Source organism: Pseudomonas sp. MBLB4123, from assembly GCF_051904775.1.
Classification (GTDB): domain Bacteria; phylum Pseudomonadota; class Gammaproteobacteria; order Pseudomonadales; family Pseudomonadaceae; genus Aquipseudomonas; species Aquipseudomonas benzenivorans_B.
Window position 1 is genome coordinate 3,381,089 of the sequence record NZ_CP196711.1, and the last position, 54,859, is coordinate 3,435,947.

Consider the following 54,859-nt stretch of genomic DNA (forward strand, 5'->3'; position numbering starts at 1 on the left):
ACGGTGCGCAGCTGGGCTGCGGCCTCGGCCAGGCGAGCGGCGGCGGAGCCGTAGTCGAACTCGGCGCCTTGTTCGTGCAGCGCCTTCTCGGCCGCCTTGACGGCTTCCAGGGCGGAGGCTTCGTCCAGGTCGGCGGCCCGCTGCACGGTGTCGGCGAGAACCTTGACCATGTTCGGCTGCACTTCCAGGAAGCCGCCGGAGATGTAGAACACCTCGGCTTCGCCACCCTGCTTGATCAAGCGGATCGGGCCCGGCTTGAGGTCGGTGATCAGCGGCGCGTGGCCCGGGGCGATACCGAGATCACCCAGGTTGCCGTGCGCGATCACCATCTCCACCAGACCGGAGAAGATTTCCGCTTCTGCGCTGACGATATCGCAATGGACTGTCATAGCCATACGCTTGCCTCACATTACAGGCTGTGGATAACAGTTTATCCACAACCTGATGCGCCCGTTGCCGGGCGCATGGGTGATTACAGTTTCTTCGCTTTCTCGATGGCTTCTTCGATGCCGCCGACCATGTAGAACGCCTGCTCAGGCAGGTGGTCGTAGTCACCCTTGAGAATGCCGCTGAAGCCAGCGATGGTGTCCTTCAGGGAGACGTACTTGCCCGGCGAGCCGGTGAAGACCTCGGCCACGAAGAACGGCTGGGACAGGAAGCGCTGGATCTTACGGGCGCGGGATACCAGTTGCTTATCCGACTCGGACAGTTCGTCCATACCCAGGATCGCGATGATGTCCTTCAGCTCCTTGTAGCGCTGCAGCACGTACTGGACGCCACGGGCGGTCTCGTAGTGCTCGGTGCCGATCACGTTCGGGTCCAGCTGACGGGAGGTGGAGTCGAGCGGATCGACCGCCGGGTAGATACCCAGGGAGGCGATGTCGCGGGACAGAACCACAGTGGCGTCGAGGTGGGCGAAGGTGGTCGCCGGGCTCGGGTCGGTCAGGTCGTCCGCGGGTACGTAGACGGCCTGGATCGAGGTGATCGAGCCTTTCTTGGTGGAGGTGATGCGCTCCTGCAGGACGCCCATCTCCTCGGCCAGGGTCGGCTGGTAGCCTACTGCGGACGGCATACGGCCGAGCAGTGCGGACACCTCGGTACCGGCCAGGGTGTAACGGTAGATGTTGTCGACGAACAACAGGACGTCACGGCCCTCGTCACGGAACTTCTCGGCCATGGTCAGGCCGGTCAGTGCCACGCGTAGACGGTTGCCTGGCGGCTCGTTCATCTGACCGTAGACCAGGGCTACCTTGTCGAGAACGTTGGAGTCCTTCATCTCGTGGTAGAAGTCGTTACCCTCACGAGTACGCTCACCCACACCGGCGAACACGGAATAACCGCTGTGCTCGATGGCGATGTTACGGATCAGTTCCATCATGTTTACGGTCTTGCCGACACCGGCACCACCGAACAGACCGACCTTACCACCCTTGGCGAACGGGCAGACCAGGTCGATTACCTTGATGCCGGTTTCCAGCAGCTCGTTGCCGCCAGCCTGATCGGCGTAGGACGGCGCAGGGCGGTGGATTTCCCACTGCTCTTCTTCGCCGATCGGACCGGCTTCGTCGATGGGGTTGCCCAGCACGTCCATGATCCGGCCCAGGGTCGCTTTACCGACCGGTACGGAGATGGCCTTGCCGGTGCTGGTGACGTCCAGACCGCGCTTGAGACCTTCGGTCGAGCCCATCGCAATGGAACGAACCACGCCGTCGCCCAGCTGCTGCTGGACTTCCAGGGTGGTTTCGGCGCCGACTACTTTCAGCGCTTCATACACACTCGGCACCTGATCACGCGGGAATTCCACGTCGATAACGGCGCCGATGATTTGAACGATACGTCCGCTACTCATCTTTGGTTCCTCTGAATATTTGAACCGTTCTTAAACCGCGGCAGCGCCGCCGACGATTTCCGAAATCTCTTGGGTGATCGCTGCCTGACGCGCCTTGTTGTAGATCAGCTGCAAATCGCTGATCAGGTCACCGGCGTTGTCGGTGGCGTTCTTCATCGCGATCATCCGCGCAGCCTGCTCGGCGGCGTTGTTCTCGACCACCGCCTGGTACACCTGCGACTCCACGTAACGCACCATCAAGCCGTCCAGCAGCTCCTTGGCGTCGGGTTCGTACAGGTAATCCCAGTGATGTTTGAGCTCTTCATCCGGAGTCGCCACCAGCGGAATCAACTGCTCCACTGTCGGCTGTTGCGTCATGGTATTGATGAACTTGTTCGAGACCACGGACAAACGGTCGATGCGCCCTTCCAGGTAAGCATCGAGCATCACCTTGACCGAACCGATCAGATCGTTGATCGAGGGTTCCTCGCCCAGGTGGCTGATCGCAGCGACGACGTTGCCACCAAAGTTGCGGAAGAATGCCGCACCCTTGCTGCCGATCACGCAGAGATCGATCTCCACGCCGCGCTCGCGATTGCTCGCCATGTCCTTGACCAGAGCCTTGAACAGGTTGGTATTCAGGCCGCCGCACAGACCCCGGTCCGAACTCACCACCACATAGCCGACGCGCTTGACTTCGCGCTCGACCATGAAGGGATGGCGGTACTCCGGGTTAGCGTTGGCCAGATGACCGATGACCTGGCGGATACGCTCCGCATAGGGACGGCTCGACGCCATGCGCTGCTGAGCCCTGCGCATTTTGCTGACCGCCACCTTTTCCATGGCGCTGGTGATCTTCTGCGTGCTTTTGATGCTCGCAATCTTGCTGCGAATCTCTTTTGCGCCTGCCATTTGACACCTATCGGGTTAGCAGGCGGGGGCCGCAGGGCCCCCGCTGCGGCTTACCAGGTTTGGGTGGCCTTGAACTTCTCGATACCGGCTTTGAGCTGGCCATCGATGTCGTCGTTGAAGTCACCCTTCTCGTTGATCTTCGCCATCAGTGCGGCGTGATCCCGGTTGAAGTAAGCGATCAGGGCCTGCTCGAAGGCGCCGACTTTGGCGACTTCGATGTCCCGCAGGAAACCACGGTCGGCGGCATACAGCGACAGCGACATGTCGGCGATGGACATCGGCGCGTACTGCTTCTGCTTCATCAGCTCGGTGACGCGCTGACCATGCTCGAGCTGCTTGCGGGTGGCTTCGTCCAGGTCGGAGGCGAACTGGGCGAAGGCCGCCAGTTCACGGTACTGAGCCAGGGCGGTACGGATGCCACCGGAGAGCTTCTTGATGATCTTGGTCTGCGCGGCACCACCGACGCGGGATACCGAGATACCGGCGTTGACCGCCGGACGGATGCCCGAGTTGAACATGGCCGATTCCAGGAAGATCTGACCGTCGGTGATGGAGATCACGTTGGTCGGAACGAACGCGGAAACGTCGCCCGCCTGGGTTTCGATGATCGGCAGGGCGGTCAGGGAACCGGTCTTGCCTTTCACTTCGCCGTTGGTGAACTTCTCGACATACTCTTCGGAAACGCGCGAGGCACGCTCCAGCAGGCGGCTGTGGAGATAGAACACGTCGCCCGGGTAGGCTTCACGGCCTGGCGGACGGCGCAGCAGCAGGGAGATCTGGCGGTAGGCCACGGCCTGCTTGGACAGATCGTCATAGACGATCAGCGCGTCTTCGCCGCGGTCGCGGAAGTACTCGCCCATGGTGCAGCCGGCGTACGGCGCGATGAACTGCAGTGCGGCGGATTCGGAAGCGCTTGCTGCCACCACGATGGTGTTGGCCAGGGCGCCGTTCTCTTCCAGCTTGCGCACGACGTTGGCGATGGTCGACTGCTTCTGACCGATGGCCACGTAGACGCAGCGGATGCCGCTGTTCTTCTGGTTGATGATGGCGTCGACGGCCAGGGCGGTCTTACCGATCTGACGGTCGCCGATGATCAGCTCGCGCTGGCCACGGCCGACCGGGATCATGGCGTCGACCGACTTGTAGCCGGTCTGCACCGGCTGGTCGACCGACTTACGCCAGATCACGCCCGGTGCAACCTTCTCAACGGCGTCGGTCGCGGTGTTGTTCAGCGGACCCTTGCCATCGATCGGGTTACCCAGTGCGTCGACCACGCGGCCCAGCAGCTCCGGACCTACCGGAACTTCCAGGATGCGGCCGGTGCACTTGGCGCTCATGCCTTCGGCCAGGCTGGTGTAAGCACCCAGCACAACGGCACCGACGGAGTCCTGCTCCAGGTTCAGTGCCATGCCGTAGACGCCGCCCGGGAACTCGATCATTTCGCCGTACATCACATCGGCGAGACCGTGAATGCGCACGATACCGTCGGAAACGCTGACGACAGTGCCTTCGTTGCGGGCTTGGGAGGCGACGTCGAGTTTCTCGATGCGCCCCTTGATGATTTCACTAATTTCGGAAGGATTGAGTTGCTGCATAGCTCTGCTGCCCCTTCAAACTCAAGATTTCAATGCTTCGGCCAGCTTCGCGATCTTGCCGCGAACTGAGCCATCGATAACCAGGTCGCCGGCGCGAATGACGACACCACCGATCAGGGCGGCGTCCTCCGCGGCGTGCAGACGCACTTCTCGGCCGAGCCGTGCACTGAGAACCTTGGCGAGTTTGTCTTGCTGTTCATCGCTCAATGCGAAGGCACTGGTGACATCCACGTCGATCGACTTCTCCTGTTCGGCCTTGTACAGCTCGAACAGTTCGACGATCTCCGGCAACAGGGCCAGACGATCGTTCTCGGCGAGAACGTGGATGAAATTGCGTACCTGGGCGTCGAACTTGTCACCACACACCTCGATGAAGGTGGTGGCCTTATCTGTACTCGTCAGACGCGGGGCCTTGAGCACGCGCTGCATGGTGTCGTTTTGCGACACCGCAGACGCCAGGCCGAGCATGGCTGACCAATCGGCCAGCTGCTGGTGGGCCTGGGCGTACTCGAAGGCAGCCTTGGCGTAAGGTCGGGCCAGCGTGGTCAGTTCTGCCATGATCGCGCCCTCGCTTAGATTTCGGCTGCCAGTTTGTTAACCAGCTCCGCATGCGCGTTATGGTCGATGGATACGCCCAGGATCTTCTCGGCACCGCTGACCGCCAGGCTGCCCACTTGGGCACGCAGGGCGTCTTTGACGCTGTTGAGTTCCTGTTCGATCTCGGCCTGAGCCTGAGCCTTCACGCGATCCGCTTCGACACGAGCCTGCTCACGGGCTTCGTCGACGATCTGGGTACCGCGTTTCTTGGCCTGCTCGATGATCTCGGCTGCCTGGGTTTTGGCTTCGCGCAGTTGTTGGGCCACTTTCTCATGGGCCAACTCCAGGTCACGAGCCGCACGGTTGGCAGCGTCCAGGCCATCTGCAATCTTCTTCTGACGCTCCTGCAAAGCCGTAATGACCGGGGGCCACACGTACTTCATGCAGAACAGCACGAAGATGAAGAAGGCAACGGACTGGCCAATCAGGGTTGCATTAATGTTCACGCCAACACCTCGCTCGTTCGTTGTCCGGCAAACCAATCACTCGAATGAACGAGTGATTAGCCAGCGATTTGACCAACGAAGGGGTTCGCGAAGGTGAAGAACAGTGCGATACCAACACCGATCATGGTCACGGCGTCCAGCAGACCGGCGACGATGAACATCTTGACCTGCAGCATCGGAACCATTTCCGGCTGACGCGCGGCGCCTTCCAGGAACTTGCCGCCCAGCAGGCCGAAGCCAATGGCGGTACCCAGGGCGCCCAGGCCGATCAGCAGAGCAACAGCGATAGCGGTCAGACCAACTACAGTTTCCATTTTTCCTCCCGACTTTTATGTCGTATTGGTTAAGGTTTTCTAAGGTAGAGCGGTAAAGCTAAATCGTTTGCAGCATGCCCTCGCGGGCTTCCACCAGCATCGCTACGCACCGGACCGTCTCCCGTACAGGAGACGGCGGGCGGCAGGTAGGCGCTGTTAGTGGTTGTCTTCGTGGGCCATCGACAGGTAGACGATGGTCAGCATCATGAAGATGAACGCCTGCAGGGTGATGATCAGGATGTGGAACACAGCCCAGGCCCAGTGCAGCACGATGCCGAAGGCGCCCAGCAGCCAGCCGGCACTGAACACCACGGCGATCAGGATGAAGATCAGTTCGCCGGCATAGAGGTTACCGAACAGACGCAGGGCCAGGGACACCGGCTTGGCGATCAGGGTGACGAACTCGAGCAGGAAGTTCACCGGTACCAGCAGTGCCTGAACCAGCACGTTCTTGCTGCCGAACGGGTGCAGGGTCAGTTCGCCGAGGAAGCCGCCGATACCCTTGACCTTGATGCTGTAGAAGATGATCAGGGCGAATACCGAGAAGGACAGGCCCAGGGTGGCATTCGGGTCGGTGGTCGGCACGACGCGGAAGAACAGGTGCTCGTCGCCGACGATCTTGGCGGCCAGCATCGGCAGCCAGTCCACCGGGATCAGGTCCATGAAGTTCATCAGGAAGACCCAGACGAAGATGGTCAGGGCCAGCGGCGCGATCAGCGGGTTACGGCCGTGGAAGGTTTCCTTGACGCTGGTGTCAACGAACTCCACCAGCACTTCGACGAAGTTCTGCAGGCCGCCGGGCTGGCCGCTGGTCGCGCGCTTGGCGGCCATGCGGAACAGCAGGACGAAAATCAGGCCCAATACGACGGACCAGCCCAGGGTATCCACGTGGAATGCCCAGAACCCCATTTCTTTGGCTTGTTCTGCGGTGTGGGCAAAGCCCCAGTCACCATTGGGCAGTTTCCCGAAAGTCAGGTTCTGCAGGTGGTGCTGGATATAGCCCGAAGCGGTTTGTTCTGCCATGGTTGCCTCAAACGCCCTAAGGTCTCAAAAGTCTTATTTTCAGCAGCAGGGGCGCGAACCAGTTGACCAGTTGGGTCAGCAGGAATACGCCGAATACCGCCAGCGCATCCAATGGCTTCACGCCTGCGAACGTCAGTGCAAACAGCACTGCCGTCAGAATCAGCTTGCCCGCCTCGCCGGCGTAGAACGACCGGACGATGGCCTGGGCGGCCCGCGCTCCGGAAAACCGGAACGCCTTGTGGGCGAAGTACAGATTCGGCAGCCATGCAATCAGGCCGCCGCACAATCCCGAGTAACCGGCCACCCGGCCTTGCCATTGCCAGAGCAGGGCGGCAGCGAGCAACACAACTACCAACTGCACCACCAGCACCGGAAACACCGGCAGACGATGGAAGGGCAGGCGGTTCGGCGTGCGTACATCCATCGTGGTCAACCCTGGAAACGGCCGCTGGTGTCGGCGCCAAAAAAATCAATGACTTGGCATACTTTGTGCCGACGAAATGCGCGCAGAGTATAGGGGCGCTTCCACCCCCATTCAACCTTCGGCAGCGAATTCCGAGCGGTCATTGCCCACGCAGATGTTTCAACGAATGTGCGCCAGCACGCCTTGCAGTTCATCCAGCGAACTGTAACGGATGACCAGTTGCCCCTTGCCCTTCTGCCCGTGCTTGATCTGCACCGGGGAGCCCAACCGCTCAGCCAGGCGCTGTTCGAGGCGACTGATATCGGGATCAGGCTTGACCTTCTCGACAGGTTTCTCCTTGGCGTTGAGCCACTGCCGCACCAGTGCCTCGGTTTGGCGCACGGTCAGCCCGCGTGCGACAACATGTCGCGCCCCTTCGACCTGCTGCTCGACCGGCAGGCCAAGCAGGGCGCGGGCATGGCCCATCTCCAGGTCACCATGGGCGAGCAGGGTCTTGATCTCCTCCGGCAGGCCGATCAGGCGCAGCAGGTTGGTGATGGTCGCCCGGGACTTGCCGACCGCCTCGGCGACCTGCTGCTGGGTCAGCTGGAATTCCTGCTGCAGGCGCTGCAGGGCCACGGCTTCCTCGATCGGGTTGAGGTCTTCGCGCTGGATGTTCTCGATCAGCGCCATGGCGATGGCGGCTTCGTCCGGCAGCTCGCGGACCATGGCCGGAATCCGCTCCAGGCCGGCCTGGTGGCAGGCGCGCCAGCGGCGTTCGCCGGCGACGATCTCGTAACGGCCGCCATCGATCGGGCGCACCACGATCGGTTGCATCACGCCCTGGGCCTTGATCGACTGGGCCAGCTCCTCCAGTGCGGTCGGGTCCATGTCCCGGCGCGGTTGGTACTTGCCGCGCTGGATCAGTTCCAGCGGCAGGTGCTGCAGTTCCTGCCGGTCGGTCTGGACGGCTTCCTCCTGCAAGGCGGTGACACTGGTTCCCCCCAGCAGGGCGTCCAGGCCCCGTCCCAGCCCTCGTTTCTTGGCGGCCATGCGGAATTCCTTATGCGGTAGCAGTGTGGGCGCTGGCGCGCTGGCGGCGAACCAGTTCGCCGGCCAAGGCCAGATAGGCGATGGCACCACGGGATTGCTTGTCGTAGACCAGCGCCGGCATGCCGAAGCTCGGCGCTTCGGCCAGGCGCACGTTGCGCGGGATCACGGTTTGATAGAGCTGCTCGGCGAAATGCTCCTTGAGCTGCGCCGAGACATCGTTGGTCAGGCTGATGCGCGGATCGTACATGGTACGCAGCAACCCCTCGATCTTCAGGTTCGGATTGAGCATCTGGCCGATGCGCTGGATGCTGTTGATCAGATCGCTGAGGCCCTCGAGGGCGTAGTACTCGCACTGCATCGGAATGATCACCCCGTCGGCGGCGACCAGGGCGTTGATGGTCAGCATGGACAGCGCGGGCGGGCAGTCGATGAGGATGTAGTCGTAGTTCTCGCGGATCGGCGCCAGGGCATTGCGCAGGCGGCTCTCCTTCATCTGCATTTCCAGCAGGGCGACCTCCGCCGCGGTCAGGTCGCGGTTGGCCGGCAGCAACTGGTAACCGCCATGCTCGGAAAACTGCATGGCCTCGACCAGGTTGCATTCGCCGATCAGCACGTCGTAGATCGAATGCTCCAGGGCGTGCTTATCCACACCGCTGCCCATGGTGGCGTTGCCCTGGGGATCGAGGTCGATCAGCAGCACGCGACGCTTGGTCGCCACCAGCGAGGCCGCCAGGTTGATGCAGGTGGTGGTCTTGCCCACCCCGCCTTTCTGGTTAGCGATTGCGAATACCTTAGCCATCTGCCCTTCCCCCTAGACCGAGCGACGCAGTATCAGCAGATGGCGTTGGCCTTGGCAACCGGGAACCTTGAGCACCTCGGTGGTGGCGAGACGGAAGTCCTCCGGCAGGGCCTGCAGTTCGTCGTCCGGGTGCACGCCCTTCATCGCCAGCCAGCGGGTCCGCTCGTCACCCAGGTGGCGGGTCCAGTTGGCGAAGTCCTCCAGCGAGCTGAAGGCCCGGGAACAGATGCCGGCGAACGGCCGTGCGGGGGTGAAAGCCTCGACCCGGCTGTGGATAACTTCCAGGTTGGTCAGCTTGAGCTCCAGCTTCACCTGGGTGAGGAAGCGGGTCTTCTTGCCGTTGGAGTCGAGCAGGGTGAAGCGTCGCCGGGGAAACAGGATGGCCAGCGGGATGCCCGGCATGCCGCCGCCGCTGCCGACGTCCAGCCAGTCGTCGCCGTCCTCGGCGACGAAGGGCACCACGGACAGGCTGTCGAGCAGGTGGCGCGAGACCATCTCGTCGGGATCGCGCACCGCGGTGAGGTTGTAGGCCTTGTTCCACTTGATCAGCAGCGCCAGGTAGGCGAGCAGCTGCTCCTGCTGCGCCGCGGACAGCTCGACGCCCAACTCGCAGGCGCCCCGGGCCAGTTCCTCGGCATGACGATGGGTAACCATGGACATCAGGCGCTGTGCTCCAGCTGGCGGCCGGCGCCGCGTTTCTTCAGGTGGATCAGCAGCAGGGAGATCGCCGCCGGGGTGACCCCGGGAATCCGCGAGGCCTGGCCGAGGGTCTGCGGCCTGGTCTCGCCGAGCTTGTGCTGGATTTCCTTGGACAGGCCGGAGATGGTCGCATAGTCGATGTCCGCCGGCAGCTGGGTGTCCTCGCTGGCGCGCAGGCGGGCGATCTCCTCCTGCTGGCGGTCGATGTAGCCGGCGTACTTGGTCTTGATCTCCACCTGCTCGGCGACCTGGGGGTCCCCGGCGCCACCGCCGGTGAGCTCGACCAGGCCGGCGTAGTCGATCTCCGGCCGGCTGAGCAGGCTGAGCAGGTTGTACTCGTGGCTCAGCGGGGTGCCGAAGCGCGCGGCGACGGCCTCGCCCTGGGGCGTGTTCGGGCGCACCCAGGTGCTCTTCAGGCGTTGTTCCTCCTGGGCGATGCCCTCGCGCTTGGCCTCGAAGGCCGCCCAGCGCACATCGTCCACCAGACCCAGCTCGCGGCCCTTCTCGGTCAGGCGCAGGTCGGCGTTGTCCTCGCGCAGGATCAGCCGGTACTCGGCGCGGGAGGTGAACATGCGGTAGGGCTCCTGGGTGCCCAGGGTGATCAGGTCGTCGACCAGTACGCCGAGGTAGGCCTCGTCGCGCCGCGGACACCAGCTGTCCCTGCCCTGGGCGCGCAACGCGGCATTGGTGCCGGCCAGCAGGCCCTGGGCGCCGGCCTCCTCGTAGCCGGTGGTGCCGTTGATCTGGCCGGCGAAGAACAGTCCGCCGATGACCTTGGTCTCCAGGCTGTACTTGAGATCCCGCGGATCGAAGTAGTCGTACTCGATGGCATAGCCGGGGCGGACGATATGGGCGTTCTCCATGCCGCGGATGGAGCGCACCACCTGTAGCTGCACGTCGAACGGCAGCGAGGTGGAGATGCCGTTGGGGTACAGCTCGTGGGTGGTCAGGCCCTCGGGCTCGATGAACACCTGGTGGCTGTCCTTGTCGGCGAAGCGGTGGATCTTGTCCTCGATGGACGGACAGTAGCGCGGACCGACGCCCTCGATCATCCCGGAGTACATGGGCGAGCGATCCAGGTTGGCGGCGATGATCTCGTGGGTACGCGCATTGGTATGGGTGATCCAGCAGCTGATCTGCCGTGGCTGCTGCTCGGCCTTGCCGAGGAAGGACATCAGCGGCGTCGGCCGGTCGCCGGGCTGCTCGGTCATCACCGAGAAGTCCACCGAGCGACCGTCGATGCGCGGCGGGGTGCCGGTCTTCAGCCGGCCGACGCGCAGCGGCAATTCACGCAGGCGCCGGGCCAGGGCGATCGAGGGCGGGTCGCCGGCGCGGCCGCCGGAATAGTTCTGCATGCCGATGTGGATAAGTCCGCCGAGGAAGGTGCCGGTGGTCAATACCACCGCATCGGCGAGGAAGCGCAGGCCCATCTGGGTGACCACGCCCTTGACTTCGTCCTGCTCGACGATCAGGTCGTCCGCCGCCTGCTGGAATATCCACAGGTTGGCCTGGTTCTCCAGAGTCTCACGAACGGCTGCCTTGTACAGCACGCGGTCGGCCTGGGCGCGGGTGGCCCGTACGGCCGGGCCCTTGCGGCTGTTGAGCACGCGGAACTGGATGCCACCGCGGTCGGTAGCCTGGGCCATGGCGCCACCGAGGGCGTCGATTTCCTTGACCAGGTGGCTCTTGCCGATCCCGCCGATGGCCGGGTTGCAGCTCATCTGCCCGAGGGTTTCCACGTTATGGGTCAGCAGCAGGGTCTTGACCCCCATGCGCGCGGCCGCGAGGGCTGCCTCGGTGCCGGCGTGGCCGCCGCCGATGACGATCACCTGAAAACGGGAAGGGAAATCCACCACGCACCTCGTGCCTGTTGAGAATTTGGGGGGCTTTTGGGTCGAAAAGCTGGAAAGCCGGCAAGTATAGGCAGTTAGCCGAGGCGAATGAAGCCTCTTGCACAAAAAATAGCCAACCGGGAGGGGAAGGCAGGATGGTCGGTTAATAAAGAATAAATGAATGAATTTTTATAAAGCCTTGTTTTTATGTTTATTACTTATGCAGCGCTTTGCTGTGGATAGATCTCTGCAATGCCCGTAATACATAGTCTGCAGCGATGTATAAGGTTGTGCCATTCCGGTCGGTAGCCGGTGGGATAGCTGCTGCTAACCTGTGGAGGAAAGCCTTGGTTATGCACAGGGGCGATTATCCTCAGTTTTTCGACCGGGTTATAGACCGAGTTCAGGGGTGGTTTTCCACAGGGCTCAGGTCCCCTGTGGATGACCCTTTCACGCAGGAGAAAGCCCCCCGCGTGCATCGCCGCAGGGCTTTCGAGGAAGGAGATGAGCGCGGGGAGGACGGACTCCGGCCCGTTATTTGCCGATGCAGAAGCTCGAGAAGATGCGTCCGAGCAGCTCGTCGGAACTGAAGGCGCCGGTGATTTCGCCGAGGGCGTGCTGGGCTTGGCGCAGGTCTTCGGCGAGCAGCTCGCCGGCGCCGGCCAGGGTCAGCTGGGCATGGCCGTGGTCGAGGCTGGCGGCCGCCTGACGCAGGGCCTGGAGGTGGCGCCGGCGGGCGCTGAAGCCGCTCTCGGTGGTCTGTTCGTAGCCCATGCAGGCTTTCAGATGCCCGCGCAGCAGCTCGAGGCCGGCACAGGACTTGGCCGACAGGCTGAGGGTCACATGGCCGTCGGCGCCGACTTCGAGGGCCACCGGCTCGCCGGACAGGTCGGCCTTGTTGCGGATCAGGGTGACCCTGGCCGGGTCCGGGCGCTGCTGGAGAAACTCGGGCCACAGGGCGAAGGGGTCGCTGGCCTCGGGGGCCGTGGCGTCGACCATCAGGAGGATGCGGTCGGCCTCGGCGATGGCTTTCAGGGCGCGCTCTACGCCGATTCTCTCCACCTGGTCATCGGTGTCGCGCAGGCCGGCGGTGTCGACCACGTGCAGGGGCATGCCGTCGATGTGGATATGTTCGCGCAGCACGTCGCGGGTGGTGCCGGCGATCTCGGTGACTATGGCCGCCTCGCGCCCGGCCAGGGCATTGAGCAGGCTCGACTTTCCGGCGTTCGGCCGGCCGGCGATGACCACGGTCATGCCGTCGCGCAGCAGGGCGCCCTGGCCGGCTTCGCGCAGCACTGTGGATAAGTCTGTCCGCAGCTCTTCGAGCAGGCCGAGGACATGGCCGTCGGCGAGGAAGTCGATCTCCTCTTCGGGAAAGTCGATGGCCGCCTCGACATAGATGCGCAGCTGGATCAGGCGCTCGGTGAGGGCGTGGATGCGCCGCGAGAATTCGCCCTGCAGGGACCGGAGGGCATTGCGTGCGGCCTGTTCGGAGCTGGCTTCGATCAGGTCGGCGATGGCTTCGGCCTGGGCCAGGTCCAGCTTGTCGTTGAGGAAGGCCCGCTCGCTGAACTCGCCGGGACGGGCCAGGCGGGCGCCGAGCTCCAGGCAGCGGCGCAGCAGCAGGTCCAGCACCACCGGACCGCCATGCCCCTGCAGTTCGAGCACGTCCTCGCCGGTGAAGGAGTGGGGGCCGGGGAAGTACAGGCTCAGGCCTTCGTCGATCAGTTGATCCTGCTGTGCATAGAAGGCGCCGTAGTGGGCGTAACGCGGCTGCAGCTCGCGCTGGCAGATGCTGCGGGCGATGGTCGCAGCCAGCGGGCCGGAGACGCGCACGATGCCGACCCCGCCACGGCCCTGGGCGGTGGCGACGGCGGCGATGGTTTCACGGGCAGTTTGCATGCTGGGCTCCGGTGGCTGGATAGCAAGACGCCCCACTGCGGGGGCGTCTTGTTTAGCGCTCAGAAGCCGGGGCGGGTCAGGCGGCTGCGGCCTTGCTCGCGGCTTCGATCTTGCGGGTAATGTACCACTGCTGGGCGATGGACAGGACGTTGTTGACCACCCAGTACAGCACCAGACCCGCAGGGAACCAGAGGAAGAAGAAGGTGAAGATGATCGGCATCAGCTTCATCACCCGGGCCTGCATCGGGTCCGGCGGCGTCGGGTTGAGCTGCTGCTGGATGAACATGGTGGCGCCCATGATGATCGGCAGGATGAAGAACGGATCCTTGATCGACAGGTCGGTTATCCACAGCAGCCAGGGGGCCTGGCGCATTTCCACGCTTTCCAGCAGCACCCAGTAGAGGGCGAGGAACACCGGCATCTGCACCAGGATCGGCAGGCAGCCGCCCAGCGGGTTGATCTTCTCCTTCTTGTACAGCTCCATCATCGCCTGGGACATCTTCTGGCGATCGTCGCCGAACTGCTCCTTCAGCGCCTGCAGCTTCGGCGATACCGCGCGCATGCGCGCCATCGACTTGTAGCTGGCGCCCGACAGCGGGAAGAACGCCAGTTTGATGAGGATGGTCAGGACGATGATCGACCAGCCCCAGTTGCCCAGCAGGGCATGGATATGCTCGAGCAGCCAGAAAATCGGCTTGGCGAGGAACCAGAGGAAGCCGTAGTCGACGGTCAGATCCAGGCCGGGGGACAGGGCCTCGAGGTTCTCCTGGATCTTGGGGCCGGCGTAGAGGATGGCGCTGGTTTCGGCGCTGGCGCCGGCCGGCACGTTCAGCGCCGGGCCGGTGAAGCCGATGATGTAGTTGCCCTGGCTGTCCTTGCGGGTCTGCACCAGGTTGCTGTTGTCCTTCTGCGGAATCCAGGCGGTGACGAAGTAGTGCTGCAGCCAGGCGATCCAGCCTCCCTGAACGGTTTCGCGCAGGTTCTGGTCGTCCATGTCGCCGGTGGACACCTTGGTGTAGGGCTTCTCCTGGGTCCAGAGCGCGGCCCCCAGGTAGGTCGCGGTGCCGGTGGCGGTGCTGGAGGAGGGATCGCCGCTGTCGTCGCGCTTGAGCTGGGCGAACAGGTTGCCGGTCCAGGCCTGGGCGCTCTGGTTATCGATGCGGTAGCTGACGTTGAGGTCGTACTGGCCACGTTCGAAGGTGAAACGCTTGATGTAGTCGATCCCGGCCTCGCTGAACGTCAGCTCGACCACCAGCTGATCCTGATCATCGGCCAGGCGATATTCGCGCTGCGCGCTGCGGTACAGCGGGCGACCGCTGGCACGTGCGTCCGGGCCGTTGGCGCCGGTCAGACCGCTCTGCGCCAGATACAGGCGCTCACCGCCGTTGTCGAACAGCTGGAAGGGCACGTCCGGCCGGTCCTGCCGGCGTGGGTACTGCGACAGGTGCAGTTGCACCACGTCGCCGCCACGGGGGTCGATAGACAGGTCCAGGACATCGGTCTTGACCCGGATAAGCTCGTCGCTGACCGCCTCGGTGGTCACTGGCGCTGCACTGGTTTCGGCACCGGCCGTCGGCACATCGTCACTGGCGCCGGCCACGGCGGTTTCCGGCAAGCCGGGTACGGAGCTACTGGCTGAGGTGGTCTGAGTCGGCAGCGCAGCTTGGCCATAGTCCTGGTTCCACTGGAGAACCATCATATAGGACACGATTGCCAGGGCGACGATCAGGATCGTGCGTTGAATATCCATGATTATTCGGCCATCGAAGAGGATCGGGAGGATTTCGCGGAGGGTACCGGGTCGTAGCCACCGGGATTCCAGGGGTGGCAGCGACCGAGCCGACACAGGGTCAGCCAGCCACCACGCAGAAGGCCATGCGATTCGATGGCTTCCTGCGCGTAGCAGGAACAACTGGGATAGAAACGACAGTGACTGGCCATCAGCGGGCTGATGGCATAGCGGTAGAACTGGATTGGAACCAGAGCCAGTTTACGCATGGGGATTGTCGCTCAGCCCGGATTGGGCCGTGGCCTGCCGGGCGGGCTTGTCGCGCGCCAGGCGTTTCCACAGCTTGCCGAACTGGTGGGCCAGTTCGGCGTTCTGCAAGTCGCCCAAGCCCTTACGCGCCACCACCACTATGTCCCAACCTGCCAGGACGTCCTGGTTGAGGCGGAAAGATTCGCGAATCTGGCGTTTCAGGCGATTGCGCTCAACCGAGAGCTTGACGCTCTTCTTGCCGATCACCAGACCCAAGCGGGGGTGATCCAGCGCGTTGTCGCGCACGAGCAGCAGGACATTTCTGCCCGGAGCTTTGCCGCTGGGGGAGTCGAAGACTGCCTTGAACTGGCGGGGAGTCAGCAGACGCTTTTCCCGGCCGAAGCCTCGACTCACCACAAGACAGGATGCTTAGACGGTCAGACGCTTACGGCCCTTGGCGCGACGACGCGACAGGACAGCACGACCGTTCTTGGTGGCCATACGGGCACGGAAGCCGTGGGTGCGAGCGCGCTTGATGGTGCTGGGTTGGAAAGTGCGTTTCATGATGCGGTACCTGGGTGGTCGTCGACGGGCCGGAATGGCCCCGGTTTTAAGAGACCGGCGATTGTAGAGAAAGCCGTGGGTCAGGTCAATTTCCAACCAGGCTTTCCGGTGATCGAAAAGAATATAGAGAAGAGAATATTTAAAGATGTTCTGTAATGCTTATGATGATTAGGCCTGTGGGTTTCTGTGGGTAAGTGCTCGAGAGCCGCGCTCCGTATGGCCTGGAGGGTTGGAGCAAGTCTGTCGAAAAACCGTGCTGTGGCTGTGCGTTGGCGGCGGATAAGCTGAGGATGAAATGCCCTGTTATCCACAGCAGCGTTATGCACCCTGTTATACCTCGGTTTATCCAGCGGGCTGACGGTCTGTTATCCACAGGGTTGCCAGCGTCATTCGCAACGGTCGGTATGACCAATAAGGCGTTGATTTTCCTTGGGGGTAGTCCCGCTTTCATGTGGATAACTCGCCCTTCGGCGGCTACAATGGCGGCTGTTTTTGCCTCACCGCCTTCCGACTTAGGGGATATCCGTGTCCGTGGAACTTTGGCAGCAGTGCGTGGAGCTTCTGCGCGATGAACTGCCTGCTCAGCAATTCAACACCTGGATCCGTCCACTGCAGGTCGAAGCCGAAGGCGACGAGCTTCGCGTCTACGCGCCCAATCGCTTCGTGCTCGACTGGGTCAATGAGAAGTACCTGGGGCGCCTGCTGGAGCTCTTGTCCGAACGGGCCAATGGTCTGGTTCCTGCCCTTTCCTTATTAATAGGCAGCAAGCGGGCGGCCGCTCCGCGAGTCATGGCCAGTGTTGCGAGCAACCCGGCCACCATCGGCGCCCCACAACCCCAGCCGAGCATGGCTGCCGCGCCTGTCGCCGAGCAGCCGTTGCGGGCGACCTTCGACAGCATGGCGCAGAGCACTGCCGTTCAGCCTCAGAGCCAACCACCGGTGCGTACCGAGCGCACGGTGCAGGTCGAGGGCGCGCTCAAGCACACCAGCTACCTGAACCGGACCTTCACCTTCGACAATTTCGTCGAGGGTAAATCCAACCAACTGGCCAGGGCCGCGGCCTGGCAGGTCGCCGACAACCCCAAGCACGGCTACAACCCGCTGTTCCTCTACGGCGGCGTCGGCCTGGGCAAGACCCACCTGATGCATGCGGTGGGCAACCACCTGCTGGCGAAGAATCCCAACGCCAAGGTGGTCTACCTGCACTCCGAGCGCTTCGTGGCCGACATGGTCAAGGCGCTGCAGCTGAACGCGATCAACGAGTTCAAGCGTTTCTACCGCTCGGTGGATGCGCTGCTGATCGACGATATCCAGTTCTTCGCCAAGAAGGAGCGCTCCCAGGAGGAGTTCTTCCACACCTTCAATGCCCTGCTCGAGGGCGGCCAGCAGGTGATCCTCACCAGCGACCGCTATCCCAAGGAGATCGAGGGGTTGGAAGAGCGCCTGAAGTCGCGCTTCGGCTGGGGCCTGACCGTGGCGGTGGAGCCGCCCGAGCTGGAAACCCGGGTGGCGATCCTGATGAAGAAGGCCGATCAGGCCAGGATCGATCTGCCCCACGATGCGGCATTCTTCATCGCCCAGCGCATTCGCTCCAACGTGCGCGAGCTGGAAGGCGCACTGAAGCGGGTGATCGCCCACTCCCATTTCATGGGCCGCGACATCACCATCGAGCTGATCCGCGAGTCGCTGAAGGACCTGCTGGCCCTGCAGGACAAGCTGGTCAGCATCGACAATATTCAGCGCACTGTCGCCGAGTACTACAAGATCAAGATTTCCGATCTGCTGTCCAAGCGCCGCTCCCGTTCCGTGGCTCGCCCCCGCCAGGTGGCCATGGCACTGTCCAAGGAGCTGACCAATCACAGTCTGCCGGAGATCGGCGATGCCTTCGGCGGGCGCGATCACACCACGGTATTGCATGCATGCCGTAAGATTGCTGAACTTAGGGAATCCGACGCGGACATCCGCGAGGACTACAAGAATCTGCTGCGTACATTGACCACTTAACTACGCTATTCCACTAGGCAAGGGACTAGACCATGCATTTCACCATTCAACGCGAAGCCCTGTTGAAACCGCTGCAACTGGTCGCCGGCGTCGTGGAACGCCGCCAGACCTTGCCCGTGTTGTCCAATGTGCTGCTGGTCGTAGAAGGCCAGCAGCTGTCGCTGACCGGCACCGACTTGGAAGTCGAGCTGGTTGGTCGGGTGGCCCTGGAAGATGCCGCCGAACCCGGCGAGATCACCGTGCCGGCGCGCAAGCTCATGGACATCTGCAAGAGTCTGCCGAGCGACGCGCTGATCGATATCCGCCTCGACGAGCAGAAGCTTCTGGTCAAGGCCGGCCGCAGCCGCTTCAGCCTGTCGACCCTGCCGGCCAACGACTTCCCGACTGTGGAAGAAGGCCCGGGTTCGCTGACCTTCGACCTCGTGCAGAGCAAGCTGCGTCGGCTGATCGAGCGTACCAGCTTCGCCATGGCCCAGCAGGACGTGCGCTACTACCTCAACGGCATGCTGCTGGAGGTGCAGAGCGGCGTGTTGCGTGCGGTGGCAACCGACGGCCATCGCCTGGCCATGTGCTCCATGGAGGCGGCCATCCAGCAGGACGGCAAGCATCAGGTCATCGTGCCGCGCAAGGGCATTCTGGAGTTGGCCCGCCTGCTCACCGAGCAGGATGGCAGCGTCAGCGTGGTGCTGGGGCAGAATCATATTCGCGCCACCACCGGCGAGTTCACCTTCACCTCCAAGCTGGTCGACGGCAAGTTCCCGGATTACGAGCGCGTGCTGCCGCGCGGTGGCGACAAGCTGGTGGTGGCCGATCGTCAGGGGCTGCGTGAGGCCTTCAGCCGTACCGCCATCCTGTCCAACGAGAAGTATCGGGGCATCCGCCTGCAACTGGCCGCCGGCCTGCTGAAGATTCAGGCCAACAACCCGGAGCAGGAAGAGGCCGAGGAAGAAATCGCCGTGGACTACAACGGCAGCGCCTTGGAAATCGGCTTCAACGTCAGCTACCTGCTGGATGTGCTGGGGGTGATGACCACCGAGCAGGTGCGTCTGATTCTTTCCGACGCCAACAGCAGTGCATTGGTACAGGAAGCCGACAACGACGATTCCGCCTATGTCGTAATGCCGATGCGCCTGTAAACCTGCATGTCGCTCAGCCGCGTCACCGTCACCGCGGTGCGTAATCTGCACCCGGTGACCCTCTCCCCCTCCCCCCGCATCAACATCCTCCATGGCGCCAACGGCAGCGGCAAGACCAGCTTGCTCGAGGCCGTACACCTGCTTGGCCTGGCGCGTTCCTTCCGCAGTAGCCGGCTGTTGCCGTTGATCCAGTACGAGCAACCGGCCTGTACGGTATTCGGCCAGGTGCTGAAGGCCGACGGGCGCTTAAGCAACCTGGGCGTATCCCGCGATCGCCAGGGCGAGTTGCAGATTCGTATCGACGGCCAGAATGCGCGCAGCGCTGCACAACTCGCAGAAGCCTTGCCGCTGCAGTTGATCAATCCAGACAGTTTTCGCCTGCTGGAGGGTGCGCCCAAGGTTCGCCGGCAGTTCCTCGACTGGGGTGTGTTCCACGTGGAACCTCGCTTCCTGTCGGCCTGGCAGCGCCTGCAGAAGGCCCTGCGGCAGCGGAACTCGTGGCTGCGGCATGGTACACTTGACGCCGCCTCGCAGGCGGCCTGGGACCGTGAATTGTGCCTGGCCAGCGACGAGATCGACGGTTATCGGCGCGCCTATATCCAAGCCCTGAAACCGGTGTTCGAGCGAACTCTCGAGGAGCTGGTCGAGCTGCAGGGGCTGAGCCTCAGTTACTACCGTGGCTGGGACAAGGAGCGCGAGTTGAACGACGTGCTGGCCGCCTCCCTGTCCAGAGACCAGCAGATGGGGCATACCCAGGCGGGGCCGCAGCGGGCCGATCTCCGGTTGAGATTGGGAGCGCACAACGCCGCAGACATCTTGTCCCGCGGCCAGCAGAAGTTGGTTGTTTGCGCCCTGCGTATTGCCCAGGGGCATTTGGTCGATCAGGCCAAGCGCGGCCAGTGCATCTATCTGGTGGATGACTTGCCGTCAGAGTTGGATGAGCAGCATCGTCGCGCACTGTGTCGTTTATTAGAAGATTTGCACTGCCAGGTGTTTATCACCTGTGTAGACCATGAATTGTTGCGGGAAGGCTGGCGCACGGATACGCCGGTTGCCATGTTCCACGTGGAACATGGCGGTATCACCCAGACCCACGACCACCGGGAGTGAAGGCATGAGCGAAAACCAAACGTACGACTCCAATAACATCAAGGTCCTCAAGGGCCTGGATGCCGTACGCAAGCGACCTGGTATGTACATCGGCGACACCGACGATGGCAGTGGTCTGCACCACATGGTGTTCGAGGTGGTCGACAACTCGATTGACGAAGCGCTCGCGGGCTATTGCAGCGAAATCACCATCACCATTCACCCGGACGAATCCATCAGCGTGCGCGACAACGGTCGTGGTATCCCGGTGGACATCCACAAGGACGAAGGCGTATCTGCCGCCGAAGTGATCATGACCGTCCTGCATGCCGGCGGTAAGTTCGACGACAACAGCTACAAGGTCTCCGGCGGTCTGCACGGGGTCGGTGTATCGGTGGTCAACGCGCTGTCCAAGGAACTGATCCTGACCATCCGCCGCAACGGCAAGATCTGGGAGCAGACCTACGTCCACGGCGTGCCCCAGGCCCCCCTGGCTGCCGTGGGTGACACCGATGGAACCGGTACGCAGATCCACTTCCGCCCTTCGGAAGAGACCTTCCACAACATCCACTTCAGCTGGGACATCCTGGCCAAGCGCCTGCGCGAACTGTCCTTCCTCAACTCCGGGGTGGGCATCCTGCTGAAGGACGAGCGCAGCGGCAAGGAAGAGCTGTTCAAGTACGAGGGCGGACTGCGTGCCTTCGTCGAGTACCTGAACATCAACAAGTCCACGGTCAACCAGGTGTTCCACTTCAACGTCCAGCGTGACGACGGGGTCGGGGTGGAAGTCGCCTTGCAGTGGAACGACAGCTTCAACGAGAACATCCTGTGCTTCACCAACAACATCCCGCAGCGTGACGGCGGCACCCACCTGGCCGGTTTCCGCTCGGCTTTGACGCGCAACCTGAACGCCTATATCGAGCAGGAAGGTCTGGCCAAGAAGCACAAGATCTCCACCACCGGCGACGATGCCCGCGAAGGCCTCACGGCCATCATCTCGGTCAAGGTGCCGGACCCCAAGTTCAGCTCTCAGACCAAGGACAAGCTGGTCTCCTCCGAGGTGAAGACCGCGGTCGAACAGGAGATGGGCAAGTATTTCTCCGACTTCCTGCTGGAGAACCCCAACGAAGCCAAGGCCGTGGTCGGCAAGATGATCGACGCCGCCCGCGCCCGCGAAGCGGCGCGCAAGGCACGGGAGATGACCCGGCGCAAGGGCGCCCTGGACATTGCCGGGCTGCCCGGCAAGCTGGCCGACTGCCAGGAAAAAGACCCGGCGCTGTCCGAACTCTACATAGTGGAGGGTGATTCCGCCGGCGGCTCGGCCAAGCAGGGGCGCAACCGCAAGACGCAGGCAATCCTGCCGCTCAAGGGCAAGATCCTCAACGTCGAGAAGGCGCGCTTCGACAAGATGATTTCCTCCCAGGAGGTCGGCACCCTGATCACCGCCCTCGGCTGTGGTATCGGCCGGGAGGAATACAACATCGACAAGCTGCGCTACCACAACATCATCATCATGACCGATGCCGATGTCGACGGTTCGCACATCCGTACCCTGCTGCTGACCTTCTTCTTCCGCCAGCTGCCGGAGCTGGTCGAGCGTGGCTACATCTATATCGCTCAACCGCCGCTGTACAAAGTCAAGCGCGGCAAACACGAGCAGTACATCAAGGACGACGAGGCCATGGAAGAGTACATGACCCAGTCGGCCCTGGAGGACGCCAGCCTGCACGTCAACGAGAGTGCGCCTGGCCTGTCCGGCGAGGCACTGGAGCGTCTGGTCAACGACTACCGCATGGTAATGAAGACCCTCAAGCGCCTGTCGCGCCTCTACCCTCAGGAGCTGACCGAGCACTTCGTCTACCTGCCGGCGGTGACCCTGGAGCAGCTGGCCGACAAGGACGCCATGCAGAACTGGTTGCACCAGTTCGAGACCCGCCTGAAGACCATGGAGAAGTCCGGCCTGGTGTACAAGACCAGCCTGCGCGAAGACCACGAGCGTCACCTGTGGCTGCCGGAAGTCGAACTCATCTCCCACGGCATTTCCAACTACATCACCTTCAACCGGGACTTCTTCTCCAGCAACGACTACAAGACGGTCACCGGCCTGGGCGAACAGCTCAACAACCTGCTGGAGGACGGGGCCTACGTACAGCGTGGCGAGCGTAAGAAGCCGGTCAGCACCTTCAAGGACGCCCTGGGTTGGTTGATGACCGAGAGCACCAAGCGCCACAGCATTCAGCGCTACAAGGGGCTCGGCGAGATGAACCCGGACCAGCTGTGGGAAACCACCATGGACCCGGAAGTGCGGCGCATGCTCAAGGTGCGAATCGAGGACGCGATTGCCGCGGACCAGATCTTCAATACCCTGATGGGCGACGAGGTGGAGCCGCGTCGCGACTTCATCGAGACCAACGCGCTGGCGGTGTCCAACCTGGACGTATAACTCTGTGGGTATAGCGAATGGCTTACATGGATTGACGGTGTTTGGAGATATCGAACTCCGCTGCTCGCGATTAATCTATACCCGTCCACCAAGCGAAGGACTCGCTTGGAATCAAGGATGATTGACCATCGCTAGGAAGCGCCGACAGGATGTCGAATGGTCAGGAAAAAACCCGCTTCGGCGGGTTTTTTGTTATCTGCTTAAAAGCCTAGGTCATACCCGATCTCGACTATTCCAGTCATTCAATGCGAGAACGCCAGCCTTTTCGACGGGGCGTATTCGGGCTCCCGATAGATATCCGCGAGCATAAGAAAGCCGGCCACAAGGCCGGCTTTTGCGTGTCCTGTAAAAACTTATTCACTCAAACGACAAATTAGAGGTAACAGCTAAAGGCCTATTGAATCAGTGAGTTAAGTCGTTACTTGTGGCTGGTTTGGTTTTTTATGAACAGTTTATCCACAGTCTGGGGTCAGGCCGACTCCACGGGCTCGCTGGGCACCACGCCGGAATCGAGGGCGCCGATTTCCCGCTGTGCCTGGGAGACCCAGGCGAAGGCGCGGTCGTTCAACTCGGCGATGGCCCGAGGCCCATTACCCTCGGCGTGCAGGGCCGGGCCGATGATCACCTGAACGGTGCCGGCGGTCTTGCCCCAACCCTCCTTGGGCCAGAACTCGCCGGCGTTGTGCGCCACCGGTAGCACCGGCAGGTTGGCGTTGACCGCCAGGGATGCGCCGCCGCGGGAGAACTTGCCGATCTGCCCGGTGGGGATGCGCGTACCCTCGGGGAATACCAGCACCCAGGCGCCCTGCTCCAGGCGCTCGTGGCCCTGGCTGGCGACCTGCTTGAGGGCGGCCTTGGGGTTGCTGCGGTCGATGGCGATGGGCTTGAGCATGGCGATGGCCCAGCCGAAGAACGGCACATACAGCAGCTCGCGCTTGAGCACCTGGGTGAGGGGTTCGAACAGGGCCGAGAGGAAGAAGGTTTCCCAGGTGCTCTGGTGCTTGGCCAGGATCACGCAGGGCTGCTGCGGGATGTTCTCCAGGCCCTTGACCTCGTAGCGGATGCCGACGATCGCCTTGGCCAGCCACACGGCGCAGCGGCACCAGGTCTGCACGACGAAGCGATAGCGGGCGCGGAACGGCAGGAAGGGCGCCACGAACATGCTGAGGATGCACCAGAAGCAGGCGCTCAGGGACAGCAGCAGGTAGAAGAGAACGATTCTGGAGGACTGCACTGGCGACATAGGAGCCTTTACCGTGGCAGGCCGCAGCCTGCGTTATCAGGGGAGGAGATGAGCGGCGATGGCCGCCAGGTCCTCGAATACCAGAGTGCCCGCTGGCAGTGCTTTGGCCAGGGTGCGTTCGCCCTTGCCGGTCTTGACCAGCACGGGCTGACAATCGACGGCGCGCGCCGCTTCGAGGTCACCGCTGCTGTCGCCGACGAACCAGACGCCGGCCAGCGAAACGGCGTAATGCTCGGCGATGGCCTGGAGCATACCGGGTTTGGGCTTGCGGCAGTCACAGCCGTCGTCCGGGCCGTGGGGGCAATGCACGATCAGGCCGAGCTCGCCGCCCTGCTCCGCCACCAACTGGCGCAGGCGGGCGTGCATGGCCTCCAGGGTCGCCTGGTCGTAGTAGCCGCGGGCCAGGCCGGATTGGTTGGTGGCCACCGCCACGGTCCAGCCGGCCCTGGACAGGCGGGCGATGGCGGCAATGGCCCCGGGCAGTGGAATCCACTCTTCCAGGGTCTTGATGTAGGCGTCGGAGTCGTGATTGATCACGCCGTCGCGGTCGAGAATCAGCAGTTTCATGCGAGATCCGTAGGATGGGTTAGCCGCGTAGCGGCGTAACCCAGTGGCAATGCGCAGATGGGTATCGCTGCGCTCAACCCACCCTACTTACTCCGGGCCTCAGCCCAGCACCGAGATGTCGGCCACGCCGAGGAACAGGCCGCGCAGCCGCGCCAGCAACGCGTAGCGGTTGGCCCGCACGGCCGCGTCGTCGGCGTTGACCAGCACCGCCTCGAAGAAGCTGTCCACCGGCTCGCGCAGGCTGGCCAGATGCTCCAGGGCCTCGCGGTAGCAGCGTGCCGCCGCCATCGGTTGCACCGCCTGCTCGGCGTTGGCCACGGCCTCGGCCAGGGCCTGTTCGGCCGGCTCCTGCAGCAGGGCACGCTCGACATGCGCGGGCACGCTGCCCTCGAACTTGCTCAGCAGATTCCACACCCGCTTGTTCGCCGCGGCCAGGGCCTCGGCCTCGCTGCGCGCGCGGAAGGCTTGCACCGCCTGCACGCGCTGGTCGAAGTCCAACGGCGCGCTGGGGCCGAGGGCACGTACCGACTGGTACACGGCCACGTCCACGCCTTCGTCCTCGTAGCGCGCGCGTAGGCGGTCGAAGACGAAGTCCAGCACCTGGCCGGCCAGGCCTTCTGCCTTGACCTTGTCGCCGAACTGCCCGATAGCGAACGTCACGGCCTCGTTCAGGTCCAGGTCCAGGCCCTTCTCGATGAGGATGCGCAGCACGCCCAAGGCCGCGCGACGCAGGGCGTAGGGGTCCTTGCTGCCGGTGGGCAGCATGCCGATGCCGAAGATGCCGACCAGGGTGTCGAGCTTGTCGGCCAGGGCCACCGCGGCGCCGGTCAGGGTGCTCGGCAACTCGGCGCCGGCGCCACGCGGCATGTACTGCTCGTTCAGCGCCAGGGCGACGTCTTCGGCCTCGCCGTCATGCTTGGCGTAGTAGTAGCCGGCGATGCCCTGCATCTCGGGGAACTCTCCGACCATCTCGCTGGCCAGGTCGCACTTGCACAGGATGCCGGCGCGCGCCGCGCGCTCGGCGTCGCCGCCGACCCGCTCGGCGATAAAGGCGGCGAGTTTGGAAACGCGCTGGGCCTTCTCGAACACGGAACCGAGCTGGGCCTGGAACACCACGTTCGCCAGGCGCTGGTTGAAGTGCTCCAGCGGCTGCTTCTGGTCCTGCTTGAAGAAGAACTCGGCGTCGGTCAGGCGCGGGCGCACCACCTTCTCGTTGCCGGCGACGATCTGCGCCGGGTCCTTGCTCTCGACGTTGGCCACGGTGATGAAGCGCGGCAGCAGCTTGCCGCCGGCATCCAGCAGGCAGAAGTACTTCTGGTTGTCCTGCATGGTGGTAATCAGGGCTTCCTGGGGCACGGCGAGGAAGCGTTCCTCGAAGGAGCAGACCAGCGGCACCGGCCATTCGACCAGGGCGCTGACCTCATCCAGCAGCGCCGGCGGCACTATGGCGCTGCCCCGCTGCTCGGCGGCCAACTCGGCGACGCGCCGGGCGATCAGCTCGCGGCGCTCGGCGAAGTCGGCCAGCACGTAGGCGCTGCGCAGGTCTTCCAGGTAGGTGCCGGCACTGCTGATGCGCACCTTGGCCGGGCTGTGGAAGCGATGGCCGCGGGACTCGCGGCCGGCCTTCTGGGCGAGGATCTTGCAGTCGATCACCTCGTCGCCGAACAGCATCACCAGCCACTGGGTCGGGCGCACGAACTCGTCGCGCCGCGCCGCCCAGCGCATGCGCTTGGGAATCGGCAGCTCGTTCAGCGAGGCCTCGACGATCGCCGGCAGCAGCGCGCTGGCCGGTTGGCCGGGAATGCGCTGGGTATAGCGCAGCTTGGGACCGCTCTGGTCGATCTCGGCGAGTTCCACGCCACATTTCTTGGCGAAGCCCAGGGCCGCCTGGGTCGGTTGGCCTTCGGCATTGAAGGCGGCCTGCAGCGGCGGGCCGTCGAGGTTATGGCTGCGATCGGGCTGCTGGGTCGCCAGCTGGTCGATCTGCACGGCCAGACGGCGCGGCGCGGCATAGAACCGGCAGGCCCGGTAGTCGAGGCCGGCGGCCTTGAGGCCCTTCTCGATGCCGGCGAGGAAGGCCTCGCCGAGGCTCTTCAGGGCCTTGGGCGGCAGCTCTTCGGTGCCCAGTTCGACGAGGAAATCCAATGCACTCATTCTGCAGCCTCCAGCTTGGCCAGTACTTCGTCACGCAGTTCGGGGGTGGCCATGGGGAAGCCGAGTTTGCGCCGCGCCTGCAGGTAGCTCTGCGCCACGGCGCGGGCCAGGGTGCGCACGCGCAGGATGTAGCGCTGGCGTTCGGTCACCGAGATGGCGCGGCGGGCGTCGAGCAGGTTGAAGGTGTGCGAGGCCTTAAGCACCATCTCGTAGGTCGGCAGCGGCAGCTCCAGCTCGATCAGGCGGTTGGCCTCGCTCTCGTAGAAGTCGAACAGCTCGAACAGCTTGTCGACGTTGGCGTGTTCGAAGTTGTAGGTGGACTGTTCCACCTCGTTCTGGTGGAACACGTCGCCGTAGGTGACCTTACCGAATGGGCCGTCGGTCCACACCAGGTCGTACACCGAGTCGACGCCCTGGATGTACATGGCCAGGCGCTCCAGGCCGTAGGTGATCTCGCCGGTCACCGGGTAGCACTCGATGCCGCCGGCCTGCTGGAAGTAGGTGAACTGGGTGACTTCCATGCCGTTGAGCCAGATTTCCCAACCCAGGCCCCAGGCGCCGAGGGTCGGCGACTCCCAGTTGTCCTCGACGAAGCGGATGTCGTGCACCAGCGGGTCGATGCCGATGGCCGCGAGCGAACCCAGGTACAGTTCCTGGAAGTTCTCCGGGTTGGGCTTAAGGACCACCTGGAACTGGTAGTAGTGCTGCAGGCGGTTGGGGTTCTCGCCGTAGCGGCCGTCGGTGGGGCGGCGGCTCGGCTGCACGTAGGCGGCGTTCCAGGATTCCGGGCCGACGGCGCGCAGGAAGGTGGCGGTGTGGAAGGTGCCGGCGCCCACTTCCATGTCGTAGGGCTGCAGCACCACGCAGCCCTGTTCGGCCCAGTACTGCTGCAGGGTCAGGATCAGGTCTTGGAAGGTGCGCACGGCAGGCGTAGTCTGGCTCACGAAAAATTCACCTGTTGAGGCTGCGACGGAAAACTTGGGAGTATACCCCAATCCGTCCGCCCTCCACCGCCCGGGAAGGCCCTATGCCACGCTGCTTCTGGTGCACCGACGACCCCCTCTATCAGGCTTACCACGATCGGGAATGGGGGGTGCCGCAGCGCGACCCCCGGGCCCTGTTCGAGCTGCTGCTGCTGGAAGGCTTTCAGGCTGGCCTGTCCTGGATCACCGTGCTGAAGAAGCGCGCGCGCTATCGCCAGGTGCTGTTCGACTTCGATCCGCAGCGCCTGGCGCAGCTGAGCGACGAGGAGATCGAGGCGCTGATGCAGGACCCGGGGATCATCCGCAACCGCCTCAAACTCCGGGCCGCGCGGCAGAACGCCCAGGCCTGGCTGAGGCTCGACGACCCGGTGGCGCTGCTCTGGTCCTTCGTCGGCGGTGCGCCGAAGGTCAACCACTTCGCCGTCCGCGGCGAGGTGCCGGCGGTCACCGCCGAGGCCGAGGCCATGAGCCGCGCGCTGAAGCAGGCCGGCTTCACCTTCGTCGGCCCGACCATCTGCTACGCCTACATGCAGGCCGCCGGCATGGTCATGGACCACACCACCGACTGCGACCGCTACGCCGTGCTGGCGGCGGACTGAGCGAGGCCGCGCCACGCCACCCGCGGCTGCATGGCAGGGCGTGGCTTGGTTACAATAGGCGCTTTGCGATTGTCGGGAGTTGCCTGTGGAGAAGCTCAAAGGTGCGCTGGTGGTGGGCTTCCTGCGCCTGCTCGCCCTACTGCCCTGGCGCGCCGTGCAAGCACTGGGCGGCGCCATCGGCTGGCTGATGTGGAAGCTGCCCAACGGCTCGCGCCGCGTCGCCAGCACCAACCTGCGCAAGTGCTTCCCGGAGCTGGACGCGGCCGCCCACCAGCGCCTGTTGCGCGAGACCCTGCAAGGCATCGGCAAGACCCTGACCGAAAGCGCCTGCGCCTGGGTCTGGCCGGCGCACAGGTCCCTGGCCCTGGTGCGCGAGGTGGAGGGTCTGGAGGTGCTGCAGCAGGCCCTGGCCTCGGGCCAGGGGGTGGTCGGCATCACCAGCCACCTGGGCAACTGGGAGGTGCTCAACCACTTCTACTGCGCCCAGTGCAAGCCGGTCATCTTCTACCGCCCGCCCAAGCTCAAGGCGGTGGACGAGCTGCTGGCCAGGCAGCGGGTGCAGATGGGCAACCGCGTGGCGCCCTCGACCAAGGAAGGCATTCTCAGCGTCATCAAGGAGGTGCGCCGCGGCGGCGCCGTGGGCATTCCCGCCGACCCGGAGCCGAGCCTGTCCTCCGGCGTGTTCGTGCCCTTCTGCGGCGTGCCCACCCTGACCAGCAAGTTCGTCCCCGGCATGCTCGCCGGCGGCAAGGCTCAGGGGGTGTTCCTGCACGCCCTGCGCCTGGCCGACGGCAGCGGCTACAAGGTCATACTCGAGGCCGCGCCGGAAGGCATGTACAGCGAGGATGTCGCCGAAGGCGTGGCCGCCATGAGCGCGGTGATCGAGCGCTACGTGCGTGCTTACCCGAGCCAGTACATGTGGAGCATGAAGCGCTTCAAGAAGCGCCCCGACGGCGAGCCGAAGTGGTACTAGCGGCGCGCAGCGCTTCGAGGTTTTCCTGTCGCGCCCGCCGGGGCCGACAGGCACTCTGCATGAGTCATTTCCACAGCCCCTGTCGAGGATCGCAGCAGCCATGTCCAACCAGCGTCAGCATGTGCGTACGTCGATGAAATGCCGGATCAAGATCTGTCATCCGAGCTTCGGTGAACTGGTGGCGCAGACCCGCGACCTGTCCGATGGCGGGGTGTACGTCAAGCACCCGCAGCTCACCGAGCTGGTTGCCGGCACCCGGGTCACCGGGCAGGTCCAGGACCTGCCGATCGAGGCGCCGGTGCTGCAGATGGAGGTGATGCGCGTGGATGCCGAGGGGGTCGGCCTGCGCTTCGTCGAGGACTGAGCCTCAGTCGGCGGAACTCTGCCGCTGCAGGCGTTTGAGGAACACCGTCATCTCCTTTTCCGCCTGCTTGTCGCCGTGGCCCTGGGCCGCGGCGATGCCCTGCTGCCAGGCCCGCTCGGCTGCCTGGCGGTCGCCCAGTTCCAGCTGCGCCTTGCCGAGCAGCTTCCAGGCCGCGGAGTAATTGGGGTCGTGCTCCACGCAGCGCTGGAAGTGCTCGGCGGCGCGGGCGAACTCGCCGGCGTCCAGGTAGCCCTTGCCCAGGCCGAAGCGCAGCAGGGCATTGTCCATGCCCTGGGCCAGCATTTTTTCCAGGGATTCCAGCATGGTGACTCCGGCTCGCGGTTGGGTGGACGACGGGGGCGTGCTTCTTAGAAGAAGGTTAGCCCGACCTGGAACAGGCTTTCCGCCGCACGGATGTATTTCTTGTCGACCAGGAACAGGATCACGTGGTCGCCGGACTCGATCACCGTGTCGTCGTGGGCGATCAGCACCTCCTCGTCGCGGATGATCGCGCCTATGGTGGTGCCCGGCGGCAGGGCGATCTCCTCGATCATGCGCCCGACCACCTTGCTCGACTTGGCGTCGCCGTGGGCGATGGCCTCGATGGCCTCGGCCGCACCGCGGCGCAGCGAGTGCACGCTCTCGATGTCACCGCGGCGCACATGGGTCAGCAGGGTGCCGATGGTGGCCAGCTGCGGGCTGATGGCGATGTCGATCTCGCCGCCCTGGACCAGGTCGACATAGGCCGGGTTGTTGATGATGGTCATCACCTTGCGCGCGCCGAGGCGCTTGGCCAGCAGCGAGGACATGATGTTGGCCTCGTCGTCGTTGGTCAGGGCCAGGAAGATGTCGGCATCGTTGATGTTCTCCTCCACCAGCAGGTCGCGGTCCGAGGCGCTGCCCTGCAGCACCACGGTGCTGTCCAGGTTCTCCGAGAGGTAGCGGCAGCGCGCCGGGTTCATCTCGATGATCTTCACCTGGTAGCGGCTCTCGATGGCCTCGGCCAGGCGTTCGCCGATATGCCCGCCGCCGGCGATCACCACCCGCTTGTAGCTGTCCTCCAGGCGGCGCATCTCGCTCATCACCGCCCTGATGTGGGCCTTGGCGGCGATGAAGAACACCTCATCGTCGGCCTCGATCACCGTATCGCCCTTGGGCATGATCGGCCGGTTGCGGCGGAAGATCGCCGCCACCCGGGTGTCCACGTTGGGCATGTGCTCGCGCAGCTGCTTTAGCTGCTGGCCGACCAGCGGGCCGCCGTAGTAGGCGCGGACCGCCACCAGCTGGGCCTTGCCCTCGGCGAAGTCGATCACCTGCAGGGCACCGGGGTACTCGATCAGGCGTTTGATGTAGTTGGTCACCACCTGTTCCGGGCTGATCAGCACGTCCACCGGGATCGACTCGTTGTTGAACAGGCCGCTGCGGGTCAGGTAGGCGGCCTCGCGCACCCGGGCGATCTTGGTCGGGGTGTGGAACAGGGTGTAGGCCACCTGGCAGGCGATCATGTTGACTTCGTCGCTGTTGGTCACCGCCACCAGCATGTCGGCGTCGTCGGCACCGGCCTGGCGCAGCACCGCGGGAAACGAGCCGCGGCCCTGCACCGTGCGGATGTCCAGGCGGTCGCCCAGCTCGCGCAGGCGGTCGCTGTCGGTGTCGACCACGGTGATGTCGTTGGCCTCGCTGGCCAGGTGTTCGGCCAGGGTGCCACCGACCTGGCCGGCGCCGAGAATGATGATCTTCATCTCTGTTCCTCAGCCGCGAGCGGCGGCGATCTTGATCAGCTTGGCATAGTAGAAGCCGTCATGGCCGTCCGTCTGGGCGAGCAGTTGGCGGCCGTGGGGCTGTTGCAGGCCGAAGGGGCCGGCGATGGCCAGCTCGCGGGCACCGGGGGTACGGGCGAGGAAGGCGGCGATCACCTCGGTGTTCTCCGTCGGCAGGGTCGAGCAGGTGGCGTAGAGCAGCATGCCGCCGACCGCCAGGGTCGGCCACAGGGCGTCCAGCAGCTCGCCCTGCAACTGGGCCAGGGCGGGGATGTCCGCGGCCTGGCGGGTCAGCTTGATGTCCGGATGACGGCGGATCACCCCGGTAGCCGAACAGGGCGCATCCAGCAGGATGCGCTGGAAGGCCTGGCCGTCCCACCAGGCGTCGACGGCGCGGGCGTCGGCGGCGATCAGCTCGGCCTGCAGGCCGAGGCGCCCGAGATTTTCGCGCACCCGCACCAGGCGCTTTTCCTCCAGGTCCACCGCCACCACCGCGGCCAGCTCCGGCTGGGCTTCGAGCAGGTGGCAGGTCTTGCCGCCCGGCGCGCAGCAGGCATCCAGCACGCGCTGTCCCGGGGCCAGCTCGAGCAGCTCGGCAGCCAGCTGGGCGGCTTCGTCCTGCACGCTGACCCGGCCTTCGGCGAAGCCCGGCAGGCCGGTCACGTCGCAGGCCTGGAGCAGACGGATGCCGTCGCGGCTGTAGGCACAGGGCTCGGCTTCGATCCCCGCCGTGCGCAATTCGGTCAGGTAGTCATCGCGGCTGCCATGGCGCCGGTTGACCCGCAGGATCAGCGGCGGATGGGCGTTGTTGGCCGCGCAGATGGCCTGCCAGTGCTCCGGCCAGTGGGCCTTGAGGGCCTTCTGCAGCCAGCGCGGATGGGCGCTGTGCAGCACCGGGTCGCGGTCGAGGCTGGCGATGATGGTCTCGCCCTCGCGCTGGGCGCGGCGCAGCACGGCATTGAGCAGGCCCTTGGCCGAGGACTTCTTCAGCTTGTCGGCGCAGCCCACCGTCTCGCCGATTGCCGCGTGGGCCGGGATGCGCGTGTAGAGCAACTGGTACAGGCCGATCAGCAGCAGGGCTTCGAGGTCGCGGTCGGTGGCCTTGAAGGGTTTCTGCAACAGCTTGTCGGCCAGCAGGGCCAGGCGCGGTTGCCAGCGGGCGGTGCCGAACGCCAGATCCTGGGCCAGGCCGCGGTCGCGCGGCGCGACCTTGTCCAGCAGCGGCGGCAGGCTGCTGCCCAGGGAGGCCTTGCCGCCGAGCACGCTGGCCAGGGCGCGGGCGGCGGCCAGGCGCGGGTTCACTGGCCGAGCACCGCGCCGATGGCGAACTGCTCGCGGCGGCTGTTGTACAGGTCGGCGAAGTCCAGGGCCTTGCCCCCCGGCAGTTGCAGGCGCGTCAAGCGCAGGGCCGCCTCGCCACAGGCGACCGTCAGGCCGTCCTTGCTGGCGGCGAGTATCTGCCCCGGTGCGCCGCGGCCGTCCGCCAGCTGGGCGGCGAGGACCTTGAGCGGTGCCCCGGCGAGGGTGCTGTGGCAGATCGGCCAGGGGTTGAAGGCGCGGATCAGGCGTTCCAGTTCCTCTGCCGGACGCGTCCAGTCGAGGCGCGCCTCGTCCTTGTTCAGCTTGTGTGCGTAGGTGGCCAGGCCGTCGTCCTGCACCTCGCCAATCAGGGTGCCATCGGCCAGGCCGGCGATGGCCTCGACCACGGCCCGGGGGCCGAGGACGGCGAGACGGTCATGCAGGCTGCCGCCGGTGTCGTCGGCGGCGATGGGCGTGCCGACCTTGAGCAGCATCGGCCCGGTGTCCAGGCCGGCCTCCATGCGCATCACCGTCACCCCGCTCTCGTCGTCGCCGGCTTCGATGGCGCGCTGGATGGGCGCGGCGCCGCGCCAGCGCGGCAGCAGCGAGGCGTGGCTGTTGATGCAGCCCAGGCGCGGGATGTCGAGCACCGCCTGCGGCAGGATCAGGCCGTAGGCCACCACCACCATCAGGTCGGGCGCCAGCGCCGCCAGTTCGGCCTGGGCCGCCGGGTCGCGCAGGCTCTGCGGCTGGTAGACGGGGATAGCGTGCTGCAGCGCCAGTTGCTTGACCGGGCTGGGGGTGAGCTTGTGCCCGCGCCCGGCCGGGCGGTCCGGCTGGCTGTAGACGGCGACTATCCGGTGCGGGGTGTCGAGCAGGGTCTTGAGGTGCTCGGCGGCGAATTCCGGGGTGCCGGCGAAGACGATGCGCAGTGCTTCAGTCATGGGCTCTCGCTAAAGAAAAAGGCTTGCCGCGGCAAGCCTTTGTATGAGTCGTGGGTCACGCCCGCTGGCGGTGTTGCTTTTCCAGCTTCTTCTTGATGCGGTCGCGTTTCAGGGTCGACAGGTAGTCGACGAACAGCTTGCCGTTGAGGTGGTCGCATTCGTGCTGGATGCACACCGCCAGCAGGCCTTCGGCGATCAGCTCGAAGGGTTGGCCATCGCGGTCCAGGGCCTTGATCTTGACCTTCTGCGGACGGTCGACGTTCTCGTAGAAGCCCGGTACCGACAGGCAGCCTTCCTGGTACTGGTCCATCTCGTCGGTCAGGGTTTCGAACTCGGGGTTGATGAACACCCGCGGCTCGGAACGGTCTTCCGACAGGTCCATCACCACCACCCGCTTGTGCACGTTGACCTGGGTCGCGGCGAGGCCGATGCCCGGAGCTTCGTACATGGTTTCGAACATGTCGTCGATCAGCTGGCGCAGGGCGTCATCGACCACGTCCACCGGTTTGGCGATGGTGCGCAGGCGCGGATCGGGGAATTCGAGGATGTTCAGGATGGCCATAATTGGGTTTGTGATGCACTTGTGGAATAAAGTCAAAATCCGCTGCTAAGATGATGAGCAGCATTGAAAAACGGCTTCACGCCGCTGTTTCACTGGGTTTCAGTCGCGGCGCTAGGGCGCTCCACGTGAAGACACATAATAAAGGGATTCACCGTATGAGGAAATCACTACTCGCCCTGCTGCTGCTCGCCGCAGGCGGCTTGGCCCAGGCCGAAGTGCAGCTCAAGGAAGGTCACCCCGACCGTTACACCGTGGTCAAGGGCGATACCCTCTGGGACATTTCCGGCCGATTCCTCAGTCAGCCGTGGAAGTGGCCGGAGATCTGGCACGCCAACCCCCAGGTGGAAAACCCTCACCTCATCTACCCCGGCGACGAACTGAGCCTGGTCTACGTCGACGGTCAGCCGCGTCTGGTGCTCAATCGCGGCGAGTCGCGCGGCACCATCAAACTGTCGCCCAAGGTGCGCGTCACGCCGATGGCCGAGGCCATCCCGACCATTCCGCTGGAGGCGATCAACAGCTTCCTGCTGAGCAACCGCATCGTCGATACCCCGGAGCAGTTCCAGGGGGCGCCCTATGTGGTCGCCGGCAACGCCGAGCGCGTGGTCAGCGGCGCCGGCGACCGCGTCTATGCCCGTGGCCAGTTCGACGAGAGCGCGCCGGTGTACGGCATCTTCCGCCAGGGCAAGACCTATGTCGACCCGGAGACCCAGGAGTTCCTCGGGATCAACGCCGACGACATCGGTGGCGGCGAGATCGTCGCCGAGGAAGGCGACATCGGCACCATGAACCTGACCCGTTCGACCCAGGAAGTGCGCCTGGGCGACCGCCTGTTCCCCACCGAGGAGCGCGCGATCAACTCGACCTTCATGCCCAGCGAGCCGGCCAACCCGATTAACGGCCTGATTCTCGACGTGCCGCGCGGCGTGACCCAGATCGGCCAGTTCGACGTGGTCACCCTGAACAAGGGCGCCCGTGACGGCCTGGAAGTGGGCAACGTGCTGGCGGTGTACAAGACCGGGGAAACCGTGCGCGACCGGGTGACCGGCGAGGCGGTGAAGATTCCCGATGAGCGGGCCGGCCTGCTGATGGTGTTCCGCACCTACGACAAGCTCAGCTATGGCCTGGTGCTCGGTGCCACCCGCCAACTGGCGGTACTGGACAAGGTCCGCAACCCCTAACAGAAAAAAGCCCCGCCTTGGCGGGGCTTTTTTCTGCCTGCCGCTAGCTGCCGTCGGCGCGGCGCGACCGATCAAGGATGATCAGCATGTCGCAATCTTGCAGTCCCTGCATGTCTCCTGCCGAATGCGAAGCCCGTTTGCGCCTGCATGCCCTGCCGGAGTTGGGGCCGCGGCGTTTTCGCAAGTTGCTGGCAGCCTTCGACAGTGCCGCCGCCGCCCTCAGCGCCCCGGCCAGTGCCTGGCGGGCCCTGGGCCTGCCGGCGGCCTGTGCCGAACCGCGGCGCAGCGCCGAGGTGCGCGAGCGTGCCGCCGCCGCCCTGGCCTGGCTGGACGCGCCCGAGCATCATCTGCTGATGTGGGACGACCCGGCCTATCCGGGCTTGCTCGCCGAACTGGGCGACGCCCCGCCGCTGCTGTTCGTCGCCGGCGATCCCGGCCTGCTCGAGCGGCCGCAACTGGCCATGGTCGGCAGTCGCCGCGCCTCGCGGCCCGGCCTGGATAGCGCCCGCAGCTTCGCCCGCAGCCTGGCCGGCGGCGGCTTCGTGATCACCAGTGGTTTGGCTCTGGGCATCGATGGCGCCGCTCACCGGGGGGCGCTGGAGGCTGGCGGCAAGACCGTCGCGGTGCTGGGCACCGGACTGGGACACATCTACCCGGCGCGGCACGAGCGGCTGGCGGCGGAGATCGTCGAGTGCGGTGGCGCCCTGGTCTCCGAGCTGCCCCTGGGTTGTCCGCCCCAGGCCAGCAACTTTCCCCGGCGCAACCGCATCATCAGCGGCCTGTCCCTCGGCGTGCTGGTGGTCGAGGCCAGTCCCTCCAGCGGTTCGCTGATCACCGCCCGCCTGGCCGCCGAGCAGGGTCGCGAGGTGTATGCGATTCCCGGCTCCATCCACCATCCCGGGGCGCGCGGCTGTCACCAGTTGATCCGCGAAGGCGCTACCCTGGTGGAAAGCATCGAGCACATCCTCGAGGCCCTGCGCGGCTGGCAGGCGCCGCTGCCCGGTGCCGCCGAGCCGGGTGCGCCGGAGCGTCAGCCCCACCCCTTGCTCGACCTGCTGCACGCCGCCCCGCACAGCAGCGAGGCCCTGGCTGCGGCCAGTGGCTGGCCGCTGTCCGAGGTCCTGGCCGCCTTGACCGAGCTGGAGCTGGAGGGGCGCATCGCTCGCGAAGGCGGTCGTTGGGTGGGGCGTGCCGACTGAGGCATGGCGAGGCTTGCGCAAGCGGCGGCAGGCGTGGATACACTGCGTCGAAGTCGTCAGGTGGAGAGCGGTGGATGGTCAGCAGTTGGCAGGTGCAACAGGCGGCGCGGGTGGTGCGCCAGGGCGGCGTCATCGCCTACCCCACCGAGGCGGTATGGGGCTTGGGCTGCGACCCCTGGGACGAGCTGGCGGTGGAGCGCCTGCTGGCGCTCAAGGAACGGCCGGTGGACAAGGGCCTGATCCTGGTGGCCGACTGCATCGAGCAGTTCGACTTCCTCCTCGAGGACCTGCCGGAGGTCTGGCAGCAGCGCCTGGCCGGCAGCTGGCCGGGGCCGCACACCTGGCTGGTGCCGCACCAGCAGCGTCTGCCGGAATGGATCAGCGGCCGCCATGCCAGCGTGGCCCTGCGGGTCAGCGACCATCCCCTGGTGCGGGCCCTGTGCGCCCTCACCGGCCCGCTGGTGTCGACCTCGGCCAACCCGGCCGGGCGGCCGGCGGCGCGATCGCGCCTGCGGGTCGAGCAGTATTTCCCGCGGCAGCTGGACAAGGTGCTCGGCGGCGCCCTGGGCGGGCGCCGGAATCCCAGCCTGATCCGCGACCTGCGCAGTGGCGAGGTGATCCGGCCGGCCTGAGCCTGTCCGGGTGCGCAGGGTGGGTCAGGCGCACAGATCGGCTTCACCGACAGCAAGCGATCCCTGTCGCGCCGTAACCCATCCTGCAATTTACGGCAGCAGAATGGTCGAGCCGGTGGTCTGCCGCGCGCTCAGGGCGGTCTGCGCCTGGGCGGCATCCTGCAGCGCATGGCGGCTGCCGATCTCCACCTTGAGCCGGCCGCTGGCGATCATGGCGAACAGCTCGTCGGCCATGGCCTGCAGACGCTCCGGGGTATCGGCGTAGCCGGCCAGGGTCGGGCGGGTGACGTACAGCGAGCCCTTCTGCGCCAGGATGCCCAGGTTGACCCCGGTGACCGCGCCGGAGGCGTTGCCGAAGCTGACCAGCAGGCCGCGCGGGGCGACGCAGTCCAGCGAGGTCTCCCAGGTGTCCTTGCCGACGCCGTCGTAGACCACCGGGCACTTCTGCCCGTCGGTCAGCTCCAGCACGCGCTGTGCGACGTTCTCGCGGCTGTAGTCGATGCACGCCCAGGCGCCCTGCTCCATCGCCCGCGCGGCCTTCTGCGGCGAACTGACGGTGCCGATCAGCTTGACCCCCAGGGCCTTGGCCCACTGGCAGGCGAAGGAGCCGACGCCGCCGGCGGCGGCATGGAACAGGATGGTTTCGCCGCCCTGCAGGGCGAAGGTCTGGCGCAGCAGGTACTGCACCGTGAGGCCCTTGAGCATGACGGCGGCGGCCTGTTCGAAGCCGATCGCCTCCGGCAGCTTGACCAGCTTGCTGGCCGGCAGCACGTGCAGCTCGCTGTAGGCGCCGAGGGGGCCGGTGGCATAGGCCACGCGGTCGCCGACCCGGAACTGTTCGACCTGCGCGCCCACCGCCTCGACGATGCCGGCGCCCTCGGTGCCCAGGCCGGAGGGCAGCGCCGGTGGCGGATACAGGCCGCTGCGGTAGTAGGTGTCGATGAAGTTCAGGCCGATCGCCCGATTCTGCACCCGCACCTCGTGGGGGCCGGGGGCGGCGGGCTGGTAGTCGAGGTATTCGAGGACTTCCGGGCCGCCGTGGCGACTGAACTGGATACGCTTGGCCATATCTGACTCCTGTGGCTGAGGGGTGAGCCGGGCGGACGAGGTCGCCGGCGGCTCGCGCAGACGCCTATCCAATCCTCGCCGTTGACCGGCGTCAACTGCGGGGTGGCGCCGGCAGATGTTATGCTGGCCGCCAATTTTTCCCCCGCGGCCGTGCGCCGCCTGGCCTGACCCGTTTTCCAAGGTGCCGCCGTGAGTGACCGTACTGAGGCCGTGAAGGCCTATCTGCTCGACCTGCAAGACCGTATCTGCACCGCCCTGCAAGCCGAAGACGGCAGCGCCGACTTCATCGAGGACGCCTGGCAGCGGCCGGCCGGCGGCGGCGGCCGTACCCGCGTGCTGGAGAACGGCGCGCTGATCGAGAAGGGCGGGGTGAACTTCTCCCACGTATTCGGCAGCGGCCTGCCGCCCTCGGCCAGCGCCCATCGCCCGGAGCTGGCCGGCCGCGGCTTCGAGGCCCTCGGCGTGTCCCTGGTGATCCACCCGGAAAACCCGCACGTGCCCACCTCCCACGCCAACGTGCGCTTCTTCATCGCCGAGAAGGAAGGCGAGGAGCCGGTCTGGTGGTTCGGCGGCGGCTTCGACCTGACCCCCTACTACGCCAACGAGGAAGACTGCGTGCACTGGCACCGGGTGGCCGAGGCCGCCTGCGCGCCCTTCGGTGCGGATGTCTACCCGCGCTACAAGGCCTGGTGCGACCGCTATTTCCACATCAAGCACCGCGACGAGCCGCGCGGTATCGGCGGGCTGTTCTTCGACGACCTGAACCAGTGGGACTTCGACACCAGCTTCGCCTTCATGCGCGCCATCGGCGACGCCTACCTGGAGGCCTACCTGCCGATCGTGCAGCGGCGCAAGGCCACCCCCTTCACCGCTCAGCAGCGCGAGTTCCAGGCCTTCCGCCGCGGCCGCTACGTCGAGTTCAACCTGGTCTACGACCGCGGCACCCTGTTCGGCCTGCAGTCGGGCGGGCGCACCGAGTCGATCCTCATGTCGCTGCCGCCGCAGGTGCGCTGGGGCTATGACTGGAAGGCCGAGCCCGGCAGCGAGGAGGAACGCCTGACCGCGTACTTCCTGCAGGACCGCGACTGGCTGCAGCTGGGGGCGAACTGATGGACCGCTACGGCGTCTTCGGCAACCCCATCGGCCACAGCAAGTCGCCGCTGATCCACCGCCTGTTCGCCGCGCAGACCGGCCAGCCGCTGAGCTACGAGGCGTTGCTGGCGCCGCTGGACGACTTCGCCGGCTTCGCCCGGGCCTTCTTCGCCGAGGGGCGCGGCGCCAACGTCACGGTGCCGTTCAAGGAGCAGGCCTTCCAGTTGGCCGACGAGCTGAGCGAGCGGGCCCGCCGCGCCGGCGCGGTCAACACCCTGAGCAAGCGCGAGGACGGCAGCCTGCTCGGCGACAACACCGACGGCGCCGGCCTGGTGCGCGACCTGAGGGTCAACGCCGGCCTGGAGCTGCGCGGCAAGCGCATCCTCCTGCTCGGTGCCGGCGGTGCGGTGCGCGGCGTGCTCGAGCCGCTGCTGGCGCAGCAGCCTGCGGTCCTGGTGATCGCCAACCGCACCCTGGCCAAGGCCGAACAGCTGGCCGCCGAGTTCGCCGACCTGGGCCCGCTGGTGGCCAGCGGCTTCGACTGGCTCGACGCGCCGGTGGACCTGATCGTCAACGGCACCTCGGCCAGCCTGGCCGGCGAGCTGCCGCCGATCGCCGCGAGCCTGATTGCCCCCGGTCGGACGATTTGCTACGACATGATGTATGCCCGCCAGGCCACCGCCTTCAATGCCTGGGCCGCCGAACAGGGCGCGGCGCGCACGATCGACGGCCTGGGCATGCTGGTCGAACAGGCCGCCGAGGCCTTCTGCCTGTGGCGCGGCGTGCGCCCCGACAGCGCGCCGGTGCTGGCCGAGCTGCGTCGCCAGTTGCAACAGGCCTGATTCCCTAGGGTGCGCCCCGCGCACCGACTCAGCGGCACGCGCGGCTGGGCTGGCACGGTTCTGGTGCCCATGGCGCACTCTGGGCTTCAGTCCTCGAACAGCACCGGGCAGCGCTCGGCGCCTTCGAGCTTGTGGATCTCCTCGATCACCTGGGGGCGCGCGCGGCGCAACACCAGGCTGCGGTTCTGCGCCTGCAGGCGGCGCGCCTCCTGGTGCAGCATCTCCACCCCGGCGTAGTCGATGAAGTTGACGTGGTGGGCGTCGATGATCACCCGTTCGCCGTCGCTGCGCTGCAGCAGCTGCTGCAGGTAGTGACAGGCGCCGAAGAAGATCGAACCCTCGACCCGCAACAGCTCCTCCTCGCCCTCCTGCCAGAACTTCACCCGCGGCTGCGAGGTGCGCTTGAGGTAGAAGAACAGCGAGGCCAGCACCCCGGCGTAGATCGCCGTCTGCAACTCCAGCAGCAGGGTCGCCAGCAGGGTCAGGGCCATCACCAGGAACTCCGCGCGGCTGACCCGGAACAGCGACCGCGCGCCGGCGATGTCCACCAGGCCCCAGCAGATCAGCAGGATGCCGGCGGCCATGGACGGCAGCGGAATCAGCGCGATCAGGCGGGCGCCGAACAGGGCGAACAGCGCCACCAGCAGCGCCGAGAATACTCCGGCCAGAGGCGAGCGGGCGCCGGCCTGCAGGTTCAGCGCCGAGCGGGTGAAGGAGCCGGCCGAGAGGAAGCCGGAGAACCAGGGGCCGATCAAGTTGGACAGGCCCTGGGCGCGCACCTCCTGGTTGGCGTCGAGGAACTGCTGGGACTTGCCGGCCAGGGCGCGGGCGATCGACAGGCTGGTGACCAGGCCGAGCATGCCGCAGGCCACGGCCGCCGGCAGCAGTTGCAGCAGGCTGGTCAGGTCGAACTGCAGCGGGCTGAAGGGCGGCAGCCGGCCCTCGAAGGCGCTGACCAGGGCGATGCCGGCGGTCAGCCGCTCCGGCAGCAGCAGGACCACCAGGCTGCCGCCGACCAGGCCCAGCAACAGCGCCGGCAGGCGTGGCCACAGCCGGCGGATCAGCAGGCTCAGGCCGAGGGTGAACAGGGCCAGGCCCAGGGCGCGCCAGTCGGTCTCCGGCAGGTGTTCGCCGATGTTCAGCAGGGTGGCCAGGGCCGTGGCCTGGCTCGGCACGCTGATGCCCAGCAGGTTGGGCAGCTGGCCCAAGGCGATGACCACGGCGGCGCCGAGGGTGAAGCCGAGCACCACCGAATGGGACACGAAGTTGACCAGGGCGCCGAAGCGCAGCAGGCCGAGCAGCCACTGGAACAGTCCGGCGACGAAGGTCAGCAGCAGCACCCGGGCGATGAACTCGTCGCTGCCGGGGGCGGCGAAGGGGCTGACACTGGTGAAGATGACGATGGCGATCGCCGCGGTCGGACCGCAGATCAGGTGCCAGGACGAGCCCCACAGGCAGGCGATGATCACCGGCACTATGGCCGCATACAGGCCGTATTCGGCCGGCAGGCCGGCGATCAGGGCGTAGGCGATGGATTGCGGCAGGGCCAGGATGGCGCCGCTCAGGCCCACCAGCAGGTCGTTGCCGAGGCTGCGGCGGCTGGTGTTGGGCAGCCATCTGAGGAAGGGCAGCAGGGTCTGGCGGTTGGGTAACGGCATCGGTGTCGTTCTGTGGGAGGGTGGGCTGCGGCCCACCGCATGCGAGAAGGGTAGGCCGAAGCCCACCCTACGCCAAATGTTCCCGCCAGCTTAAAGCTGCGCCTTCACCGCCGCCAGGGCGTCGCCGCCGTCGCGGGTGGTGACGCCTTGCAGCCAGCCGTCGAGCACCGCCGGGTTGGCCTTGAGCCAGGCCTTGATCGCCTCGGCGTTGCTCGCCTGTTTGCTCAGCACCTGATCCATGATGCTGTTCTCCATGTCCTGGGTGAAGCTCAGGTTGCTCAGCAGCTTGCCGACGTTCGGGCACTGGCTGGCGTAGTCCTTGCGGGCCAGGGTGTTGACGCTGCCGCTCTCGCCGAAGTACTTCTCGCCGCCGCGCAGGTACTGCATGTCGTAGTTGACGTTCATCGGGTGCGGGGTCCAGCCGAGGAACACCACGAACTCGTTGCGCTTCACCGCCCGGCCGACCTGTACCAGCATGGCCTGCTCGCTGGACTCCACCAGCTTCCAGTCGCCCAGGCCGAACTCGTCGGACTCGATCATCTGGCGGATCGACTCGTTGGCCGGCGAGCCGGAGGCGATGCCGTAGAGCTTGTGGCCGAACTTGTCGGCGTGCCGGTCCAGGTCGGCGAAGGTCTTCACCCCGGCCTCGTAGGCATAGGTCGGCACGGCCAGGGTGTACTCGGTGCCGTCGAGGTTCTGCGCCAGCCGGTCCACCTCGCCGCTGGCGACGAACTTGTCGTAGTTGTCCTGCTGGGCCGGCATCCAGTTGCCGAGGAACACGTCGACCTGGCCCTTCTGCAGGCCGGCGAAGATGATCGGCACCGCCAGGGTCTGGCTCTGCGCCTTGTAGCCCAGGCCTTCGAGCAGGAAGCTGGCGATGCCGTTGGTCACGGCGATGTCGCTCCAGCCCGGGTCGCCCAGTGTCACCGTGGCGCAGCGGGCGTCTTCGGCCTGGGCGTGGAAGGCGCCGCCGGCCAGTAACAAGCCGCCGGCCAGGACTGTGCTGAGTTTTTTCATGCCTGCATTCCCCTCTAGGGTTGTTGTTCTGTGCGTGGAGTGACGTGTTGCCGCCGGCACATGGCTGCGCCGGCGCTGGAACAGGGTGTCAGGGTTGTGGATAGCGGGCGCGGCGCTCCAGGTCGTCCAGGTCGATATGGTTGCGCATGTACTGCTGGCTGGCGTCGACCAGGGGTTGGTGATCCCAGCTCTTGAGCTTGCCGCGGGTCAGGGCCTCGGCGACGAAGCGGCGGCGGCGCTGACTGGCCAGGGTGGCCTGGTGGATCGCCGGCATGTCCCAGCGCCCGCGCGCCTCGGCGAGGAGCGCGGCGAGCAGTTCCTGGTGCTCGGCCGCGGCCGCCAGGTTCTCCAGCTCCCGTGGGTCGTTGACCAGGTCGAACAGCAGCAGCGGGTCTTTCTCAGAGTAGATGAACTTCCACTGCCCGCGGCGGATCATCATCAGCGGCGCATTGGTGCCCTCGGCCATGTACTCGCCGAGCACCTCGTCATGCCCGCCCTCGCCCCGCAGATGGGGCAGCAGCGAACGACCGTCCAGCGCCAGGTCCGCCTCGACAGTGCCGCCGGCCAGTTCCACCAGGGTCGGCAGCAGGTCCATGGTCGACACCGACTGGCTCACCCGGTGGGCGGCGAAGCGCCCCGGCGCATGCACCACGAAGGGCACGCGGGCGGCCATCTCGAACCAGTGCATCTTGTACCAGAGGCCGCGCTCGCCGAGCATGTCGCCGTGGTCGCCGGAGAAGACGATGATGGTGTCCTCGGCCAGGCCGCAGTCCTCGAGGGTCTTCAGCAGCTTGCCGATATTGCTGTCGATGTAGCTGCAGGCGCCGAAGTAGGCGCGCCGCGCGTCCCTGATCTTGTCCTCGGGCAGCGGCTTGTCCCACAGGTCGATGACCTTGAGCAGGCGCTGGGAGTGGGGGTCCTGCTCGGCCTGGTCGATGGTATGGCGCGGCAGCGGGATCTCCACGTCCTCGTAGAGGTTCCAGAATTCCTCGGGAATGGTGTAGGGGTCGTGGGGGTGGGTCATCGACACGGTCAGGCAGAACGGCTGCTCGGCGCTCATGCGCACGTGGTCGTAGAGGTACTGCCGGGCCTTGAACACCACCTCCTCGTCGAAGTCCAGCTGGTTGGTGCGCACGCAGGGGCCGGCCTGCAGCACCGAGGACATGTTGTGGTACCAGGAGAGGCGCTTCTCCGGCTCGTCCCAGTTCACCGCCCAGCCGTAGTCGGCCGGATAGATGTCGCTGGTCAGGCGTTCCTCGTAGCCGTGCAACTGGTCCGGGCCGCAGAAGTGCATCTTGCCCGACAGCGCGGTGCGATAGCCCATACGGCGCAGGTAGTGGGCATAGGTCGGCACGTCGCCGGGAAAGTCGGCGGCGTTGTCGTAGGCGCCGATCTTGCTCGGCAGCTGACCGCTGACCAGGGTGAAGCGCGACGGCGCGCACAACGGGCTGTTGCAGTAGGCGGAGTCGAACACCACGCCGGCCTCGGCCAGGCCCAGCAGGTTGGGCATCTTGATCGGCGAGGCCGGGTCATGGATCGGCAGGAGCGGCGCGGCCATCTGGTCGGCCATGATGAAGAGGATGTTCGGACGTTTCATGGCGAGCCTGTATTCCATATGAAGGTTTTATGCGAAATTGCTGGCTCGATCATTGCGCCTCATGGCTAGCGGGTAAACCCGCCGGGAAGACATGACTCGGATAAGTTCTACTTATGTTTAAGCACTTCGAAGGGCTGTCCCTCGACGCCCTGCTGGTGTTCGAGTCCGCCGCGCGCCATCTGAGCTTCACCGCTGCGGCCAGCGAGCTGGGCAGCAGCCAGCCGGCGATCAGCCAGCAGATCAAGCGCCTCGAGCAGCAGCTGGCGACCCGCCTGTTCGACCGGGTCTACCGCGGCATCGTCCTCACCGAGGCCGGCGAGCTGCTGCTGCGCCACGTGCGCGACGGCCTGCAGAGCCTGGACGACGGCCTGGAGGCGCTCCGCGCCCAGCCGCAGCACGAGGTGCTGCAGGTGGCCACCGACTTCGCCGTGGCCGCCTACTGGCTGATGCCGCGCCTGCACCGCTTCAACCAGCGCCACCCCGAGCTGGACGTCAGCCTGATCACCACCAACCGCGACCTCGGCGTGCTGCCGCCGGAGATCGACGTGGCCATCGCCTTCGGCGACGGCCGCTTCAAGCACGGCGAGGCGCACCTGCTGTTCGCCGAGGAGGCCTTCGCCGTGTGCAGCCCGCAGCTGCTCGAGGACCGCCAACGACCGTTGCCGCCAGCGGCCCTGGCCGAGTTGCCGCTGCTGCACCTGCGCCCGGACAGCCGCTCGCGCTGGCTCGACTGGAACGGCCTGTTCCGCGCCCTGGCCATCGCCGAGGCGCCGAACCCCGGCAGCCTGCGCTTCGACAACTACACCCTGCTGATCCAGGCGGCCATCGCCGGCCAGGGCGTGGCCATCGGCTGGCGCCACCTGGTCGACGAGCTGCTCGAGCAGAACCTGCTGTGTCGCGTGTGCCGCGAAGCGGCGCGCACCGACTTTGGCTATTACGTGGTGCTGCCCGAGCGCAAGCGCCGCCAACGCCTGACTGCGCAGTTCGTCGACTGGCTCAAGGCCGAACTGGGCGGCGCGGACGCGTTGCGCTAGACGCCGTCTGCGCCGGCAGACGAAAGGCGATCGGCCGGGCCCTGGGCCCCTGCAAGGGCGCCGACCGACTGCCTATACTGTCGGAGGCGCAACCTGCCGTTGCGCCGTCTCCCCACTCAGCCAGTGAAGCCACCCGTGAACATCCGTCATTCGATAGTAAGCCTGCTGCTGATGTGCAGCTGCGTTGTAGTTGCATCGAACAGCCATGCCGCGCAAAAACTCCCCCGTCAGCAGGAGCTGGCCGCCGGCAGCGCCCTGCTGGTCGACCTCAAGACCGACCAGGTGCTGTATTCCAGCCATCCCGACCTGGTGTTGCCGATCGCCTCGGTGACCAAGCTGATGACCGCCCTGGTCGTCCTGGACGCCAAGCAGTCGCTGGACCAGGTGCTGCCGATCACCATCCGCGACAATGTCGAGATGCAGGGCGTGTACTCGCGGGTGCGCATCGGCAGCGAGCTGAGCCGCCGCGACATGCTGCTGCTGGCCCTGATGTCCTCGGAGAACCGTGCGGCCTCCAGCCTGGCGCACCACTACCCGGGCGGCTACGCGGCGTTCATCGCGGCGATGAACGCCAAGGCCAAGGCCCTGGGCATGCACAGCACGCGCTTCGTCGAACCCACCGGCCTGTCCGAGCGCAACGTCTCCAGCGCCAACGACCTGGTGCTGCTGCTCAAGGCCAGCCAGCAGTACCCCCTGCTCAGCCAGCTGAGCACCACCTCGGAGAAGACCGTGGCCTTTCGCAAGCCCAGCTACAGCCTGGGCTTTCGCAACACCAACGGCCTGGTGCGCAAGCCCAACTGGAGCGTGCAGCTGAGCAAGACCGGCTACACCGACGAGGCCGGCCACTGCCTGGTGATGCGCACCGTCATGGCCAAGCGCCCGGTGGCCTTCGTGGTGCTGGACGCCTTCGGCAAGTACACCCATATGGCCGACGCCAACCGCCTCAAGCGCTGGCTGGAAACCGGCAAGGTCACCCCGGTGCCGGCGGCGGCCATCAGCTACCGCCAGCAGAAGCAGGCCCAGCGCCTGCAAAGGGTGCAGTGACAGGGCCCTGGCCCGCCCTGCGATCTCGGCTACAAGCCCGAGTCTGGTCTAGACCGGCCCAACCTTAGTTGGGTAGTAGGGCGAATGCCGACTGCGCTTTAGTTGGAGTCCGGCGTTGCAATGGTTTTGCCATCGACGCCGGCTAGTAATGCTCGACTCCAACAACAAAAGAGCGCTCTGCCCATGAAAACCATCTCCACCCTGGCCCTTGGTCTAGGCCTTGCCGTCTGCGCCGGCCAGGCGGCCGCCTGGTCGCAACCCACCCACAAGAACATCGTCAAGGACGCCCTGGCGTTCATGAATTCCGCCTCCGCCAGCGCCGAGATGCGCCGCGCCTACCAGTTCTATGTCGGCGCCGCCGGCAGCGAGGCCAAGGCCGGCGAGATCCTCGGCCAGGCCGCCTACGACGTCGACGACTTCAAGGACACCCGCCTGGGCGGCTGGTGGATCGGCTACGAGCACGCCCCGGTGGCCGGTGCCGCCGCCTCCATCGTCAACTACACCTCCTACTGGCACTTCATCAACATGGCCCGCCAGGGCGATGCCCATGGCAACGACCACGGCGGCTACGACTACCGCTACCGCAAGGTGGACGGCAGCTGGAGCGGCGACGTCGACTGGTACGCCATGGTCTACCTGTACAACCGTGAGCTGAAGCGCAGCGACTTCGACAGCACCGAGGCGCATTACCGCCAGGGCAGCCGTTCGGACTGGCAAGAGCACTACGGCGACTTCCAGACCGCCGCCTTCCAGCCCATCGACAACCTGGCCAAGTACTGGTTCGACCAGTTCAAGGCCGCGCCCTCGCTGCAGACCATCGGCTATTCGCTGCACGCCACCGGCGACGTGGCCCAGCCGCACCACGCCTGGGTCACCTCGGGCAACGGCCATTCCGGCTGGGAAGGCTGGGTCGACGACCACTACTTCAGCGAGCGCCTGGGCGATGCGGCGGCGGTGGCCAGTCTGGTCGGCCGTTACGACCCGCAGAAGCCGCTGCGCGACCTGCTGACGCAGACCGCCCAGGTCGCCTACCAGCATCCCGAGCCGCTCTACGACACCAGTTACGCCACCCGTCTGCGCGTGGCCAAGGAGCTGATACCCGAGTCCATCGCCCTCACCGTCAACGTGCTGACCAAGGGCGCCAACAGCTTCTACGGCCAGGGTGGTCTCTGAGGTGCGGGTCGACCTGCGCCGCGCGCTGGTGCTGCTGGGGCTGACGGGCATCTGCCTGTCGGCCCTGGCCGGCCAGGACCTGCGCATCGACGGCGAACGCCTGCCTGGCAAGAGCATCGAGTTGCTCGAGCGGGCGCTGACCCGGGTCAAGCTCAATACCGACCCGGCCCAGCTGCGCGCCGGCCTGGTGGAGAACCGCCTGTTGGCCCGTGCGGTGGAGGCGGAGCTGCAGCCCCGCTACCGCGCCGACCTGGAGGCGTTGGTGGCGGTCGAGGCGGCCAACCTGATCGAGCAGGTCTACGGTCGCCGCTTCGATCACGACGTGCGACCCTTCCTGCGCCAGCCGCAGCCACTCGGTGCCGAGCGCCTGCGCCAGGTGCTGGCGCCGCCGCAACAGGGCGTGGTGCTCGACAGCCTGCGGCTGAGCCCGGCGCAACAGGACGAGGCCCGAGAGGTGCAGCTGATCGCCTGGCAATTCCCCGGCCAGGCCGAGCGGCGCCTCGACCTGCTGGCGCTGTACCAGGGCGACAACGTCCAGGGCCGGGTCGAGCTGCAGCAGGGCAACCTGGCCTACCTCGCCGAACAGGTGCGCCAGCATGTGCTGCGCGACTACCTCTGGTATCAGCTGGCCGAGCAGGGCTTCGACGCCGCCGAGCGCGAGGGCCTGCGTCTGCTGGTGCGCGACAAGCTGGTGCGCCACCAGTACCTGCACCAGATCGGCCTGCACAGCGACTTCCACCACGAGACCGACGGCCTCAAGCAGCTGGCCCGTGAGGTCGGCGATGCCGACGCCGAGGCCTACTACCGGCGCCACCTGGCGCAGTACCGCAACGTCGCCCGGGTCCAGGCCGCGCATATCCGCCTGGCCGACCAGGCCAGCGCCGATCGGGTCTATGCCGAGCTGCAGGCCGGCCTGGATTTCGACGAGGCGGTGCGCCGCTACTCCCTGGCCGAGGACAAGAGCCGCACGCCGCCCGGCGACCTGGGCCTGATCCGTCCCCAGGACGAGCAGCTGGACTTCCTGCACAAGACCGCCCTGCTGCAGAAGGCCGGCACCCTTTCCCAACCGATGCTGATCGACGGTGCCTTCGAGATCGTCCGGGTGCGCCAGCGCGAGGATCGCCAGCTGCCCCTGAGCGACCCCAGCGTGCGTTACGAGGTCAACCAGGCGGTGGCCAAGGAGCAGCTGGCCAGCCAGCTGCAGGCACGCCTGCAAGCCCTGTTGGCCAAGGCCAAGGTGGAGGGCCTGTGAGGCGTTGGCTGGGGGCGGCCCTGCTCTGCTGCGCTGCTGCGGTGGCCCTGGCCGCCTGGTGGGTGGAGTCCGAGTCGAGCCCTCCAGGTGCGCCGCCGCAGGTCCGCGCGGCCGAGCCCGCGCCGCCGCCCTGGCCGGACGCCCTCCCCGTCGCGTCAGTCGCCGCGCTGGCGGCCGCGCCGCTTGCCCCGCCGGCCGCCGCTGCGCCCGAAGCGCCGCCTGCCGATGCGGCGGCGCCCAGCCTCGAGCCCCTGGAAGCCCAGATGCTGATGCAGCTCATGCTCGAACGCGGCGATCCGCGCCGCCCGGCGCTGGGCGAGTTCGAGCCACGGCCGAGGCCCTCCGCCGCGGTGCTGGCCGACCCGGCGCAGTACCAGGCCTTCGAAGACCGCCACAGCCGCGCGCAGATCCAGGCCTACGCCGGCGGCGTGCAGCAGATCCCGGCGATCCGCGAACGCATCGAACAGGCCGCCCAGTCCGGCGAGCGCAACGCCGCCGAGCTGGACGAGGCCCGCGCCGCCCTGGAGCAGCTGGAGATGCTCAAGGCCAAGCTGCAGCGCGAGGCGCCGGAGCTGCTGCCGGGCACGCCTTAAGCCGGGATGCACGCGCTGGCCTATAACTACCTGGGGCTTCTCTTTATGGCGGATGCAGGGGGGCGGCATGACCCATTCAGCTACGCCCGCACCGGAGTGGCAGGTGCAGTGCTGGTTCAACACCCAGCAGGCGCCGAGCGTGGCCAGCCTGCGCGGCAAGGTGATAGTGCTGGAGGCCTTCCAGATGCTCTGTCCGGGCTGCGTGAGCGAAGGCCTGCCCCAGGCGCAGCGGGTGCGGGCCAGCTTCTCGCCCGAGCAGGTGGCGGTCGTCGGCCTGCACACGGTCTTCGAGCACCACCAGGCCATGACGCCGGTGGCCCTGGAGGCCTTCCTGCACGAGTACCGTATCGGCTTTCCGGTCGCCGTCGACTTGCCGGACCCGCAGGGGGCCATCCCCTGCACCATGCGCGACTATGCAATGCAGGGCACGCCGACCCTGGTGCTGATCGACACGGCGGGGTTCATCCGCCAGCAGCATTTCGGCAAGGTCGGCGACCTGGTCCTGGGGGCGCAGATCGCCCTGCTGATCGCCGAGGCCGCGCCGAGCAGCGGGGCCGGGTAGCGCTATGCTTCTCGCTGGGCTCGCCTCCGGGGCGCCGCTCGGCGCAGGGCTGGCCGGCGCACTGGGCAAGCCCCCATGCCACAGGGAGGGAATCCTATGTTTGTCGTGCTACTGAAGTTTTCCGCGAACCAAGGCCAGGCCGCTCGGCTGATGGACGGCCACAATCAATGGCTCAAGAGCGGTTTCGATGAAGGCGTGTTTCTCTTGGTCGGCAGCCTGCAGCCGAGCCTGGGCGGCTCCATCCTGGCCCACAACACGACGCTCGGTGCGTTGCAGGAGCGGGTGAATGCCGATCCATTCGTCCAGGAGCATGTCGTGAGCGCCGAAATACTGGAGATAGCGCCCAAGAAGGTCGACGCGCGCCTGAGTTTCCTGCTGGATTGAACGGCGGGTGGCCCGGATGGGCGCCGCTGCACGAGGCTGCCCGTCCAGCGGCTTCTGCAAACGGCGCGAGCCGAATCGCCGGGATGAAAAAGCCGCTGCCTCCCCAGGGGAGCAGCGGCTTTTGTGTGGCGTGGGCTTTAGCAGCGTGCGCTGCGTACCCCTTCGGCCAGGTCGCGGCACAGGCTCAGCACGTCCTGCACGGCCTGTTCGCTGTCCTCGGCGTGGGCGATCCGGTCGATCAGCGCCGAGCCCACCACCACGCCGTCGGCCAGGCGGGCGATGGTCGCCGCGTGTTCCGGGGTGCGGATGCCGAAGCCGATGCTGATCGGCAGGTCGGTGTGGCGGCGCAGGCGCGCCACCGCTTCCTGCACGTGCTCCAGGGTGGCCGAGCCGGCGCCGGTGACGCCGGCCACCGAGACGTAGTAGACGAAGCCGGAGCTGCCGTCGAGCACGGTGGGCAGGCGCTTGTCGTCGGTGGTCGGGGTGGTCAGGCGGATAAAGTCCAACCCGGCGGCCTGGGCCGGGTCGCACAGGTCGGCGTTGTGTTCCGGCGGCAGGTCGACCACGATCAGGCCGTCCACCCCGGACTCCCGGGCCTCGGCGATGAAGCGCGGCACGCCGTAGTGGTGGATGGGGTTGAAGTAACCCATCAGCACCAGGGGGGTGGTCTGATCCTGCTGGCGGAATTCGCGGACCATCTGCAGGGTCTTGGCCAGGTTCTGCTTGCCCTCCAGGGCGCGGATGTTGGCCAGCTGGATGGCCGGGCCGTCGGCCATGGGGTCGGTGAAGGGCATGCCCAGTTCGATCACGTCGGCGCCGGCGGCCGGCAGGCCCTTGAGGATCGCCAGGGAGGCGTCGTAGTTGGGGTCGCCGGCGGTGACGAAGGTCACCAGGGCGGCGCGGTTCTGTTCTTTCAGCTCGGCAAAGCGGCTCTGCAGGCGGCTCATGCTTCGTTCTCCAGTTCGCCCATGTGGTGCATCACGGTTTGCATGTCCTTGTCGCCGCGGCCGGACAGGTTGACCACCATCAGGTGCTCCTTGGGCAGGCTGGGCGCGCGCTTGAACACTTCGGCCAGGGCATGGGAAGACTCCAGCGCCGGGATGATGCCTTCCAGGCGGCAGCACTGGTGGAAGGCGGCCAGGGCCTCGTCGTCGGTGATCGAGCAGTATTCGCCGCGGCCGATGTCGTGCAGCCAGGCGTGTTCCGGGCCGATGCCGGGGTAGTCGAGGCCGGCGGAGATCGAGTGGGCGTCGATGATCTGGCCGTCGTCGTCCTGCAGCAGGAAGGTGCGGTTGCCGTGCAGCACGCCCGGTTCGCCGCCGTTGAGGCTGGCGGCGTGCTTGCCGGTGTCGATGCCGTGGCCGGCCGCCTCGACGCCGATGAGCTTGACCCCGGCGTCATCGAGGAAGGGATGGAACAGGCCCATGGCGTTGGAGCCGCCGCCGATGCAGGCGACCAGCGAATCGGGCAGGCGCCCCTCCTTCTCCATCAGCTGCTCGCGGGTCTCCCGGCCTATCACCGCCTGGAAGTCGCGGACCATGGCCGGGTAGGGATGCGGGCCGGCGACGGTGCCGATCAGGTAGAAGGTGGAGTCGACGTTGGTCACCCAGTCGCGCAGGGCCTCGTTCATCGCGTCCTTGAGGGTGCCGGTGCCGGCGGTGACCGGGATCACCGTGGCGCCCAGCAGCTTCATGCGGAACACGTTGGCCTGCTGGCGGTCGATGTCGGTGGTGCCCATGTAGATCACGCATTCCAGGCCGAAGCGCGCCGCCACGGTGGCGGTGGCCACGCCGTGCATGCCGGCGCCGGTCTCGGCGATGATGCGCTGCTTGCCCATGCGCTTGGCCAGGAGGATCTGGCCGATGCAGTTGTTGATCTTGTGCGCGCCGGTGTGGTTCAGCTCCTCGCGCTTGAGGTAGATCTTGGCGCCGCCGCAGTGCTCGGTCAGGCGCTCGGCGAAGTACAGCGGGCTCGGCCGGCCGACGTAGTCGCGCTGGAAGTAGGCCAGCTCCTGCTGGAACGCGGGGTCGGCCTTGGCCTGTTCGTATTCGGCGGCCAGGTCGTGGATCAGCGGCATCAGGGTTTCGGCGACGTACTGGCCGCCGAACGAGCCGAACAGGCCCTTGGCGTCGGGGCCGGTGCACAAAGAAGTCATGGCAGTTCTCCTGGGGGAGCGAGCTATTGGGCGATGGCCACAGGATACGGCTGTGTGGCCGCCGGCAAAAGCGATAAGATCGCCGTAACCTGTCAGGAAATATCACAGATGACTCAGGAGCTACCCCCGCTCAATGCCCTGCGCGCCTTCGAGGCGGCGGCGCGCCTGACCAGCGTCAGCCAGGCGGCGGACGAGCTGCATGTCACCCATGGCGCGGTCAGCCGGCAGATTCGCGCGTTGGAGGAACACCTGGGGCTGGCGTTGTTCGTCAAGGAGGGGCGCGGCCTTAAACTCACGGATGCCGGGCTGCGCCTGCGTGACGCCAGCGGCGAGGCCTTCGCCCGGTTGCGCGGCGTGTGCGCCGAGCTGCAGCAGGGCCAGGCCGAGGCGCCCTTCGTCCTGGCCTGCCCCGGCAGCCTGTTGGCGCGCTGGTTCATCCCGCGCCTGGACCGCCTCAACCGCGAGCTGCCGGAGCTGCGCCTGCAGCTGTCGGCCAGCGAGGGCGAGCTGGACCCGCGCCGTCCCGGCGTCGACGCCACCCTGCTGTTCGCCGAGCCGCCCTGGCCGGCGGACATGCGCGTCTTCGAGCTGGCCGCCGAGCGCATCGGCCCGGTACTCAGCCCGCGTTATCAGCACTACGAGCGTTTGCGTGGGGCGCCGGCGGCGGCGCTGCTGGGCGAGCCGCTGCTGCACACCACCTCGCGGCCCCAGGCCTGGCCGAGCTGGGCGGCCAGCAGCGGCCTGGATCCCGCGGCGCTGCAGCCGGGCCAGGGCTTCGAGCACCTCTACTATCTGCTGGAGGCGGCGGCGGCCGGCCTCGGCGTGGCCATCGCCCCGCAGCAGCTGGTGGCCGACGACCTGGCCGGCGGGCGCCTGGTGGCGCCCTGGGACTTCGTCGAGACCCCGGCGCGCCTGGCCCTCTGGGTGCCGGCGCGGCAACTGGACAAGCGCGCGCAGCGCCTGGCCGAGTGGCTGCGCGGCGAGCTGCACGGCTGAGCGTTTCCCGGCCGACCCATCCCGCACTACAAGGGCGGCACTTCTCGTCTAGCGTTTAACTATCGTCCAGAGGAGCAAGCGCCATGTCCAACCATCACACCTACAAGAAAATCGAAATCGTCGGCTCGTCGCCGGTCAGCACCGACGAGGCGATCAACAACGCCCTGGCCGAGTGCGCCAAGTCCATCCGCAACCTGGAGTGGTTCGAGGTGGTGGAAACCCGCGGCCATATCGAGAACGGCAAGGTCGGCCATTTCCAGGTGACGCTCAAGGTCGGTTTCCGCATCGCCAACAGCTGAGGACTGCGCCGGCCGACCGTCGGCCTTGGAATCTCGTCATTGAGCCCCACTATGCCACTCGGGTATTGGCGCCGCCCCGGCGTCGATCAGCAGGGGTTTACGACCAGGCGGGCCGATGAGCGTTCTAGCACAGACCAGGATTTCCATTCTCGACCTCGCGCCGATCCGCGACGACGGCGGCCCGGCCCAGGCGCTGGGCAACTCGCTGAAGCTGGCGCAGCACGCCGAGCGCCTCGGCTTCACCCGCTTCTGGGTGGCCGAGCACCACAACATGGACGGCATCGCCAGTTCGGCCACCGCGGTGCTGCTCGGCTACCTAGCCGCCGGCACCCGCAGCATCCGCCTCGGTTCCGGCGGGGTGATGCTGCCCAACCATGCGCCCTTGGTGATCGCCGAGCAGTTCGGCACCCTCGCCACCCTCTATCCCGGGCGCATCGACCTGGGCCTGGGCCGCGCCCCGGGGGCCGACCCGTTCACCGCCCGGGCGCTGCGTCGCGAGCGCTCCGGCAGCGCCGACGACTTCCCCGCGGATGTCGCCGAGTTGCAGCGCTACCTGGCCCCGCGCAGCCCGGAGCAGCGGGTCATCGCCATGCCCGGCAGCGGCACCCAGGTGCCGCTGTGGCTGCTCGGCTCCAGCCTGTTCAGCGCCCAGCTGGCCGGCGAGAGGGGCCTGCCCTATGCCTTCGCCTCGCACTTCGCGCCGCGCTTGATGCACGAGGCGCTGCGCGTCTATCGCAATCACTTCAAGCCCTCGGCGGTGCTCGAGCGGCCCTATGTGATGCTCGGCGTGCCGCTGGTGGCGGCCGACAGCGACGAGCGCGCCGACTATCTGGCGACCTCGGTGTACCAGCGGATTCTCGCCCTGCTGCGCGGCCAGAGCCTGGTGCAGCGCCCGCCGGTGGCGAGCATGGAGGGGCTGTGGCTGCCTCACGAACGGCAGGCGGTGGGCGACTTTCTCGGCCTGGCGGTGGTCGGCGGCCCGGCCAAGGTGCGGGCGAAGTTGGAGGTGTTGCTGG

55 protein-coding genes (2 of these 55 cut by a window edge) are annotated in these 54,859 nt (G+C 66.1%); 22 read left to right on the plus strand and 33 right to left on the minus strand.

Translation table 11 applies throughout. The features are described 5' to 3' along the window. The 18 genes from ACSX1C_RS15640 to rpmH all read right to left on the minus strand — a co-directional run. Positions 1-395, minus strand: partial view of a F0F1 ATP synthase subunit epsilon gene (locus ACSX1C_RS15640; RefSeq protein WP_213640004.1) — the 5' portion only. It extends 34 nt beyond the left edge of the window; the window shows 395 of its 429 coding nt (coding positions 1-395); its start codon is at positions 393-395; its stop codon lies off the left edge, out of view. A gap of 77 nt (positions 396-472) precedes the next feature. Further along, a complete protein-coding gene (gene atpD, locus ACSX1C_RS15645) occupies positions 473-1,849 on the minus strand; it encodes a F0F1 ATP synthase subunit beta (protein WP_318644327.1) in 1,377 nt (458 codons plus the stop codon). Between the two features lie 30 nt (positions 1,850-1,879). After that, positions 1,880-2,740 (minus strand): F0F1 ATP synthase subunit gamma, encoded by an 861-nt coding sequence (gene atpG, locus ACSX1C_RS15650; protein ID WP_213640006.1) that lies wholly within the window; start codon positions 2,738-2,740, stop codon positions 1,880-1,882. Positions 2,741-2,790: 50 nt separating this feature from the next. Next, complete coding sequence (gene atpA / locus ACSX1C_RS15655; RefSeq protein ID WP_318644326.1) at positions 2,791-4,335, minus strand: F0F1 ATP synthase subunit alpha; 1,545 nt, start codon at positions 4,333-4,335, stop codon at positions 2,791-2,793. 21 nt (positions 4,336-4,356) lie between these two features. Further along, on the minus strand, positions 4,357-4,893 hold the full coding sequence (locus ACSX1C_RS15660; RefSeq protein WP_439886899.1) for a F0F1 ATP synthase subunit delta: 537 nt from the start codon (positions 4,891-4,893) through the stop codon (positions 4,357-4,359). Between the two features lie 14 nt (positions 4,894-4,907). Then, on the minus strand, positions 4,908-5,378 hold the full coding sequence (locus ACSX1C_RS15665; protein ID WP_318644324.1) for a F0F1 ATP synthase subunit B: 471 nt from the start codon (positions 5,376-5,378) through the stop codon (positions 4,908-4,910). 56 nt (positions 5,379-5,434) lie between these two features. Then, a complete protein-coding gene (gene atpE, locus ACSX1C_RS15670) occupies positions 5,435-5,692 on the minus strand; it encodes a F0F1 ATP synthase subunit C (RefSeq protein ID WP_003097235.1) in 258 nt (85 codons plus the stop codon). A 156-nt stretch (positions 5,693-5,848) separates the two neighbouring features. Then, positions 5,849-6,715 (minus strand): F0F1 ATP synthase subunit A, encoded by an 867-nt coding sequence (gene atpB, locus ACSX1C_RS15675; protein WP_439886900.1) that lies wholly within the window; start codon positions 6,713-6,715, stop codon positions 5,849-5,851. Positions 6,716-6,731: 16 nt separating this feature from the next. Continuing rightward, positions 6,732-7,139, minus strand: coding sequence for a F0F1 ATP synthase subunit I (locus ACSX1C_RS15680; protein WP_318644285.1), 408 nt, complete (start codon positions 7,137-7,139; stop codon positions 6,732-6,734). Positions 7,140-7,298: 159 nt separating this feature from the next. Beyond that, positions 7,299-8,171, minus strand: a complete 873-nt coding sequence (locus ACSX1C_RS15685) for a ParB/RepB/Spo0J family partition protein (protein WP_439886901.1) — start codon at positions 8,169-8,171, stop codon at positions 7,299-7,301. Positions 8,172-8,181: 10 nt separating this feature from the next. Further along, complete coding sequence (locus ACSX1C_RS15690) at positions 8,182-8,970, minus strand: ParA family protein (protein ID WP_318644283.1); 789 nt, start codon at positions 8,968-8,970, stop codon at positions 8,182-8,184. A gap of 12 nt (positions 8,971-8,982) precedes the next feature. Further along, positions 8,983-9,630, minus strand: coding sequence for a 16S rRNA (guanine(527)-N(7))-methyltransferase RsmG (gene rsmG / locus ACSX1C_RS15695; protein WP_439886902.1), 648 nt, complete (start codon positions 9,628-9,630; stop codon positions 8,983-8,985). Beyond that, the gene (gene mnmG / locus ACSX1C_RS15700) at positions 9,630-11,522 is read right to left on the minus strand and encodes a tRNA uridine-5-carboxymethylaminomethyl(34) synthesis enzyme MnmG (RefSeq protein WP_439886903.1); all 1,893 of its coding nucleotides are present in this window, start codon (positions 11,520-11,522) and stop codon (positions 9,630-9,632) included. Before mnmG ends, rsmG begins: the two co-directional genes overlap by 1 nt. A gap of 513 nt (positions 11,523-12,035) precedes the next feature. Further along, positions 12,036-13,403, minus strand: coding sequence for a tRNA uridine-5-carboxymethylaminomethyl(34) synthesis GTPase MnmE (mnmE, locus tag ACSX1C_RS15705; RefSeq protein WP_439886904.1), 1,368 nt, complete (start codon positions 13,401-13,403; stop codon positions 12,036-12,038). A gap of 76 nt (positions 13,404-13,479) precedes the next feature. Further along, a complete protein-coding gene (yidC, locus tag ACSX1C_RS15710; protein ID WP_439886905.1) occupies positions 13,480-15,153 on the minus strand; it encodes a membrane protein insertase YidC in 1,674 nt (557 codons plus the stop codon). A 2-nt stretch (positions 15,154-15,155) separates the two neighbouring features. After that, positions 15,156-15,401 (minus strand): membrane protein insertion efficiency factor YidD, encoded by a 246-nt coding sequence (yidD, locus tag ACSX1C_RS15715; protein ID WP_318644278.1) that lies wholly within the window; start codon positions 15,399-15,401, stop codon positions 15,156-15,158. Then, the gene (gene rnpA / locus ACSX1C_RS15720; protein WP_439886906.1) at positions 15,394-15,798 is read right to left on the minus strand and encodes a ribonuclease P protein component; all 405 of its coding nucleotides are present in this window, start codon (positions 15,796-15,798) and stop codon (positions 15,394-15,396) included. The genes yidD and rnpA overlap by 8 nt, the downstream gene beginning before the upstream one ends. A 12-nt stretch (positions 15,799-15,810) precedes the next feature. After that, entirely contained in the window at positions 15,811-15,945 is a 135-nt protein-coding gene (rpmH, locus tag ACSX1C_RS15725; RefSeq protein WP_003246698.1) for a 50S ribosomal protein L34, read from the minus strand. 525 nt (positions 15,946-16,470) lie between these two features. On the opposite strand from rpmH, the gene dnaA reads away from it, so the two are divergent. Genes dnaA through gyrB form a run of 4 tightly spaced genes read left to right on the plus strand, consistent with a single transcriptional unit; the run spans position 16,471 to position 22,617 of the window. Beyond that, positions 16,471-17,949, plus strand: coding sequence for a chromosomal replication initiator protein DnaA (dnaA, locus tag ACSX1C_RS15730; protein ID WP_439886907.1), 1,479 nt, complete (start codon positions 16,471-16,473; stop codon positions 17,947-17,949). A gap of 32 nt (positions 17,950-17,981) precedes the next feature. Then, on the plus strand, positions 17,982-19,085 hold the full coding sequence (dnaN, locus tag ACSX1C_RS15735; protein ID WP_369958438.1) for a DNA polymerase III subunit beta: 1,104 nt from the start codon (positions 17,982-17,984) through the stop codon (positions 19,083-19,085). A gap of 6 nt (positions 19,086-19,091) precedes the next feature. Further along, entirely contained in the window at positions 19,092-20,195 is a 1,104-nt protein-coding gene (gene recF, locus ACSX1C_RS15740) for a DNA replication/repair protein RecF (protein WP_439886908.1), read from the plus strand. 4 nt (positions 20,196-20,199) lie between these two features. Beyond that, a complete protein-coding gene (gene gyrB, locus ACSX1C_RS15745) occupies positions 20,200-22,617 on the plus strand; it encodes a DNA topoisomerase (ATP-hydrolyzing) subunit B (protein ID WP_318644273.1) in 2,418 nt (805 codons plus the stop codon). Between the two features lie 469 nt (positions 22,618-23,086). Here the strand turns inward: gyrB and ACSX1C_RS15750 are convergent, their stop codons facing one another. From ACSX1C_RS15750 to glyQ, 4 genes are read right to left on the minus strand one after another with little or no spacing between them, the layout of a single operon-like run. After that, a complete protein-coding gene (locus tag ACSX1C_RS15750) occupies positions 23,087-23,860 on the minus strand; it encodes a lysophospholipid acyltransferase family protein (protein ID WP_439886909.1) in 774 nt (257 codons plus the stop codon). A gap of 36 nt (positions 23,861-23,896) precedes the next feature. Next, positions 23,897-24,478, minus strand: a complete 582-nt coding sequence (gmhB, locus tag ACSX1C_RS15755) for a D-glycero-beta-D-manno-heptose 1,7-bisphosphate 7-phosphatase (RefSeq protein ID WP_439889431.1) — start codon at positions 24,476-24,478, stop codon at positions 23,897-23,899. A gap of 48 nt (positions 24,479-24,526) precedes the next feature. Then, entirely contained in the window at positions 24,527-26,581 is a 2,055-nt protein-coding gene (glyS, locus tag ACSX1C_RS15760) for a glycine--tRNA ligase subunit beta (protein WP_439886910.1), read from the minus strand. Further along, positions 26,578-27,525: a glycine--tRNA ligase subunit alpha gene (gene glyQ, locus ACSX1C_RS15765; RefSeq protein ID WP_318644269.1), complete on the minus strand. Its 948-nt coding sequence runs from the start codon at positions 27,523-27,525 to the stop codon at positions 26,578-26,580. The genes glyS and glyQ overlap by 4 nt, the downstream gene beginning before the upstream one ends. Positions 27,526-27,608: 83 nt before the next feature. Between glyQ and ACSX1C_RS15770 the strand changes: the two genes are divergently transcribed. The 3 genes from ACSX1C_RS15770 (at position 27,609) to ACSX1C_RS15780 (ending at position 29,500) form a co-directional block, all read left to right on the plus strand. Next, positions 27,609-28,163 (plus strand): DNA-3-methyladenine glycosylase I, encoded by a 555-nt coding sequence (locus tag ACSX1C_RS15770; protein ID WP_439886911.1) that lies wholly within the window; start codon positions 27,609-27,611, stop codon positions 28,161-28,163. 85 nt (positions 28,164-28,248) lie between these two features. Beyond that, on the plus strand, positions 28,249-29,136 hold the full coding sequence (locus ACSX1C_RS15775; RefSeq protein WP_439886912.1) for a lysophospholipid acyltransferase: 888 nt from the start codon (positions 28,249-28,251) through the stop codon (positions 29,134-29,136). Positions 29,137-29,236: 100 nt separating this feature from the next. Further along, positions 29,237-29,500: a PilZ domain-containing protein gene (locus ACSX1C_RS15780; protein WP_318644266.1), complete on the plus strand. Its 264-nt coding sequence runs from the start codon at positions 29,237-29,239 to the stop codon at positions 29,498-29,500. A 3-nt stretch (positions 29,501-29,503) separates the two neighbouring features. Here the strand turns inward: ACSX1C_RS15780 and ACSX1C_RS15785 are convergent, their stop codons facing one another. Genes ACSX1C_RS15785 through def form a run of 5 tightly spaced genes read right to left on the minus strand, consistent with a single transcriptional unit; the run spans position 29,504 to position 34,065 of the window. Continuing rightward, the gene (locus ACSX1C_RS15785) at positions 29,504-29,824 is read right to left on the minus strand and encodes a tetratricopeptide repeat protein (protein ID WP_439886913.1); all 321 of its coding nucleotides are present in this window, start codon (positions 29,822-29,824) and stop codon (positions 29,504-29,506) included. A 44-nt stretch (positions 29,825-29,868) separates the two neighbouring features. Next, the gene (trkA, locus tag ACSX1C_RS15790; protein WP_318644264.1) at positions 29,869-31,242 is read right to left on the minus strand and encodes a Trk system potassium transporter TrkA; all 1,374 of its coding nucleotides are present in this window, start codon (positions 31,240-31,242) and stop codon (positions 29,869-29,871) included. A gap of 9 nt (positions 31,243-31,251) precedes the next feature. After that, on the minus strand, positions 31,252-32,562 hold the full coding sequence (rsmB, locus tag ACSX1C_RS15795) for a 16S rRNA (cytosine(967)-C(5))-methyltransferase RsmB (protein ID WP_439886914.1): 1,311 nt from the start codon (positions 32,560-32,562) through the stop codon (positions 31,252-31,254). Further along, on the minus strand, positions 32,559-33,503 hold the full coding sequence (fmt, locus tag ACSX1C_RS15800) for a methionyl-tRNA formyltransferase (RefSeq protein ID WP_439886915.1): 945 nt from the start codon (positions 33,501-33,503) through the stop codon (positions 32,559-32,561). The genes rsmB and fmt overlap by 4 nt, the downstream gene beginning before the upstream one ends. Positions 33,504-33,558: 55 nt before the next feature. Then, entirely contained in the window at positions 33,559-34,065 is a 507-nt protein-coding gene (gene def / locus ACSX1C_RS15805; RefSeq protein WP_318644261.1) for a peptide deformylase, read from the minus strand. 155 nt (positions 34,066-34,220) lie between these two features. Here def and ACSX1C_RS15810 point away from each other — a divergent pair, with 155 nt between their 5' ends. From ACSX1C_RS15810 to ACSX1C_RS15820, 3 genes are all read left to right on the plus strand, one after another. Beyond that, complete coding sequence (locus tag ACSX1C_RS15810) at positions 34,221-35,246, plus strand: LysM peptidoglycan-binding domain-containing protein (protein WP_318644260.1); 1,026 nt, start codon at positions 34,221-34,223, stop codon at positions 35,244-35,246. Between the two features lie 110 nt (positions 35,247-35,356). Further along, positions 35,357-36,445: a DNA-processing protein DprA gene (dprA, locus tag ACSX1C_RS15815; RefSeq protein WP_439886916.1), complete on the plus strand. Its 1,089-nt coding sequence runs from the start codon at positions 35,357-35,359 to the stop codon at positions 36,443-36,445. A gap of 74 nt (positions 36,446-36,519) precedes the next feature. Then, positions 36,520-37,077: an L-threonylcarbamoyladenylate synthase gene (locus ACSX1C_RS15820; protein ID WP_439886917.1), complete on the plus strand. Its 558-nt coding sequence runs from the start codon at positions 36,520-36,522 to the stop codon at positions 37,075-37,077. A gap of 90 nt (positions 37,078-37,167) precedes the next feature. Here the strand turns inward: ACSX1C_RS15820 and ACSX1C_RS15825 are convergent, their stop codons facing one another. Further along, positions 37,168-38,145, minus strand: a complete 978-nt coding sequence (locus tag ACSX1C_RS15825; protein ID WP_439886918.1) for an NADPH:quinone reductase — start codon at positions 38,143-38,145, stop codon at positions 37,168-37,170. 189 nt (positions 38,146-38,334) lie between these two features. Here ACSX1C_RS15825 and hemF point away from each other — a divergent pair, with 189 nt between their 5' ends. Both hemF and aroE read left to right on the plus strand, forming a co-directional pair. Then, positions 38,335-39,255 (plus strand): oxygen-dependent coproporphyrinogen oxidase, encoded by a 921-nt coding sequence (gene hemF / locus ACSX1C_RS15830; RefSeq protein WP_439886919.1) that lies wholly within the window; start codon positions 38,335-38,337, stop codon positions 39,253-39,255. Continuing rightward, positions 39,255-40,079 carry a shikimate dehydrogenase gene (aroE, locus tag ACSX1C_RS15835; RefSeq protein ID WP_439886920.1) on the plus strand — a complete coding sequence of 275 codons (825 nt, stop codon included), beginning with the start codon at positions 39,255-39,257 and terminating at the stop codon, positions 40,077-40,079. Before hemF ends, aroE begins: the two co-directional genes overlap by 1 nt. 86 nt (positions 40,080-40,165) lie before the next feature. On the opposite strand, the gene ACSX1C_RS15840 is transcribed toward aroE, so the two are convergent. From ACSX1C_RS15840 to betC, 3 genes are all read right to left on the minus strand, one after another. Then, entirely contained in the window at positions 40,166-41,737 is a 1,572-nt protein-coding gene (locus ACSX1C_RS15840) for a SulP family inorganic anion transporter (RefSeq protein WP_439886921.1), read from the minus strand. 90 nt (positions 41,738-41,827) lie between these two features. Continuing rightward, the gene (locus ACSX1C_RS15845; protein ID WP_439886922.1) at positions 41,828-42,754 is read right to left on the minus strand and encodes a choline ABC transporter substrate-binding protein; all 927 of its coding nucleotides are present in this window, start codon (positions 42,752-42,754) and stop codon (positions 41,828-41,830) included. A gap of 88 nt (positions 42,755-42,842) precedes the next feature. Further along, positions 42,843-44,351: a choline-sulfatase gene (gene betC / locus ACSX1C_RS15850; protein ID WP_439886923.1), complete on the minus strand. Its 1,509-nt coding sequence runs from the start codon at positions 44,349-44,351 to the stop codon at positions 42,843-42,845. 113 nt (positions 44,352-44,464) lie between these two features. On the opposite strand from betC, the gene ACSX1C_RS15855 reads away from it, so the two are divergent. The 7 genes from ACSX1C_RS15855 to ACSX1C_RS15885 all read left to right on the plus strand — a co-directional run bounded on the left by ACSX1C_RS15855 (position 44,465) and on the right by ACSX1C_RS15885 (position 50,393). After that, a complete protein-coding gene (locus ACSX1C_RS15855) occupies positions 44,465-45,385 on the plus strand; it encodes a choline sulfate utilization transcriptional regulator (protein WP_439886924.1) in 921 nt (306 codons plus the stop codon). Positions 45,386-45,520: 135 nt separating this feature from the next. Then, complete coding sequence (gene pbpG / locus ACSX1C_RS15860; RefSeq protein WP_439886925.1) at positions 45,521-46,429, plus strand: D-alanyl-D-alanine endopeptidase; 909 nt, start codon at positions 45,521-45,523, stop codon at positions 46,427-46,429. A 183-nt stretch (positions 46,430-46,612) separates the two neighbouring features. Then, positions 46,613-47,602: a hypothetical protein gene (locus tag ACSX1C_RS15865; RefSeq protein ID WP_439886926.1), complete on the plus strand. Its 990-nt coding sequence runs from the start codon at positions 46,613-46,615 to the stop codon at positions 47,600-47,602. Between the two features lies 1 nt (position 47,603). Further along, positions 47,604-48,854 carry a peptidylprolyl isomerase gene (locus tag ACSX1C_RS15870; RefSeq protein WP_439886927.1) on the plus strand — a complete coding sequence of 417 codons (1,251 nt, stop codon included), beginning with the start codon at positions 47,604-47,606 and terminating at the stop codon, positions 48,852-48,854. Next, positions 48,851-49,447 (plus strand): hypothetical protein, encoded by a 597-nt coding sequence (locus tag ACSX1C_RS15875; RefSeq protein WP_439886928.1) that lies wholly within the window; start codon positions 48,851-48,853, stop codon positions 49,445-49,447. The genes ACSX1C_RS15870 and ACSX1C_RS15875 overlap by 4 nt, the downstream gene beginning before the upstream one ends. A gap of 67 nt (positions 49,448-49,514) precedes the next feature. Beyond that, a complete protein-coding gene (locus ACSX1C_RS15880; protein ID WP_439886929.1) occupies positions 49,515-50,009 on the plus strand; it encodes a peroxiredoxin family protein in 495 nt (164 codons plus the stop codon). Positions 50,010-50,105: 96 nt separating this feature from the next. Further along, the gene (locus tag ACSX1C_RS15885) at positions 50,106-50,393 is read left to right on the plus strand and encodes a YciI family protein (protein WP_439886930.1); all 288 of its coding nucleotides are present in this window, start codon (positions 50,106-50,108) and stop codon (positions 50,391-50,393) included. Positions 50,394-50,530: 137 nt separating this feature from the next. Here ACSX1C_RS15885 and trpA read toward each other — a convergent pair whose 3' ends face one another. Both trpA and trpB read right to left on the minus strand, forming a co-directional pair. Beyond that, positions 50,531-51,340, minus strand: a complete 810-nt coding sequence (gene trpA, locus ACSX1C_RS15890; protein ID WP_439886931.1) for a tryptophan synthase subunit alpha — start codon at positions 51,338-51,340, stop codon at positions 50,531-50,533. Further along, on the minus strand, positions 51,337-52,548 hold the full coding sequence (gene trpB / locus ACSX1C_RS15895) for a tryptophan synthase subunit beta (protein WP_439886932.1): 1,212 nt from the start codon (positions 52,546-52,548) through the stop codon (positions 51,337-51,339). The genes trpA and trpB overlap by 4 nt, the downstream gene beginning before the upstream one ends. A 108-nt stretch (positions 52,549-52,656) precedes the next feature. On the opposite strand from trpB, the gene ACSX1C_RS15900 reads away from it, so the two are divergent. The 3 genes from ACSX1C_RS15900 to ACSX1C_RS15910 form a co-directional block, all read left to right on the plus strand. After that, on the plus strand, positions 52,657-53,544 hold the full coding sequence (locus ACSX1C_RS15900) for a LysR family transcriptional regulator (protein WP_439886933.1): 888 nt from the start codon (positions 52,657-52,659) through the stop codon (positions 53,542-53,544). Positions 53,545-53,627: 83 nt separating this feature from the next. Beyond that, on the plus strand, positions 53,628-53,843 hold the full coding sequence (locus ACSX1C_RS15905; protein WP_439886934.1) for a dodecin: 216 nt from the start codon (positions 53,628-53,630) through the stop codon (positions 53,841-53,843). A gap of 115 nt (positions 53,844-53,958) precedes the next feature. After that, positions 53,959-54,859, plus strand: partial view of an LLM class flavin-dependent oxidoreductase gene (locus tag ACSX1C_RS15910; RefSeq protein ID WP_439886935.1) — the 5' portion only. It continues 104 nt past the right edge of the window; the window shows 901 of its 1,005 coding nt (coding positions 1-901); the start codon lies at positions 53,959-53,961; the stop codon falls past the right edge of the window.

Excerpts from the sequence above, each read along its gene's own strand:
- atpD (WP_318644327.1), bottom strand. The coding sequence starts at position 1,849 with ATGAGTAGCGGACGTATCGTTCAAATCATCGGCGCCGTTATCGACGTG.
- atpG (WP_213640006.1), bottom strand. The coding sequence starts at position 2,740 with ATGGCAGGCGCAAAAGAGATTCGCAGCAAGATTGCGAGCATCAAAAGC.
- atpA (WP_318644326.1), bottom strand. The coding sequence starts at position 4,335 with ATGCAGCAACTCAATCCTTCCGAAATTAGTGAAATCATCAAGGGGCGC.
- ACSX1C_RS15660 (WP_439886899.1), bottom strand. The coding sequence starts at position 4,893 with ATGGCAGAACTGACCACGCTGGCCCGACCTTACGCCAAGGCTGCCTTC.
- atpE (WP_003097235.1), bottom strand. The coding sequence starts at position 5,692 with ATGGAAACTGTAGTTGGTCTGACCGCTATCGCTGTTGCTCTGCTGATC.
- atpB (WP_439886900.1), bottom strand. The coding sequence starts at position 6,715 with ATGGCAGAACAAACCGCTTCGGGCTATATCCAGCACCACCTGCAGAAC.
- ACSX1C_RS15680 (WP_318644285.1), bottom strand. The coding sequence starts at position 7,139 with ATGGATGTACGCACGCCGAACCGCCTGCCCTTCCATCGTCTGCCGGTG.
- ACSX1C_RS15685 (WP_439886901.1), bottom strand. The coding sequence starts at position 8,171 with ATGGCCGCCAAGAAACGAGGGCTGGGACGGGGCCTGGACGCCCTGCTG.
- ACSX1C_RS15690 (WP_318644283.1), bottom strand. The coding sequence starts at position 8,970 with ATGGCTAAGGTATTCGCAATCGCTAACCAGAAAGGCGGGGTGGGCAAG.
- rsmG (WP_439886902.1), bottom strand. The coding sequence starts at position 9,630 with ATGTCCATGGTTACCCATCGTCATGCCGAGGAACTGGCCCGGGGCGCC.
- mnmE (WP_439886904.1), bottom strand. The coding sequence starts at position 13,403 with ATGCAAACTGCCCGTGAAACCATCGCCGCCGTCGCCACCGCCCAGGGC.
- yidC (WP_439886905.1), bottom strand. The coding sequence starts at position 15,153 with ATGGATATTCAACGCACGATCCTGATCGTCGCCCTGGCAATCGTGTCC.
- yidD (WP_318644278.1), bottom strand. The coding sequence starts at position 15,401 with ATGCGTAAACTGGCTCTGGTTCCAATCCAGTTCTACCGCTATGCCATC.
- rpmH (WP_003246698.1), bottom strand. The coding sequence starts at position 15,945 with ATGAAACGCACTTTCCAACCCAGCACCATCAAGCGCGCTCGCACCCAC.
- dnaN (WP_369958438.1), top strand. The coding sequence starts at position 17,982 with ATGCATTTCACCATTCAACGCGAAGCCCTGTTGAAACCGCTGCAACTG.
- recF (WP_439886908.1), top strand. The coding sequence starts at position 19,092 with ATGTCGCTCAGCCGCGTCACCGTCACCGCGGTGCGTAATCTGCACCCG.
- gyrB (WP_318644273.1), top strand. The coding sequence starts at position 20,200 with ATGAGCGAAAACCAAACGTACGACTCCAATAACATCAAGGTCCTCAAG.
- ACSX1C_RS15750 (WP_439886909.1), bottom strand. The coding sequence starts at position 23,860 with ATGTCGCCAGTGCAGTCCTCCAGAATCGTTCTCTTCTACCTGCTGCTG.
- glyS (WP_439886910.1), bottom strand. The coding sequence starts at position 26,581 with ATGAGTGCATTGGATTTCCTCGTCGAACTGGGCACCGAAGAGCTGCCG.
- ACSX1C_RS15770 (WP_439886911.1), top strand. The coding sequence starts at position 27,609 with ATGCCACGCTGCTTCTGGTGCACCGACGACCCCCTCTATCAGGCTTAC.
- ACSX1C_RS15780 (WP_318644266.1), top strand. The coding sequence starts at position 29,237 with ATGTCCAACCAGCGTCAGCATGTGCGTACGTCGATGAAATGCCGGATC.
- ACSX1C_RS15785 (WP_439886913.1), bottom strand. The coding sequence starts at position 29,824 with ATGCTGGAATCCCTGGAAAAAATGCTGGCCCAGGGCATGGACAATGCC.
- trkA (WP_318644264.1), bottom strand. The coding sequence starts at position 31,242 with ATGAAGATCATCATTCTCGGCGCCGGCCAGGTCGGTGGCACCCTGGCC.
- fmt (WP_439886915.1), bottom strand. The coding sequence starts at position 33,503 with ATGACTGAAGCACTGCGCATCGTCTTCGCCGGCACCCCGGAATTCGCC.
- def (WP_318644261.1), bottom strand. The coding sequence starts at position 34,065 with ATGGCCATCCTGAACATCCTCGAATTCCCCGATCCGCGCCTGCGCACC.
- ACSX1C_RS15810 (WP_318644260.1), top strand. The coding sequence starts at position 34,221 with ATGAGGAAATCACTACTCGCCCTGCTGCTGCTCGCCGCAGGCGGCTTG.
- dprA (WP_439886916.1), top strand. The coding sequence starts at position 35,357 with ATGTCTCCTGCCGAATGCGAAGCCCGTTTGCGCCTGCATGCCCTGCCG.
- ACSX1C_RS15820 (WP_439886917.1), top strand. The coding sequence starts at position 36,520 with ATGGTCAGCAGTTGGCAGGTGCAACAGGCGGCGCGGGTGGTGCGCCAG.
- ACSX1C_RS15825 (WP_439886918.1), bottom strand. The coding sequence starts at position 38,145 with ATGGCCAAGCGTATCCAGTTCAGTCGCCACGGCGGCCCGGAAGTCCTC.
- aroE (WP_439886920.1), top strand. The coding sequence starts at position 39,255 with ATGGACCGCTACGGCGTCTTCGGCAACCCCATCGGCCACAGCAAGTCG.
- ACSX1C_RS15840 (WP_439886921.1), bottom strand. The coding sequence starts at position 41,737 with ATGCCGTTACCCAACCGCCAGACCCTGCTGCCCTTCCTCAGATGGCTG.
- ACSX1C_RS15845 (WP_439886922.1), bottom strand. The coding sequence starts at position 42,754 with ATGAAAAAACTCAGCACAGTCCTGGCCGGCGGCTTGTTACTGGCCGGC.
- betC (WP_439886923.1), bottom strand. The coding sequence starts at position 44,351 with ATGAAACGTCCGAACATCCTCTTCATCATGGCCGACCAGATGGCCGCG.
- ACSX1C_RS15855 (WP_439886924.1), top strand. The coding sequence starts at position 44,465 with ATGTTTAAGCACTTCGAAGGGCTGTCCCTCGACGCCCTGCTGGTGTTC.
- ACSX1C_RS15865 (WP_439886926.1), top strand. The coding sequence starts at position 46,613 with ATGAAAACCATCTCCACCCTGGCCCTTGGTCTAGGCCTTGCCGTCTGC.
- ACSX1C_RS15880 (WP_439886929.1), top strand. The coding sequence starts at position 49,515 with ATGACCCATTCAGCTACGCCCGCACCGGAGTGGCAGGTGCAGTGCTGG.
- ACSX1C_RS15885 (WP_439886930.1), top strand. The coding sequence starts at position 50,106 with ATGTTTGTCGTGCTACTGAAGTTTTCCGCGAACCAAGGCCAGGCCGCT.
- trpA (WP_439886931.1), bottom strand. The coding sequence starts at position 51,340 with ATGAGCCGCCTGCAGAGCCGCTTTGCCGAGCTGAAAGAACAGAACCGC.
- trpB (WP_439886932.1), bottom strand. The coding sequence starts at position 52,548 with ATGACTTCTTTGTGCACCGGCCCCGACGCCAAGGGCCTGTTCGGCTCG.
- ACSX1C_RS15900 (WP_439886933.1), top strand. The coding sequence starts at position 52,657 with ATGACTCAGGAGCTACCCCCGCTCAATGCCCTGCGCGCCTTCGAGGCG.
- ACSX1C_RS15905 (WP_439886934.1), top strand. The coding sequence starts at position 53,628 with ATGTCCAACCATCACACCTACAAGAAAATCGAAATCGTCGGCTCGTCG.